Origin of the sequence: Kitasatospora sp. NPDC005856, assembly GCF_040629945.1 — a bacterium.
GTDB lineage: Bacteria > Actinomycetota > Actinomycetes > Streptomycetales > Streptomycetaceae > Kitasatospora.
Genome location: NZ_JBEXWT010000022.1, coordinates 1 through 57671 on the forward strand (window position 1 = coordinate 1; position 57671 = coordinate 57671).

Sequence of the window (57671 nt, forward strand, 5' to 3'; positions counted from 1 at the left end):
GGCTCCCAGTAGACGACTGGGTTGATAGGCCGGATATGGAAGCCCTGTGAGGGGTGGAGTTGACCGGTACTAATAGGCCGAGGGCTTGTCCTCAGTTGCTCGCGTCCACTGTGTTGTTCTGAAACAACGACCCGCCCGAATCCTGTCGGGTGTGCGGTTGACAGTTTCATAGTGTTTCGGTGGTCATAGCGTGAGGGAAACGCCCGGTTACATTCCGAACCCGGAAGCTAAGCCTCACAGCGCCGATGGTACTGCAGGGGGGACCCTGTGGGAGAGTAGGACGCCGCCGAACAATTCTTCAGAAGAACCCCCATCCGGTTTCCGGATGGGGGTTCTTCGCGTTTCCGGGCCAGATCGGCCAGCCCGGCCCGACGGGCCGGCCGCAGGTGGGTTGAAAAAATCTCGGCCGGCCGTGTCGAGAACCCGTGCCCGGAGCCGGCGCCGGCGGCCGACGTGGACGACACGCTCCAGCTCTACTTCCTGTGCGCCCACCCGTCGTTGAGGCCCTCGTCGGCGGTCGCACTGACCCTGCGCGCCGTGGGCGGGCTGACCACGCGCCAGATCGCCCGGGCCTACCTGGTGCCCGAGGCGACGATGGCGCAGCGGATCAGCCGGGCCAAGCGGACCGTCTCGGCCGTCGGGTTCGATCAGCCCGGGGACGTCGCCACCGTGCTCCGGGTGCTCTACCTGGTCTTCAACGAGGGCTACTCCGGGGACGTCGACCTCGCGGCCGAGGCCATCCGGCTCACCCGGCAGCTCGCGGCGGTGATCGACCACCCCGAGGTGGCGGGACTGCTGGCCCTGATGCTGGTGCACCACGCTCGGCGGGCCGGCCGGACCGGGCCCGACGGTGTGCTGGTGCCGCTGGCGGAGCAGGACCGCGCCCGCTGGGACACCCGGCTGATCGCCGAGGGGCATCGGGATCCTCCGGCGGGCCCTGGCCCGGGACCGGCTGGGCGAGTTCCAGGCCCAGGCGGCCGTCGCGGCGCTGCACGCCGACGCGCTCGCCGCCGAGGAGACGGACTGGGTGCAGATCGTCGAGTGGTACGACGAACTCGTCCGGCTGACCGCCAGTCCGGTGGTGCGGCTCAATCGCGCGGTGGCGGTCGGTGAGGCCGACGGTCCGCGCGCCGGGCTGGCGGCGCTCGCGGAGCTGGACGAGGCACTGTCCCGGTACACGGCGGTGGCGGCGTACCTCCACGCACGGAACGGGGACACGGCGACGGCGGCCCGGCTGTACGCGGAGGCGGCGCTCAAGGCGTCCAACCTCGCCGAGCGCGAGTACCTGACCCGTCAGGCGGCCCGGCTCAACGGAGAGCTGAGGGGACGTCGGAGCGACTGAGCGGCCATCAGGAGGGGAGGAGGGGATCAGAGCCGGCCGGCGGCCTTCAGCGCCAGGTAGGTGTCGGCCAGGGCCGGGGCGATCCGGGCGGGCGGGGCGTCCAGGACGGTGAGGCCGTGGCGGGTGAGGCGCTCGGCGGTGGCCCGGCGGTCGGCGCGGGTCTGCTCGGCGGCCGCCGCGTCGTAGACCGCCTCCAGGGTGCCCCGCCCGGCGGCGAGGACGTCCAGGTGCGGGTCGGCGACGGAGGCGAGGACGACCTCGTGGCGCTTGGTGAGCATGGGCAGCAGCGGGAGCAGGCCGTCTTCGACCGGGGCCGCGTCGAGGCCGGTGAGCAGCACGATCAGCGAGCGCTGCGGGGCCATCTTGAGCGCCGTGGCGACCAGCGAGCGCATGTCGGTCTCGTGCAGGGCGGGTTCCAGCCCGGCCATCGCGTTGGTGAAGGCGGGCAGGACCTCGTGGGCCGAGCTGCCGGCCACCGTGACGCGCTTGCGGGAGTCGTGGGCGAGCAGGTCGACCCGGTCGCCGGCCCGGGTGGCGAGCGCGGTGAGCAGCAGCGCGGCGTCGAGGGCGGCGTCCAGGCGGGGTGCGTCGCCGACCCGGCCGGCCGAGGTGCGGCCGGTGTCGAGGACGACGAGGATGTGCCGGTCGCGTTCGGGGCGCCAGGTGCGGACGGCGACGGTGTGGCGGCGGGCGCTGGCGCGCCAGTCGATGGAGCGGACGTCGTCGCCGGGCAGGTACTCGCGCAGGGAGTCGAACTCGGTGCCCTGGCCGCGGGTCAGCACGGAGGTGCGGCCGTCGAGTTCGCGCAGCCGGGCGAGCCGGGAGGGCAGGTGCTTGCGGCTGGCGAACGGGGGCAGCGCGCGGACCGTCCAGGGGACGAGGTGGGAGCCCTGGCGGCCGGCCAGGCCGAGCGGGCCGAGCGAGCGGACCGTCACCCGGTGGGCGTGGTGGTCGCCGCGGCGGGTGGGGGCGAGCACGGTGGTGATCCGGCGGCGCTCGCCGCCGGGGAGTGCCAGGGTGTGCCGGGAGGCGGTTTCGGCGGTGCCGGGGCGCCAGGCGGACGGGGCCCAGGCGTCGCGGACGAGGCCGCGGAGCAGGCGGCCGGACGGGTTGGTGACGGTCAGTTCGACCGTGGCGGGCTCGCCGAGCCGCACGGTGGTGTCGCCGCTCCGTCCGAACCGCAGGCCGCGGACGGGGGCGGCGAGCACCAGGTCGACCGCGACGGCGATCAGCACCGCTCCGGTGACCAGGCCGATCCCGGTCCAGGACGGCAGCAGCAGGCCCACGACGAGCGCGCCGAGTGCGGCGAGCAGGGCGGTTCGCCCGGTGAGGGCCATGCGGTGCGCTCCTTCGAGAAGCCCGTGAGTCGGAAGCCCGTGGGCCGGAGGGAGGGCCGGTACGGGTGTGCTGCGGTGCGGTGCTGGGCGGTGCGGGTGGTGTGGTGCTGGGTGGTGCGGAGCGCGGGGCGTGCCGGGGTCAGCGGGGTGCGGGCGTCTGGGTGAGGACGGCCTGGATGACGGAGTCGGCGGTGACGCCCTCCATCTCGGCCTCGGCCCGCAGCGCGACCCGGTGCCGCAGGGTGGGCAGGGCGAGCGCCTTGACGTCGTCGGGGGTGACGTAGTCGCGGCCGGCCAGCCAGGCCCAGGCGCGGGAGGCGGCGAGCAGGGCGGTGGCGCCGCGCGGGGAGACCCCGATCGACAGCGACGGGGACTGCCGGGTGGCCCGGCAGAGGTCGACGATGTAGGCGAGGACCTCGGGGGAGACGGTCAGCTTGGCGATCTGCTCGCGGGCGGCGGCGAGGTGCTCCGGCCCGGCGACCGGGCGGACGCCGGCCGCACCGAGGTCCCGCGGGTCGAAGCCGGCGGCGTGCCGGGAGAGCACCTGGAACTCCTGGTCGCGGTCGGGCAGCGGGAGGACCAGCTTGAGCAGGAAGCGGTCCAGCTGGGCCTCGGGCAGCGGGTAGGTGCCCTCGTACTCGACCGGGTTCTGGGTCGCGGCGACCAGGAACGGGACGGGCAGCGCGCGCGGCACGCCGTCCACCGTGACCTGGCGCTCCTCCATGGCCTCCAGCAGGGCGGCCTGGGTCTTCGGCGGCGTGCGGTTGATCTCGTCGGCGAGCAGCAGGTTGGTGAAGACCGGGCCCGGCTGGAAGGAGAACTCGGCGGTGCGGGCGTCGTAGACGAGCGAGCCGGTGACGTCGCCGGGCATCAGGTCGGGGGTGAACTGGATGCGCTTGGTCTCCAGGCTGAGTGCGGTGGACAGGGTGCGCACCAGCAGGGTCTTGGCGACTCCGGGGACGCCCTCCAGCAGCACGTGGCCGCCGCAGAGCAGGGCGACGACCAGGCCGGTGACGGCGGCGTCCTGGCCGACCACGGCCTTGCCGATCTCGGCGCGCAGGGCGGTCAGCGCGGCGCGCGGATCGATGGCGGGGGTAGCGGGTGCCGTGCCGGGGACGGAGCGGAGCTGGGCGGTTGCCTGGTCGGTCACGGGTTCCGAACCTGCCTTTCGAGGGCGTCGAGGTCGTCGGCGAGCCGCAGCAGTGCGGCGTCGTCGGTCGGGGGCGGGCCGTACAGCAGGGCCCGGACGTCCCCGGCGGGCCGCCCGGGCAGCCGGTCGGCCACCGCGACGCAGAGTGCGTCGGAGTCGGGTGCGCCGGCCCGGAGCGGGACGCCCAGGGCGGGGGCGAGGCGGTGGGCGGTGGCGCCGCGCAGCGCCTCGGCGGCGCGGCCGCGGGCCCTGGCCCGCCGGTAGAGGCGGGCGCGGCCCTCGGTGGTCTCGGCGGCGCGGACCACCACGGGCAGGTTCTCGCTGACCACCGGGCCGAGCCGGCGCCCGCGCCAGAGGGCGGCGAGCACGGCGGCGACGGCGAGTTGGTAGGCGGCCCAGTGCCAGCCGCTCGGCAGGAAGTCGCCGAAGGTCTTGGTGCGGGCGTCGTCGGGGAGCGGGACGGAGTAGTCGGGCAGGTGCCAGGTGAGGCGGGGCTGCGAGCCGAGCAGGCCGAGGGCGAGGGAGGCGTTGCCGTCCTCGGCCAGTTCACGGTTGTGCAGGAAGGTTCCGCTGCCGAGCACGATGACGTCGCGGTCGCCGTCGCCGACGGGGAGGCGGACCAGCGGGTAGCCGCGGCCGCGTGAGTAGCAGCCCTCGCCGCGGCTTCCGCTGGTGTAGAGCATGCCGCCCTGCTGGGCGCTGCCGGCCCGGACGGCTTCGGTGAGCGTGCAGTCCGCGGGGGTGGAGCGGAGGGCGGCGTACGCCGGTCCGCCCGCGTCGTCGGACAGCCGGATGCCGGGGGCGAGCGCGGTGAGCGCGGACGGGCCGGGGGCGACCAGCACCAGTCGCCGGTGGCGGGCGGCGGCGACGGCGCGCAGCTGGGCGGGGCTGAGCAGGTCGGGTTCGGGCAGCACGAGGGTGTCCTGGCCGGCCGGGGCGGTGGTCGGGTCGGTGGTCGACTCGGCCTTGAGGCCTTGGCGTTCGAGCAGGGCGACGACGGCGTGGGCGCCGTCGCGGTCGTAGGAGCGCGGGTCCAGCGCGGGGAAGCGGCGGTCCTGGCCGAGGGCGGACACGGCGGCGGCGCCGATCAGCAGGGCGGCGAGGACGGCCAGGTACCAGCGGGCCCGGCGCCAGAGGCCGCGGGTGGTGGGGGCGAGGCTGGTCGGGGCGTCGGTGGCGGGCGCCTGGGCGACGGGCGGGGGCGTGGGGACGGTACCGGTCATGCCGCGCCTCCCGGGGCCGGGGCCGGAACGGGGGCGCCGGCGGTGTCGGGTGCGAGGACCGGGCGGGTGCGCTCCAGTGTCCGGTCGAGGTCGTGCAGCAGCCGGTAGGCGTCCTGGTCGGCGGTGCGCTCGCCGTACGCGATGTCGTCGAAGGTCCGGGCGGCCGCGGCCAGGGCGGCGGCGTGCTCGGGCAGGGCCCGGCCGGCCTCGGTGGCGGCCTCGTCGGCGGTGCGGCCGGGGCGGGTGTCGAGCAGGGTGCGCTCCTCCAGGGCGCGCACCAGGGCGCGCATCTGCTCGCGGACGGCTTCGGTCCAGCGTCCGGCGGCGGCGTGCCCGGCGGCGTCCGCCCGGTACTGGTCGGCACTGCGCGGGCCCTCGGCGCCGTACACGTCCTGGACGGTGCGGGCGGCGCGGCGGGGCGCGCCGAGGCGCCACCAGAGCGCGGCGCCGATCAGCACCGCGACGACCACGAAGAGGATCAGGCCGGTGGTGCCGTCGGTGCCGCCGCCGGAGATGCTGTCGAGCGCGCCGGCGATGTGGTCGTAGATCCAGTCCGTGATCCGCTTCAGCACGGACGGGTCGTGCTTGTGGTACTCCGCGTCGAGCAGTTCGTCGCGGGCGGCCTCGCGCGCCGGGTCGCGCGGCACGGTGACCGGCGCGCCGCCGGCGGCGAGCAGCCTCTCCCCCCAGTTCGGCATCCGGCTCAGCGCCTCGCCGAGGTCGGGTCGCCCTGGGCGCCCCAGCCGCTGCCGCCGTGCTCGGGCAGGCCGGCCGCGCGGGCGAGCTCGATGTCCAGGGCCTCGCGGCGGATCCGCTGGTCGATGTAGACCAGCACGCCGACGGCGGCGATGAACGGGGTGGTGAAGGTGCCGGCGATGATCCCGGCGACCGCCATCAGCAGGATCATGGCGACGCCCCGGTCGGCGGCGTCGGGCAGGCCCTGGCCGTCGAGGCTCTCGAAGCCCAGCAGCACGCCGAGGAGCTGGAACGGGACGGCGACGACCACCGCGACGAGGAGTGCCAGCAGGTAGCTCAGCACGGTGATGCCGAGGACCCGCCACCAGGCGCCGCGGACCAGGCGCCGCGAGCGCGACAGCGCCGTCAGCGCGCCCTGCTTCTCCAGCATCAGGGCCGGGGCGGCGAGGCTGAAGCGGATCCACAGCCAGAGGGCGACCGGAACGGTCAGCAGGCCGAGCAGGCTCAGCAGGCCGGCGAGGGCGTCGGAGCCCCCGCCGGCGAGGCCGTAGCCGGCCAGCGGGGCGAAGCCGAGCAGGATCACACCGGGGCCCAGCAGGGCCGTGAGGAGGGTCAGCCCGAGCAGCTGGAGCAGCCGGGGACGGGCGTCGCGCCAGGCCTCCCCGGCGGTCACGGACCGGCCGAGGACGGCGCGGCTGACCACGATGGTGAGCAGCGCGGTGGCGAACACGTTGAGCAGCAGCTCCAGCGGCATCCCGGCCAGCATCCGCAGGGTCTGGGTGGAGTCGCCGGTCTTCCCCTTGACCAGCAGGTCGACCAGGACGGAGCCGGCCTGGGAGACCACGGCGAGGCCGAGTGAGAGCGAGAGCACGGTGCGCCAGTGCCGGCGGACGGTGGTGACGGCACCGTCCAGCAGTTCGCCGAAGCTCAGCGGGCGCAGCGGGATGACGCCCGGCTTGGGGCTCGCGGGGGTGCCCCAGCCGTACGGGCGGTGGCCGCCGGGGGGCTGCTGCCCCCACTGCTGTCCCCATTGCTGCCCCCACGGCTGTCCGTTCCGGCTGTCGCCGGCCGGGCCGGGCAGGCCGGGGGCGGCCTGCGGTGGTGCCGACGGCCCGGGCACGGCGGCGGGCGCGTCGGCCGGGGGCCGGGCGTCGTCGCGGGGCGGCTCGGACGAGCTGGGCGAGGCCCAGCCCGGGGTGTCGGTCATCACTGCTCCTCGGAGGGCGTCACGGGCGCGACTGCGAACGGATCTTCCGCCCGCGCGCAGCGCCCATCGTGCCATGGGGCCGGAAACCGGCCCCATGGCGATCCGGTTGCTGATCGACAACGGTCCTGCGCGGTGGGTCGGGGGGTGGTCCGCGGCGGGTCCGGAAAGGGGCCGGAGGCGGTCCGGAGGCGGTTCCGGCGGGCACATTCGCCCGGTATGGCCGAAATGCACCGGTGGGGGAGTTGGCCGTTCTGGAGCATTGGCACTGCTGTGCGGCAGGTCACAATCCGGTAATGAGAAGATGGACGCATGAAGGGACGCGTCCTCGTCGTTGATGACGACTCCGCACTGGCCGAGATGCTCGGCATCGTGCTGCGTGGTGAGGGTTTTGAGCCGTTTTTCGTCGCGGATGGGGACAGGGCGCTAGCCGCGTTCCGGGAGACCAAGCCCGACCTGGTCCTGCTCGACCTGATGCTGCCAGGTCGGGACGGCATCGACGTGTGCCGGCAGATCCGGGCGGAGTCGGGCATTCCGATCGTGATGCTGACCGCGAAGACCGACACGGTCGACGTGGTGGTGGGCCTGGAGTCGGGCGCCGACGACTACGTCACCAAGCCGTTCAAGCCCAAGGAGCTGGTGGCCCGGGTGCGCGCCCGGCTGCGCCGGGCCGAGGAGCCCACGCCCGAGCAGCTGACCATCGGCGACCTGGTGATCGACGTGGCCGGCCACTCGGTGAAGCGGGACGGCCGGGGCATCCCGCTGACCCCGCTGGAGTTCGACCTGCTGGTCGCGCTGGCCCGCAAGCCCTGGCAGGTGTTCACCCGCGAGGTGCTGCTGGAGCAGGTCTGGGGCTACCGCCACGCGGCGGACACCCGTCTGGTCAACGTCCATGTGCAGCGCCTGCGTTCCAAGATCGAGAAGGACCCGGAGCGCCCCGAGATCGTGGTGACCGTCCGCGGCGTCGGATACAAGGCCGGACCCAGCTGACGTGACGGACCGGGCAGACGACACCCCGTCGGGTTCCGCGACCGACGGGGCCGGGGCCGTGCGCGGCGACGTGCTGAGTTCGACCACCCGCCGCCGGCGCGGCCCTTCCGCCGTGGTCGCGCTGGTGAAGCGTCAGCTGCGGCGTCCCGTGCACCGGGTGGCCGCGCTCTACCGCCGGTCGATCCAGCTGCGCGTGGTCGCGGTGTCCCTGCTGGCGTCCATCGCGGTCGTCCTGGTGCTGGGCGTGGTCGTCGTGGCGCAGGTGCGCACCGGCCTGCTCGACACCAAGATGGACGCCGCCCGCGCGCAGGCCCGGATCGGCTTCCAGGTCGAGCAGAAGAAGATCGACGAGGCCCGGGACCAGAAGCTGCGGGGCACCGCCGACCCGACCGTCGACGAGACCGGCACCTGGCTGCTGCGGCAGGTCAACGATCTGGCCGGGAGCGGGCAGACCGTCTACTCGGTGATCGCGATGGCCCCCGGCACCGGCGCCGTCGTCCCCGACACCGCCGGCTTCGCGCCGCGCTACTCGGGCGACATCCAGCCGATCAGCATTCCGGACAGCCTGCGGGCCAAGCTGGCCACCGAGCCCGGCCAGATGTTCGACCAGCCGACCCGGATCCACCGCTCGCCCGGCAGCAGCGTCAAGTCCGAGCCCGGGCTGGCCCTCGGCATGCAGTTCGTCGGCCCGGCCGGCACGCCGTACCAGATGTTCTACGTGTTCTCCTTCGGACAGGAGACCGACACCCTCAACCTGGTCACCGGCACCCTGGCGACCGCCGGGGTGTTCGTGGTGATCCTCATGGGCGGCATCGCCTGGGTCGTGGTGCGCCAGGTGGTCACCCCGGTGCGGATGGCCGCCGGGATCTCCGAGCGGCTCGCCGACGGCCACCTCGAGGAGCGGATGAAGGTCACCGGGACGGACGACATCGCCCGCCTCGGCGAGTCCTTCAACCGGATGGCCAACGCCCTCCAGGCGCAGATCCGGCAGCTGGAGGAGCTGTCCCGGGTGCAGCGCCGGTTCGTCTCGGACGTTTCGCACGAGCTGCGCACCCCGCTGACCACGGTCCGGATGGCCGCCGACCTCATCTACGACAGCCGCGAGGACCTGGACCCGATGGCGGCCCGCTCGGCGGAGCTGCTCCAGGGCCAGCTGGACCGCTTCGAGTCGCTGCTCGCGGACCTGCTGGAGATCAGCCGCTTCGACGCCGGCGCCGCGATCCTGGACGCCGAGCCGGTCGACCTGCGCGAGATCGTCGCCCGGGTGGTCGAGGCCGCCGAACCGCTCGCCGAGGCCAAGGGCAGTGCCGTGGTGATCCGAGGTGACGGCGAGCCGGTGCTGGCCGAGGTGGACTCCCGCCGGATCGAGCGCATCCTGCGCAACCTGGTGGTCAACGCCCTGGAGCACGGCGAGGGCCGTGACGTGGTGGTCCGGCTGGGCTCCGCGGACGGCGCGGTCGCGGTCGGCGTGCGCGACTACGGCATCGGCCTCAAGCCGGGCGAGGCGTCCCGGGTGTTCCACCGCTTCTGGCGGGCCGACCCGTCCCGGGTGCGGACCACCGGCGGCACCGGGCTGGGCCTGTCCATCGCGGTCGAGGACGCCCATCTGCACGGCGGCTGGCTCCAGGCCTGGGGCGAGCCCGGCGGCGGCTCGCACTTCCGGCTCACCCTGCCGCGCACCCGCGGCGGGGAGATCACCCGGGCGCCGTTCCGGCTGGAGCCGGAGGACTCCCGCAACAACCGGGGACTGGGGGCGCAGGGCACGCCGTACCGGCGGGCGATCAGCCCGGCCGGGTCGACGGCGACGGCCGCCGTCGACGACCAGGCGGAGACGCCGGAGGCGGTGGGCAACAGCCTCGGCAGCGGGCTGGGCGGGGTGCTGAACATCGGCCCCGGGCTGGGCCGGCGCCGGCTTCCCGAGGGGCCGCGCGCGGACCCCTCGGGCGTGTGGACGGCCGCCGGGTACGGGACCACCGGCGCCCAGGTCATGGTGGACCCGACGCCCGGACGGCCGTCGGTGGCACAGCGGACGGCGGAGCCGGACGTGACAGGCGGGACGACGGACGCGGAGGGGTCGCAGCGTGCGAGGGACGAGCAACAGGACTGAGCCGCGGCTCCTCGCGGTGGTCGGCACGCTGCTCGGCGCCCTGGTGGCGAGCGGCTGCGCGGCCATGCCGGACTCCGGCGGCATCACCAGGGTCGAGCTGTCCCAGGGCGCGGCCGACAAGAACCTGCAGGCCCGGGTCTACCCGGTGGCGCCCAGCCGGGGCGCCAAGCCGCGCGAGCTGCTGACCGGGTTCCTGGACGCGGTGACCGCCGACGAGGGGTACGACACCGCGCGCAAGTACCTCACCGAGAGTGCCGCCGCGGAGTGGAAGCCGGAGTCGGGGATCCGGGTGTACTCGTCCACGACCATCCCGAGCGGCCAGGACGTCACCGACGCGGACACCACGGTCACGGTGCCGGTGAGCGGGCAGTGGGTCGCCTCCGTCGACGAGAAGCACTCGTTCAAGCTGGTCTTCGGGCAGAACAACGTCTCCTCCGACTTCACCTTCGTCCGGGAGAAGGACGAGTGGCGGATCGACAAGCTGCCGCCCGAGGTGATCATGAACGAGACCAACTTCCGGAACAGCTTCCGGCAGGTCGAGCGGTTCTTCTACACCGCGCCCGACCCGTCGGCGGTGGCCTCCGGGAACGTCGGCCAGGAGGTGCTGGTGGCCGACCCGATCTACCTGCGACGCCGGATAGACCCGCTGACCTCGGCGGCCCAGGCGGTGGCCGACGGGCCCTCGACGTGGCTCTCGCCGGTGGTCCGGACGGCGTTCCCGGGCGGCGCCAGGGCCGAGCGGGTGGCGATCGACGACAGCAGGGTCGCCCATGTGCAGCTCGGCGGGGCCGACCTCGGCGAGCCGATGGCCTGCCGGCGGATGGCGACCCAGCTCTTCTACACCCTCGCCGACCAGGGCAAGGGCCAGGTCGAGCGGCTGGAGCTGAAGGGGCAGCGCGGTTCCTGCACCGTGGGCCGCGGCGACGAGCCGCCCACCGGCCCCGGCGCGCTGGCCGGGCCGACGCCCCCGACGCAGTACTACCAGCGCGCCGACGGTGCCCTGGTGTCGACCGACGAGGGGCGCCCGGGCGATCCGGTCCGCGGCGTCCTCGGCAAGCCGCAGTCGAACACCAAGCCGCCGCTCGGCGCCGTCGCGGTCAGCCGCAGCGGCACCCAGGCCGCGGCGATCAGCGAGGACGGGCACCAGGTCTACTCGGTGCCGATCGCGGACAGCGCGGTGGCCATGGGCGAGCCGGTGCTCAGCTCGCCGGCCAAGGGCGGCGACAAGGAGGACGGCTTCGCCTCGCCCAGCTGGGACGGCCGCGGCGACCTCTGGGTGGTGGACCGCAACAAGCAGAGCCCGCGGGTGATGATGGTGCGCGGCGCCAAGCCGTACCCCGTGTCGGTCGAGGGGCTGCTGCCCGGGCAGAGCGTGCACGCGCTGAAGATCTCCTCGGACGGTGTCCGGGTCGCCCTGGTGGTCAAGTCGCCGGGGGTGGCCGCCAGCTCGCTGAAGTTCGGACGGGTGGTGCACGGCGGCACGCCGCAGGCGCCCACCGTGACGATCAACGGAGTGCACCAGGCCGCTGCCACGCTCACCGACGTCGCCTCGGTGTCCTGGGCGGAGACCGACCAGCTGCTGGTGCTCGGCAAGGAGGCCGACCGGACCCAGCAGCTGTACTTCATCAGCACCGACGGCTCGCAGAGCACGGACACCCAGTTGCAGAGCGCCGAGAGCATGACGACCGTCGCGGCCTCGGAGTCCCGGGGGGACAGCCTGACCCAGGCGCCACCGGTGCTCGCGATGGGCGAGGTCAAGCAGGCGGACGGCAAGCCGAGCGAGATCAAGGCCTTCCGCCTGGTCAACCACCAGTGGCGGGAAGCCTCGCTGATCGACAAGCCCAAGTCCTTCTTCTACGCGGGCTGACGGCGCGTCCGGGCGGGCGCGGGCCTTCCCGGCGCCCGCCGCGCGGGCCCTCGCGGTGGCGGCGGCGGTCAGCCGGCCGGGTGCACCGTGGCCGCGACCGTGGCACCGGCCCGGGCCGGCAGGCCGGCGTCGGCCAGCGCCCGGGCGGCCTCGGCGAGGCTGGCCCCGGTGGTGACCAGGTCGTCCACCAGCACCGGGTGACGGCCCGCCAGGCCCGTCCGCCCGGTCCGGGCACGCGGCAGCACGGTGAGCGCGCCGTGCAGGTTGCGGCGCCGCTCGGCCGCGTTCAGTCCGGCCTGGTCGGCGACCGGCCGGGCGTGCCGCAGCAGTGGCACGGCCCGGACGTCCAGGCCGGCCCGGCGCAGTGAGCGGGCGGCCGCCCCGGCCAGCCGCAGCGTCGGATCGTGCCCGCGGGCGCGGACGGCCGAGCGCGTGGAGGGCATCGGGACCAGCAGCAGCGGCGCGGCACCGGCCCGTGCCCCCAGGGCGGAGCGCACCGCCCGGCCGAGGGCCTCGCCGAGCGGCCCGGCCAGCCGCAGCGCGCCGCGCTCCTTGTGGGCGAGCAGCAACTGCCGGACCGGATCGGTGTACGGCGCGGCGGCGTGCGTCCAGGGCAGCAGGGTGGGGGCGGGCCGGGCGGTGGCCAGCACGTGCCGGCAGGCCGGGCAGAGCTGGGCGCGCTCGCTGCCGCAGCCCGCGCAGTCGACGGGCAGCAGGACGTCCAGCAGTCCGGTCAGTGCGTGGCCGAACGGCCCTTGGACGGACGTCGGACGGGTGGCGGAGGAGGACGGCGGCACGGCTGCTCCTGGCGGCGGCAGGCACGGAGAGTCAGCACAGAATCCGCCGTATGGGGGGCGTTGTCCAGCTATTTACCCTTACTTCACCCACGAGAGGGTAGACAGGGTGCACCAGCTTGACCGCCCGACCGCAGTATCGGGTCATACCCTCCTTGCCGCCTGGGGAGGCGAAAATCCCGTGTGAGGTGTTCGATAAGGCCCAGGGGGTTTCAAACGTCCCTGGTGGGGAGGAAGTGAGGTGAGGGCCAGTCGTTTCCCGCCGCTGGCGGCGGGGGGCGGGGGGCCGGCAGTGGATGGGCTGGTCCAGCTGGGTCTCAGTCCGGTCCGGTAGCACCCGGATCGGCGTCAGCACGAGGGATCGGAGTTCTGCGTGGACATCGTCGTCAAGGGCCGCAAGACCGAGGTGCCCAAGAGGTTCCGCGAGCACGTGGCCGAGAAGCTGGAGAAGGTCCAGAAGTTCGACGCCAAGGCCATCAGCCTCGACGTCGAGGTGTCCAAGGAGCACAATCCGCGGCAGGCCGACCGCTCCGATCGGGTGGAGATCACTCTCCGCAGCCGCGGCCCCGTGATCCGGGCCGAAGCCGCCGCCGGGGACCCGTACGCGGCGCTCGACCTGGCCTCGGCGAAGCTCGACGCGCAGCTGCGCAAGTCCGCGGACCGGCGTCGGGTGCACAAGGGCGGCGCGAACGGCCGCACCCCGATCAGCGTCGCCGAGGCGACCGCGGCCCTGGCCGCGCTCCCGGACACGACGGCGCCGGAGGGCGAGACGAACGGCGCCGTCCGCAAGACCATGATGGGATCCCTGGAAGTGGAGGGCGAAGGCCCGCTGGTAGTCCGGGAGAAGACGCACCCGGCCGCCCCCATGGCGCTGGACCAGGCGCTCTACGAGATGGAGCTGGTCGGCCACGACTTCTACCTCTTCGTGGAGAAGGACAGCGGCCTGCCGAGCGTGGTCTACCGTCGGCACGGTTACCACTACGGCGTCATCCACCTGCAGACCGACCTCGCGGCAGGGCCGGGCGGCGGGGCGGGCGGCGCGATCGGCGGGTCCGACGACGAGGACTGACCGTCCCAGCAGCGATGGAGGGGTGACCCCGGCGGCCGTGGCCGCCGGGGTCACCGGCGTTCGGGGCGCGTGCGGCGCTCCGGGTGGGTCCGGCGGTTCGGGGCGCCCGGCGGTTCGGGGTGCCCGGCGGGAGGGGTCACCCGATGCGGGGCGATCGGCACCGGAGGGTGACCGTGGCGGGTGCGGGGCGTGGAATGATTGGCGCACGACGACCCGCGAAGGGGGAGGAGCGGATGGGGGATCACTTCGGGCTGGGGCCCGGGGTCGGGCCAGGGCTGCCGTTGGGGGCGGACGAGGAGTCCGCGTACGGGCCGCGCCGGAGTGAGCCGATCCGCGTCCTGGTGGTGGACGACCACGCGCTGTTCCGCCGCGGGCTGGAGATCGTCCTCGCGGAGGAACCGGACATCAAGGTCGTCGGCGAGGCGGGCGACGGGGCGGAGGCCGTGCTGAAGGCCGCCGACCTGCTGCCCGACATCATCCTCATGGACGTCCGGATGCCGCGCCGCAGCGGGATCGAGGCCTGCACGGCGATCAAGGACGTGGCGCCCAGCACCAAGATCATCATGCTGACGATAAGCGACGAGGAGGCCGACCTCTACGAGGCGATCAAGGCGGGGGCCACCGGCTACCTGCTCAAGGAGATCTCCACCGACGAGGTCGCCACCGCGATCCGCGCCGTCGCCGACGGGCAGTCGCAGATCAGCCCCTCGATGGCGTCCAAGCTGCTCACCGAGTTCAAGTCGATGATCCAGCGGCGCTCCGACGACCGGGACCTGGTGCCCGCGCCCCGGCTCACCGACCGGGAGCTGGAGGTGCTCAAGCTGGTGGCCACCGGGATGAACAACCGGGAGATCGCCAAGGAGCTGTTCATCAGCGAGAACACCGTGAAGAACCACGTGCGCAACATCCTGGAGAAGCTCCAGCTGCACTCCAGGATGGAGGCCGTGGTGTACGCGATGCGGGAGAAGATCCTCGAAATAGGGTGAACCGGGCGGGGCCTAGCGCTCCGTCAGCAGCTTCTCCAGGGTCGGGCGCAGCCGCTCGTCGTGCAGCGTCCCGACCCGCACCTCGTCGCAGCCGACCCAGGCGGCCGCCTCGCGCAGGGCCGTCGCCAGGGCCTCGACGTGGCGGTCGCCGCCTCCGCGGCCGTCCAGTGAGACCTGCCGGGCGACCAGGGTGCGCCCCTCGCGGGCCGGGTCGACCCGGCCGACCAGTCGGCCGCCGGTCAGCAGCGGCATCGCGAAGTAGCCGTGCACCCGCTTGTGCTTGGGCGTGTACGCCTCCAGCCGGTGCGTCATCCCGAAGATCCGCTCGGTGCGGGCGCGGTCCCAGACCAGCGAGTCGAACGGCGAGAGCAGCGTGGTGCGGTGGCGCCCGCGCGGGGCGGTGGCGAGGGCGGTCGGGTCGGCCCAGGCCGGGGCCGGGGAGCCGTCCGGGCCCCAGCCGGCCACCTCGACCGGGACGAGCCCGCTGTCGGCGAGCACCGGGTCCAACTGTTCGGCGCGCAGCCGGTGGTAGTCCAGCAGATCGGCCCGGGTGGCCACGCCGAGCGCGGCGCCGGCCTGGGCGACCAGGGTGCGCACGCACTCCTCGTCCGACCGGTCCTGGCCGAACAGGGTGTCCGGGATGGCCTGTTCGGCCAGTGCGTAGACCCGCTTCCAGCTCCGGCGCTCGGTGCAGACCACGTCGCCGAAGGCCAGTGCCCGCTCGACCGCGATCTTGGTGTCGGACCAGTCCCACCACTCGGCGGTCCGCTTGGCGCCGCCCAGTTCGGTGGAGGTCAACGGCCCCTCGGCGCGCAGCTTGTCGAGTACGGCGCGGTAGGTCTCGGGCGTGACCTGGTGGCCCCAGAGGTGGCCGCGGTCGCGGTAGCGGCGGCGCCGGAAGGCGAACAGCGGCCACTCCTCGACCGGCAGCACGCAGGCGGCGTGCGACCAGTACTCGAAGCTCGTGCCGCCGCCCCAGTACGCCGCCTCGACGGCCGGGCGGCCGACCGCGCCGAGGCGGGCGTACGGCACCAGCTCGTGCGAACGGGCGAGCACCGAGATGGTGTCCAGCTGGACGGCGCCCAGGTGCCGCAGCACCCCGCGCACCCCGCCGCGCCGGTCCGGCGCGCCCAGCAGGCCCTGCGCGCGCAGGGCGATCCGGCGGGCGTCGTCCGCGCCGAGGACGGCGACGGGGGCGGGGCGGGCGGCAGCGGGGCGGGCGGCAGCGGCGGTCATGCCGGCGAGCGTAGTCCGGGGTACCGACAACGCGGATCCGGCACCGGGGCTGCGGCCCGGGGCGGAGCGGGGCGCGGGCTCAGGCCAGGTCGGAGGGGAGCAGGGAGGCGATCCAGGCGTCGTGGAAGACGCCGCGCTGCTCGGCGTACGAGCGCAGGGTGCCCTCGAAGCGGTAGCCGGCCTTCGTGGCGACCGCGCGGGAGCCCTCGTTCCCGACGTAGGCCTGCCACTCCAGGCGGCGCAGGCCGAGCTCGCGCAGGCCGAAGCGGGAGACGGCGCGGGCCGCCTCGGTGGTGTATCCGCGGCCGCGGAACTCCTTCACGGCCCACCAGCCGATCTCGGCGGAGCCCGGGTCGTGGGGGCGCAGGACGAGCCCCTGGGACCCGACCAGGGCGCCGGACTCGCGCTCGAACACGCACCAGATCCGGTTGGCTCCGGTGCGCCAGCCCTCGATGGCGAGATCGCGCACGAAGAACTCCGCGTCCTCGCGCCGGTACGGCGACGGAACGACGGTCCAGCGCTGGATCTCCGGGTCCTGGCAGGCGGCGAACACCGCGTCGATGTCGGATTCCTGCGGGGCGCGCAGGACGAGCCGTTCGGTGGTGAGGATGACCGGTTCGGTGCTGGTTTCTTCCATGAACGGATTATTTCGCCGGGCGAGGAAAGCGGGCATCCGATTATTCCGCCGCTCCGCGCGCCCTGCGAGCGGCCAACTCTCCGGCTATCCGACCGTTTTGCCCCGGTGGACGGTGCTATCGGGCCATGTGCCCGCGGGGGTGACACGGGAATACCGTGCTGACGCACCTCCCGGGGGGTTGGACTCCTCGCATACGATGGCCCGTGCGGTGGGGTGGACCCCCCGTGCAGTCGTCCAGTGCCAATACAGGCAAGGAGCCCGCTCACGTGTCCGTCTTCGACAAGATCCTGCGCGCCGGCGAGGGCAAGATCCTTCGCAAGCTGCAGCGGATTGCCGCCCAGGTCAACTCCATCGAAGAGGACTTCGTCAACCTCACCGACGCCGAGCTGCGCGCACTGACCGACGAGTACAAGCAGCGGCTCGCGGACGGCGAGAGCCTGGACGACATCCTCCCCGAGGCGTTCGCCACCGTCCGCGAGGCCGCCAAGCGCGTGCTCGGCCAGCGGCACTACGACGTCCAGCTGATGGGTGGCGCGGCCCTGCACCACGGGTACGTCGCCGAGATGCGCACCGGTGAGGGCAAGACCCTCGTCGGCACCCTGCCCGCGTACCTGAACGCGCTGACCGGCAAGGGCGTCCACCTGATCACCGTCAACGACTACCTCGCCGAGCGCGACTCGGAGTGGATGGGCCGGGTGCACCGCTTCCTCGGCCTCGAAGTCGGCGTGATCCTGGCCAACATGACGCCCGCCGAGCGCAAGCGCCAGTACGGGATGGACATCACGTACGGCACGAACAACGAGTTCGGCTTCGACTACCTGCGCGACAACATGGCCTGGTCGCAGGACGAACTCGTCCAGCGCGGCCACTACTTCGCGGTCGTCGACGAGGTCGACTCGATCCTCATCGACGAGGCCCGCACCCCGCTGATCATCTCCGGCCCGGCGGACCAGGCGACCAAGTGGTACGCGGACTTCGCCAAGCTGGTGCTGCGCCTGAAGATCGACCGGGACTACGAGGTCGACGAGAAGAAGCGCACCGTCGGCATCCTGGAGGAGGGTGTCACCCGGGTCGAGGACTACCTGGGCATCGACAACCTCTACGAGTCGGTGAACACCCCGCTGGTCGGCTTCCTGAACAACGCCATCAAGGCGAAGGAGCTGTACAAGCGGGACAAGGACTACGTCGTGATGAACGGCGAGGTCATGATCGTCGACGAGCACACCGGCCGGATCCTGGCCGGCCGCCGCTACAACGAGGGCATGCACCAGGCGATCGAGGCCAAGGAGGGGGTGGAGGTCCAGAACGAGAACCAGACCCTGGCCACCATCACCCTGCAGAACTTCTTCCGCCTGTACGACAAGCTCGCGGGCATGACCGGTACCGGCACCACCGAGGCCGCCGAGTTCCACCAGATCTACAAGCTCGGCGTGGTGCCGATCCCGACCAACAGGACGCCGCTGCGCATCGACCAGCCCGACCTGATCTACAAGTCGGAGCCGGCCAAGTTCGCCGCCGTGGTCGAGGACATCGCCGAGAAGCACGAGAAGGGCCAGCCGGTGCTGGTCGGCACCGTGTCGGTCGAGAAGTCCGAGTACCTGTCGCAGGAGCTGCGCAAGCGCGGCATCCCGCACGAGGTGCTGAACGCCAAGCACCACGAGCGCGAGGCGCAGATCGTCGCGCAGGCCGGCCGCAAGGGCGCCGTCACCGTCGCCACCAACATGGCCGGCCGCGGCACCGACATCATGCTGGGCGGCAACGCCGACCACCTGGCCGCCGCCGAGCTGGCGCAGCGCGGGCTGACCCCGACGGACACCCCGGAGGAGTACGAGGCCGCCTTCCCGACCGCGCTGGAGAAGGCCAAGGCCTCGGTGAAGGCCGAGCAGGACGAGGTCAAGGAGGCCGGTGGCCTCTACGTCCTCGGTACCGAGCGGCACGAGTCCCGCCGGATCGACAACCAGCTGCGCGGCCGTTCCGGCCGTCAGGGCGACCCGGGCGAGTCCCGCTTCTACCTGTCGCTGGGTGACGACCTGATGCGCCTGTTCAAGGCCGGCATGGTCGAGCGCGTGCTCTCCATGGCCAACGTGCCCGAGGACGTGCCGATCGAGTCCAAGATGGTCACCCGCGCCATCGCCTCCGCGCAGACCCAGGTCGAGCAGCAGAACTTCGAGATCCGCAAGAACGTCCTCAAGTACGACGAGGTGCTCAACCGCCAGCGCGAGGTCATCTACGGCGAGCGCCGCCGGGTGCTGGAGGGCGAGGACCTCCAGGAGCAGGTCGGCCACTTCATGGACGACACCGTCGAGGCGTACGTCCGGGCCGCCACCGGTGAGGGCTTCGAGGACGACTGGGACCTGGACAAGCTCTGGACGGCGCTCAAGCAGCTCTACCCCGTCACCCTGGACCTGGACGAGCTGGAGGAGGAGGCCGGCGGCCGGGCCGGTCTGACCCCCGAGTTCCTGATCAAGTCCGTCCAGGAGGACATCCAGGGGCAGTACGGCGCCCGCGAGGACCAGCTGGGCGCGGAGATCATGCGCGAGCTGGAGCGCCGGGTCGTGCTGTCGGTGCTGGACCGCCGCTGGCGCGAGCACCTCTACGAGATGGACTACCTCCAGGAGGGCATCGGCCTGCGGGCCATGGCGCAGCGCGACCCGCTGGTCGAGTACCAGCGCGAGGGCTTCGACATGTTCACCGCGATGATGGAGGGCATCAAGGAGGAGTCCGTCGGCTACCTGTTCAACCTGGAGGTCCAGGTCGAGCAGCAGGTCGAGGAGGTCCCGGTCGAGGACGCCCAGGTGGTGCTCGACAAGCTGGAGAAGGACGCCGCCCGCCCGGAGATCAAGGCCAAGGGCCTGGAGGCCCCGAAGCCGCAGCGGCTGCACTACACGGCCCCCTCGGACGAGGTCGGCGGCGGTGTCGTCGAGGGCGACTTCGAGGACCTCGCGCCGGAGGACGAGGGCGACGGCCTGACCCGCGCCGAGCGCCGCAAGGCCGCGAAGTCGGCCAAGGGCCGCCGCCGCAAGGGCTGAGCCGGCCGCCGGACACCAGCCAGGACGCCACGCAGGGCGCCGTTCCCGGACCGGGACGGCGCCCTGCGCCGTACCGTGCCGTCGGGGGTGCGACAGGGCGTTCACCGGGCCTCCACGGCGGTGCACTGCCACTGCCCGGCCGGGCCGCGCTGCTCCAGCCGGAAGGCCACCATGTGGTGGCGCCGGCCGAGGTCGACCCGTACGCAGGCCTCGACCGCGTCCGGGGAGGGCGAGCGGTCGTGCACCGGGCCGAGCCGGGGCCGGTCGGCGGGGCCGCCGCGGCGCAGCGCGCCGGCCCGGACCAGGGAGGCGAGCTGCCCGTAGCCGTCCAGGCTGGTGTGCCGCATCAGCTGGCCGGAGGGCCGTGCGCCGGTGAGCACCTCGACGAGCTGGTGGGCGAACCGGGCGGCCAGCGCCCCGGAGGCGGGCCCGGGGGAGGCGGTGCAGGCGGCGCGCGGGTGGCGCGGGCGGCGGCCGGCCGGGTCGCAGGCGCCGGCGTCGCGCGGACGGCGGTGCGGGCGGGCGGTGAGGTGGGCGTCGAACCGGACGGTCACGGGGGTGGCTCCTCGGCTGGGTGGTGCGGGTACGGACGGGTCCAGGCTGGGGGCGTCCGGAGCGGGGCGGCAACGGGTTTCCGGGGCGCCGGGGGCGGTCCGGCGAGTTCACCTATCCGGGTGAACCGACCGGTGCGGCGACGGGCCGGACGGGCCGCCCGACGGCGTCCGGTTGACGTGCGGGGGCGGACCGTACGGCCCGAAAGGGGACGCTCCGACTGGGCGGACCGGGTGGCGGCGCCCGGCCGCCGCGGTGCGCGGTACCGGCCCGGAGCGCACCGTCGGGCCCCGACCGGGAGCGGACGGCCCGGGACCGGAGGTGATCACGGGCCGCCCGGCGGCGCCTATTCTTGGGGCGCTGGAGTCTTGGGGCGCTGGAGATGTGGTGCCGCTGGACGAACCCCGCTGGACGAACCGGAGAGTGCCACCGATGCGCGTGTACGTGCCCACCACCCTGACCGGCCTGGCGGCGGCGCACGAGGGCGGCGCCCTGGACCAGTCCGCCGCTTACGCCGTGACGCCCGCACTGCGCGAGTGGTACGTCAGCGACGACCTGGAGGAGCTGGAGTACGCGGCGCTGAACCGGGCCGCGCAGTCCTCGCTGCGGCTGCTGGCCGCCGACCCGCAGGCCCCGTGCCGCCGGGTCGTGGTCGCGCTGGACGTGGCCGACGCGTCGGTGCGGCCCTTCCCCGGGGACGAGTACCAGGACCAGGCCTCGCTCGGCCGGGTGGTGCTGGCCGGCCCGGTGCGGCTGGCCAAGGCCGCCGCGGTGCACGCCGACGTGGCCGACGACGAGGTGGTCACGGACGTCGCGGCGGCGGTGGCGGCGGTGGCCGCGGCCGACGCGGGCGACCAGGACGCCCAGTTCACCGTGGACGGCGCCGAGGACCACGACCTGCTCTGGTACGCGACCCAGGAGATCCCCTCCCTGTTCGCGTGAGGTCCGTCCTACCGGCGTGTCACCCGGTCGGGTTACCGTTTCACCCTGTGCGCACTCACATCGTTTGGGACTGGAACGGCACGCTCTTCCACGACATGGAGGCGGTGCTCGGGGCGAGCAATGCCGCGTTCGCGACCATCGGCATCGGGCCGATGAGCCTCCAGGAGTACCGCGAGCAGTACGAGATCCCGATCCCCCGGTTCTACGAGAGGCTGCTCGGCCGGATGCCCTCCACGGAGGAGTGGCTGCGGCTCGACGACGCCTTCCACGACCACTACCGGGAGCTCAGCCGCGCCTGCGGGCTGACCGAGGGCGTGCGCGAGCTGATGGACGGCTGGCGGGAGGCCGGGAACAGCCAGTCGCTGCTGTCGATGTACGAGCACGACGCGCTGGTCCCGCTGGTCGAGACCTTCGGCCTGGCCGGCGGCTTCCTGCGGGTGGACGGCCGCAGCGGCCCGTCCGGCGGCCAGAAGGCGGAGCACCTGACCCGGCACCTGGCCGCGCTCGGCGAGCGGGTGGACCCGGCCCGTACGGTGCTGATCGGCGACGCCGCGGACGACGCCCGGGCGGCGCTCGACGCGGGCGCCCACGCGGTGCTCTACACCGGCGGTTCGCACACCCGGGAGAAGCTGGAGCCGGTCGGCGTCCCGGTGGTGGACAGCCTGGCCGAGGCGGTCGAGCTGGCGGGCCGGATCGCGGGCTGAAGCCAGGCCCGCCGTCCCGGGCCGGATCGCGGGCTGAAGCCAGGTCCGCCCGGAAGCGGGCGGGCGTGGCCGGGCGTGGCCGGACGTGGCGGGCGCCACGTCCGCCGTCCGCGTGTCTGAACGGGCGGATCGCGCCCCGGCTGGTCAGGCTGGTGTCACACCCGACCAGCCGCCAGGACGGAGCCGCCATGCCCATCGACGCAGTCACCGAGGTGCCGGTGCCGGTCAACGAGCCGGTGCAGGTGTACGCCCCCGGCAGCCCGGAGCGGGACCGGCTGGTCCGGCGCCTGGACGAGCTGGCCGCCGAGCAGGTCCCGCTGCCGATGACCATCGGTGGCGAGCAGCGCTTCGGCGGCGGCGAGCGGATCGAGGTCGTCCAGCCGCACCACCACGCCGCCAAGCTGGGTGTGCTCGGCAACGCCACCCGGGAGGACGCCCGGTCGGCGGTGGACGCGGCGCTGGCCGCCGGGCGGCAGTGGCGCTCGCTCTCCTTCGACGACCGCGCTGCGGTCTTCCTGCGCGCCGCCGACCTGCTGGCCGGCCCCTGGCGGGAGACGCTCAACGCGGCCACCATGCTCGGCCAGTCCAAGACCGTGCAGCAGGCGGAGATCGACTCGGCCTGCGAGCTGATCGACTTCTGGCGGTTCAACGTCCACTTCGCCCGGCGGATCCTGGCCGACCAGCCGGCCTCCTCGCCCGGCGTGTGGAACCGCACCGACCACCGTCCGCTGGAAGGTTTCGTCTACGCCGTCACCCCGTTCAACTTCACCGCGATCGCCGGCAACCTGCCCACCGCCCCGGCGCTGCTGGGCAACACCGTGGTCTGGAAGCCCGCGCCGACCCAGACCCTGGCCGCGTACCACCTGATGCGGCTGCTGGAGGCGGCCGGTCTGCCGCCCGGGGTGATCAACCTGGTGACCGGCGACGGCCTCCAGGTCTCCCCGGTCGTGCTGGCCGACCCGGCCTTCGCCGGGCTGCACTTCACCGGCTCCACCGCCACCTTCCAGTCCCTGTGGCAGACCATCGGCGCCAACATCGGCGGCTACCGCGCGTACCCGAGGATCGTCGGCGAGACCGGCGGCAAGGACTTCCTGCTGGCCCACCGCTCGGCGGACCCGGAGATCCTGCGGACCGCGCTGATCCGCGGCGCCTTCGAGTACCAGGGCCAGAAGTGCTCGGCGCTCTCCCGTGCGTACCTTCCGCGCAGCCTCTGGCAGCGGATCAAGGACGACTTCCTGGCCGAGGTGGACGCGCTCGCGGTGGGCGACGTGACGGACCTGTCCAACTTCATGGGCGCCCTGATCGACCGGCGCGCCTTCGAGAAGAACCGGGACGCCATCGACCGGGCGAAGGCCGATCCGACGATCGAACTGGCGGCCGGTGGCCAGTACGACGACGCGATCGGCTGGTTCGTCCGGCCGACCGTGCTGGTCTCCTCCGACCACCGGGGCGAGATCTTCCGGACCGAGTACTTCGGCCCGATCCTCGCCGTCCACGTCTACGAGGACTCCCGCTGGGACGACGTGCTGCGCCGGGTCGACGGCGGCGCCCCGTACGGTCTGACCGGCTCGGTGATCGCGCAGGATCGTTACGCCATCGCCCAGGCCGTCGAGGAACTGCGCTTCACGGCGGGGAACTTCTACATCAACGACAAGCCCACCGGGGCCGTCGTCGGCCAGCAGCCCTTCGGGGGCGGCCGGGCCTCCGGCACCAACGACAAGGCGGGGGCCGCGCAGAACCTGCTCCGCTGGACCTCCGCCCGGTCGATCAAGGAGACATTCGTCCCGCCGACCCACCACGGCTACCCGCACATGGGCTGAGGGTGAACACCAGGCTCCGGTTTGGACAAGGTGTCCAGGACGGACCCTACTTCCTGCGGGTTTGCTCCTACCTGTCCCTGTCCACCTTCGATTGATCCGGTTAGGCTGGCTGGCGTCGTCGGGTGGCTGCAGGACGAACGTGACGTCCTACCCGCTGGAAGGACGTTTCATGCGCGCCATGAGCCCCTTTCAGTCGGATGGTGCGGCAGGATTGCGGTGACCCGTCGGTGTACATCCACACACCACCGAGTCACGCAACGGCGCGCGACAGGAGCCAAGAAGTCATGCAGACCAAGCTGGACGCAGCCAAGGCCGAACTGCTCAAGAAGGCAGCCGCAGCCGCTGAGAACAGCCAGGTGGGGGGAGCGGCGCCGGGGGAGGGTCTGAGCAACGGCGCTCTGACCGCGTACCTGCACCACTACTACCTCCACACCGCGCCCGAGGACCTGGTCGACCGCGACCCGGTCGACGTCTACGGCGCGGCCGCCTCCCACTACCGCCTGGGCCTCAAGCGCCCGCAGGGCACCGCCGAGGTGCGGGTGCACACCCCCTCGGTCGAGGAGAACGGCTGGTCCTGCGGCCACACCGTGGTCGAGGTCGTCACCGACGACATGCCCTTCCTGGTCGACTCCGTCACCAACGAGCTGTCCCGCCAGGACCGCGCGATCCACATCGTGATCCACCCCCAGCTGGTCGTCCGCCGTGACATCACCGGCAAGCTGCTGGAGATCCTGGACGTCGACGCCTGCTCCCGCAGCCAGGCCGCCGGCACCGACTGGCCCGCCGACGCGACCGTCGAGTCGTGGATGCACATCGAGGTCGACCGCGAGACCGACCGCGAGGACCTGCGCTCCATCGAGGCGGACCTGCGCCGCGTGCTCGGCGACGTCCGCGAGGTCGTCGAGGACTGGGGCAAGATGCGCGAGAGCGCGCTGCGCCTGGCCGACGAGCTGGCCGAGCAGCCCCCGGCCGGCCTGCCCGAGCAGGAGGTCGGCGAGGCCTGGGAACTGATGCGCTGGCTCGCCGACGACCACTTCACCTTCCTCGGCTACCGCGAGTACGACCTGGTCGAGCACGAGGGCGAGGAGGTCCTCAAGGCCGTCGCCGGGACCGGCCTCGGCATCCTGCGCTCCGACCCGCACAGCCACGACGACGCCCACCACGCGGTCAGCGAGGCCTTCGGCCGGCTCTCCGCGCCGGTGCGCGCCAAGGCCCACGAGAAGAAGCTGCTCGTCCTGACCAAGGCCAACAGCCGTGCCACCGTGCACCGCCCGGCCTACCTGGACTACGTCGGCGTGAAGAAGTTCAACGCCGCCGGCGAGCCGGTCGGCGAGCGCCGCTTCCTCGGCCTGTTCTCCTCCGCCGCCTACACCGAGTCGGTCACCCGCATCCCGGTCGTGCGCCGCAAGGTCCAGGAGGTGCTGGAGGACTCCGGCTTCTCCAGCGAGAGCCACGACGGCCGCGACCTGCTCCAGATCATGGAGACCTTCCCGCGGGACGAGATCTTCCAGACCCCGGCCTCCGAGCTGCTCTCCATCGCGACGAGCGTGCTCTACCTCCAGGAGCGCCGCAAGCTCCGGCTCTTCCTGCGCCAGGACGAGTACGGGCGCTACTTCTCGGCGTTCATCTACCTGCCGCGCGACCGCTACACCACGCGCATCCGGCTGCTGATCACCGACATCCTCAAGGAGGAGCTGAACGGCGCCACCATCGACTACACGGTGTACGCCACCGAGTCGGTGCTGACCCGCCTGCACTTCGTGGTCCGGGTCGCCCCGGGCACCGAGCTGCCGCAGCTCACCGAGACGGACATCGAGCGGATCGAGAACCGCCTGGCCGAGGCCGCCCGGTTCTGGATGGACGGCTTCCACGACCAGCTGCACCTCGAGCTGGGCGAGGAGAAGGCCGCCGAGCTCGGCCACAAGTACGCCAACGCCTTCCCCGACGGCTACCGCGCCGACTTCCCGCCGCGCACCGCCGTCGCCGACATCAAGCAGATCGAGTCGCTGCACGGCGAGGGCGACTTCCGCCTGAACCTGTACCAGCCGGTCGGCGCCGGCGACGACGAGCGCCGCTTCAAGATCTACCGGGTCGGCGGCCCGATCTCGCTCACCGAGGTCCTGCCGGTGCTCCAGCGCCTGGGCGTCGAGGTGCTGGACGAGCACCCGTACGCGCTGCGCCGCTCCGACGGCACCACCGCGTGGGTCTACGACTTCGGCCTGAAGCTGCGCGAGGCCACCGAGCTCACCGACGAGGCCCGCGAGCGCTTCCAGGAGACCTTCGCCGCCACCTGGACCGGCAAGGCCGAGAACGACGGCTTCAACGAGCTGGTGCTGACCGCCGGGCTGACCTGGCGCCAGGCGATGATGCTGCGCGCGTACGCCAAGTACCTGCGCCAGGCGGGCTCCACGTTCTCCCAGGACTACATGGAGGACGCGCTCCGCAACAACACCCACACCACCCGCCTGCTGGTCAACCTGTTCGAGGCCCGGCTGAGCCCGAGCCACCGTTCGGGCGCCCTGGAGCTGACCGAGGGCATCCTGGAGGAGCTGTCCGGCGCCCTCGACGAGGTCGTCTCGCTGGACGAGGACCGCATCCTGCGCTCCTTCCTCAACCTCATCAGGGCCACCCTGCGGACCAACTTCTTCCAGCGCGCCGCCTCCGGCGAGTGGCACTCCTACGTGTCGATGAAGTTCGACCCGAAGGCCATCCCGGACCTGCCGGCCCCGCGCCCGGCGTTCGAGATCTGGGTCTACTCGCCGCAGGTCGAGGGCGTCCACCTGCGCTTCGGCAAGGTCGCCCGCGGCGGTCTGCGCTGGTCCGACCGGCGCGAGGACTTCCGCACCGAGATCCTGGGCCTGGTCAAGGCGCAGATGGTCAAGAACACCGTCATCGTCCCGGTCGGCGCCAAGGGCGGCTTCGTCGCCAAGCAGCTGCCGGACCCGGCGGTCGACCGTGACGCCTGGCTGGCCGAGGGCGTCTCGTCGTACAAGACCTTCATCTCGGCGCTGCTCGACATCACCGACAACCTGGTCGGCGGCGAGGTCGTGCACCCGGCCGACGTGGTCCGCCACGACGAGGACGACACCTACCTGGTCGTCGCCGCCGACAAGGGCACCGCGACCTTCTCGGACATCGCCAACGGCGTCGCCGAGTCCTACGGCTTCTGGCTGGGCGACGCGTTCGCCTCCGGCGGCTCGGCCGGCTACGACCACAAGGGCATGGGCATCACCGCCCGCGGCGCCTGGGAGTCGGTCAAGCGCAACTTCCGCGAGCTCGGCGTCGACACCCAGACCGAGGACTTCACCGTCATCGGCATCGGCGACATGTCCGGCGACGTCTTCGGCAACGGCATGCTGCTCAGCGAGCACATCCGCCTGGTCGCCGCCTTCGACCACCGCCACATCTTCCTCGACCCGAACCCGGACGCGGCCTCCTCGTACGCCGAGCGCCGCCGGCTGTTCGACCTGCCGCGCAGCTCCTGGGACGACTACGACAAGTCGCTGATCTCGGCCGGCGGCGGGGTGTACCCCCGCTCGGCGAAGGCGATCCAGCTGACCCCGCAGGTCCGGGCCGCGCTCGGCGTCGAGGCGACCAAGCTGACCCCGGCCGAGCTGATGCGGGCGGTCCTCCAGGCCCCGGTCGACCTGTTCTGGAACGGCGGCATCGGCACCTACATCAAGGCCTCCAGCGAGACCAACGCCGAGGTCGGCGACAAGTCCAACGACGCCATCCGGGTCAACGGCGAGCAGGTCCGCGCCCGGGTCATCGGCGAGGGCGGCAACCTCGGCTGCACCCAGCTCGGCCGCATCGAGTACGCGGCCACCGGCGGCCCGGAGGGCACCGGCGGCTGGATCGACACCGACGCGATCGACAACTCGGCCGGTGTGGACACCTCGGACCACGAGGTCAACATCAAGATCCTGCTCAACCAGGTCGTCGCCGAGGGCGACATGACGGTCAAGCAGCGCAACGCCCTGCTGGCCGAGATGACCGACGAGGTCGGCCACCTGGTGCTGCGCAACAACTACGCGCAGAACGTCGTGCTGGCCAACGCCGTCTCCCAGGCGCACAGCATGGTCAACGTGCACGCCCGGATGATCAGCCGCTTCGAGTCGGCCGGCCAGCTGGACCGTGCGCTGGAGTTCCTGCCCGCAGAGCGCCAGATCCGTGAGCGCCAGCAGAGCGGCCGCGGCCTCTCGCAGCCCGAGATGTCCGTCCTGCTCGCCTACACCAAGATCATCCTGGCCGAGGAGCTGCTGGCCACCGAGCTGCCGGACGACCCGTTCTTCCGCAGCGCGCTGCACGAGTACTTCCCGAGCGCGCTGCGGGCGAAGTTCGCCGACGCGATCGACAACCACGCGCTGCGCCGCGAGATCATCACCACGCTGATCGTCAACGACACGATCAACCGCGGTGGCTGCACCTTCGCCTTCCGCCTGAAGGAGGAGACCGGCGCGACCTACGAGGAGATCGCCCGGACGCACACCGCCGCGCGGGCCGTCTTCGACCTGGAGCCGATCTGGGCCGAGATCGAGGACCTGGACAACCAGGTCCCGGCCCAGGCACAGACCAAGATGCGCCTGCACTCGCGGCGCCTGGTCGAGCGCGCCACCCGGTGGATGCTCAACAACCGCCGCCAGCCGCTCGACATCGCCGGCACCATCGAGTTCTTCCACGACCGGGTCAACCAGGTCTGGGCCTCGCTGCCCAAGCCGCTGCGCGGCGAGGACCTGACCTGGTTCGAGTCGGTGTACAACGAGCTCGCCGCGGCCGGGGTGCCGGAGGAGCTGGCCACCCGGATCGCCGGCCTCTCCTCGGTCTTCCCGACCCTGGACATCGCCGAGGTCGCGGACCGTTCCGGCAAGGACGTCGCCGAGGTCGCCGACCTCTACTACGACCTGGGCGACCGGCTCCAGATCTCGCACCTGCTCGACCGCATCATCGAGCTGCCCCGCACCGACCGCTGGTCGTCGATGGCCCGGGCCGCGATCCGCGAGGACCTCTTCGCGGCGCACGCGGCGCTGACCGCCGACGTCCTGGCCTGCGGCCCCGAGGGCGCCACCCCGGAGGAGCGGTACACCGCCTGGGCCGAGCTCAACGCGACCCTGCTGAACCGCGCCAAGAGCACCCTCGACGACATAAGGGGTTCGGACAACTACGAGCTGTCCAGCCTCTCGGTCGCGATGCGCGTCATCCGCACCCTGCTGCGCACCGGTTCGATGCGCTGACGGACGGCTGTACCGGAGGGGCCCGCGTCCACGGGGACGCGGGCCCCTTCCGCATGCTCGGACCCTTTCGTGCGCCCGGTCCTGCTCGCGCGATCCCTTCCGCGGGGTCCCTTCCGTTCACGGTTCCGGCCCCTCGCGGTCGCCCCGGTTCCACGGCCCCGATAACGGTTGTGGATCGTGAGCGCACCTTCGCTACGGTGTTCCGGAAGGATCACATGGGGGTTGTCGCATGAGGAAGAACCGGGCTTCGGCCCGCGCACTGGGCGTGGGCGTCTCGGTGGCACTGCTGGTCGCCGCGGCGGCGGCCTGTTCGCCGGACGACGGGAAGGGCGGCGCGAAGGACACCGCGAAGGCCGGCGCCGCGGCCACGGCCGGGGCGGGCGCGTCCGCGGCGGCGCCCACGACGAAGGCGCCGGAGGCCTTCGCGGCGGCCGGCTACCGCGGCCTGACGCCGGGGATGGCGAAGGACGCGGGCCTGGCCACGGGCGCGCTGGAGACCGCGCCGGTCTCGCTGCTCGGCGGCTGCGCGGACTTCGTCTACCGGGGCGGCCCGGCGCCGGACCAGGCCCGGATGGCCGCCGAGGCGGCCACCGAGGCCCGCTACCGGGACCTGAGCGCCAAGGCCGACGCGGCCAACGGCAAGGCTCCCGCCCCGGCGGGCACCCTGCCGCCGAACGCCTCCGCGAAGGAGGCCGCCGCGGCCGCCGCCGGTTCGGCCGCCGGGGCCCAGGACGCGGCTGCCGCCGCCAAGTTGATCGCGGACTCGACCCAGGCCCTGGTCGACCTGAAGGTCGCCCGGGAGACCATGGAGAAGGCGTACCTGACCACCGGCCGGGTCTCCTTCTCCCCCGCGGGCCTGCGCGAGCTGGTCGCCCCGGCGGAGGCGAGGACCGCCGAGGGCATCGGCGCCGGCGCCACCGTGGAGGCCCTGCAGCAGGCCTACGGCGCCAAGGGTCTCCAGCAGGCCAGGCCCGAGAGGTACGTGCTCCCGGTGGAGGAACGGCCGGGCTGGCAGTACGAGTTCACCGTGGACGGCGGGAAGGTCACCGGGATGGCCGTGGTGAACCGCGCCGTCAAGTGCTCCTGACCGACCGGTCAACCGATCGACCGGTCGGCTGACCGGTCGGCCGGCCGTCGAGGGCCCCGACGAACCCTCCCGGTTCGTCGGGGCCCTCGGCCGTTCCCCGGGGCCGCGCCGGTTCCGGAGTGTGGCGGCGCGACCACCCTGCGCGCGAATCGAAGTGTGGTGGGGACGTGTCCCTGCGGTTAACGCGGCGTCACGAATCGCGCCATTTCTTGTCAGAGTTCCCAGCAAGTCGTGGAATTTCGCCCCAACTGCCCTTTTTGGTATCTGTTCTGACATGGCATGAGGTGCAGTAGGCTGACTCCGCGATAGGCGTCGCCGCAGGTCTCGTGTCGGAATGCACTTCGATGTGATGTGACATCAGGTGCCTTTCGGAGAGCTTCAGGCCGCCAGTCCCATTCGCGCTTTGGGGCCCGGACCGGCTCCACGCGATGCCACCTGAAGAGAGTTTCATGACGTCATTTGTGCAGGAACCCTTTTTCTGGGTCTTCATCGTGGTGATGCTCGCAGCCGTCGGAGCGGCCCTCCAGGCCCGCAGGACGAACCTCGCCCTGCGGCGGCGCAACGCCTCCCTGGAGGAGGAGAGCGCCCTGGCACAGCGCCGGCGTGACGAGATCGCCGCGCTGCACGACCACCTGCAGAACCAGCACGCGTCCGAGCTGACCGCCGTCCGCCGGGACGCCGAGGAGGACACCAAGTCCGTCCTCAAGGCGGCGATGCGGACGCTGCAGGGCTTGGCCGACGAGCAGCAGGTCGTCATCGACAAGGTGCAGCGGAAGTACGGCGACAGCCCGCAGATCCTCGCCGACCTGATGACGATCGACCACACGAACAGCCAGTTCGGCCGGCGCGCCCAGGGCATCGCGGTGCTCTGCGGCGGCTGGCTGGGCCGCCGCGAGAGCGTCGCCTCGGTCTACGACGTGGTCCGCAGCGCCCAGGGCCGGATCCGGCACTTCGACCGGGTGCGGATCCACTCCCGGGTCAGCGTCTCGCTCGCCAGCAAGGTCGTCGAGCCGGTCGCCGTGGTGCTGTCCGAGCTGCTCGCCAACGCGACCAACTACTCCGCCCCGGACACCCCGGTGGAGGTGAGCGTCCAGGCCGTCCCCACCGGCGTCTGCCTGATCATCGACGACGCCGGCCTCGGCATGGGCCAGGAGGAGAAGGACCGCGCGGCAGTGCTCCTCAACCCGGGCGCGCCGATCAGCCTCACCAGCCTGGGCAACCCCCCGAAGTTCGGCTTCGCCGTCTCCGGCATGCTGGCCGCCCGCTACGGCTTCCGGGTCTCCGTCGACTCGGTCTCCCCGTACGGCGGCGTGCGCGCCGTGGTGCTGCTGCCGGCCGAACTGCTCAGCAGTGAGGTCGCGGCCCCGCCCGTCGCCGTGCACACCGACTACCAGGACTACCAGGACCATCAGGACTACCAGGACTACCAGGCCGCACCGGTGGAGCAGCCCGCGCAGGCCTGGGCGCCGGCCGCCGGCCAGCGGCTCGTGTCGCTGTCCGAGCCGGCGCCGCCGCTGGCCCCGGTGCCCGCGGCGATGGCAGGGCCGGAGACGACCGCGGACGGACTGCTGCCCCGGCGCCGCCGCCAGCGGCCCGTGTCGGTCGTCCCCGCCCCGCAGGCCCCCGGTCGGGCCGAGGAGCCGGTGCGGAGCACCGGCCAGCACACGCCGTCCCGCCTCGGCGCGTTCCAGCGCGGCACGCTGTCCGGCCGTAACACCATGTCCACGGAAGGAACCGAGATCCAGTGAGCCGTGATCTGTCCTGGGTGCTGAACGACCTGCTCCAGGTACCCGGCGCCCGGCACGCCATCCTCGTCTCCGCCGACGGCCTCCTGCTCGAACGCTCCAGCGAGATCGGCCGCGACGAGGCGGAGACCAACGCCGCCGCGATGAGCTCGATGCAGTCGTTGAGCCGCGCGGTCGCCCCGTTCGTCGGCGCGGGCGGCGGGGCCTGGCGCCAGACCCTCCTGGAGTACGACCACGGCTGGATCTTCCTGATCGCGGCCGGCAGCGGCGCGTACCTGGCCGCCTCCACCGCTCCCGACGTCGACATGGAGGCGATGTCCTTCCGGATGCAGCAGCAGGTGGGCGCACTCGGACGGGCGATGTCGGCGGCGCCGCGCCAGAGCTCGCTCAGCGGCTCATGACGGGCGGCGAGGAACAGCGGGTCACCGGCGGCTTCATCCGCTCGTACGTCATCACCGGTGGACGCGAATTACCGAACGCGGACGACCTGTCTCTGATCACCCTGGTCACCGTCGCGCCCGAGCAGGACCTCCCCGCCCTGCCGAGCCCGGAGACCCGGGCGATCTGGGAGCTGTGCTCCGGCGGCTACCTCTCGGTGGCCGAGGTCTCGGCCCGGCTGGAGCTGCCGGTCGGGGTCGTGAGGCTGCTGCTGACGGACCTGATCCGTGAGGGACGGCTGCTGCGCCGGTCGGCCCCGCCCCCGGCCCAGGCCCCGGACCCGAGACTTCTAGAGAAGGTACTGCATGGACTTCAACGCCGGTTCGCATGAGGACATCTACGTCCCCGGCGCGGTGACGACCGCGGTCAAGATCCTGGTCGTGGGGCACTTCGCGGTCGGCAAGACCACACTCATCGGGGCGCTGTCGGAGATCGCCCCGCTGAGCACCGAGGAGAGCATGACGCAGGCGTCCATCCGCGTCGACGACCTCCGCGGCGCACCGGACAAGAAGACCACGACCGTCGCCCTGGACTTCGGTCGGCTGACCCTCGGCGACGACCTGGTGCTGTACCTGTTCGGCACGCCGGGGCAGCAGCGGTTCATGCAGCTCTGGGAGGACATGGCGCGGGGCGCGCTGGGAGCCCTGCTGCTGGCCGACCCGACCCGCCTCGCGGACACCTTCCCCGTCATCGACCTGATCGAGCAGTACGGCCTGGAGTACGCGGTGGCGGTCAACAGCTTCGACCGGCAGAGCGAGTACACCGAGGAGCAGCTGCGCGAGGCGCTCGACCTGCTGCCGCACACGCCGGTGGTGTTCTGCGACGCGCGCGACCAGCGCTCATCCGCCAACGCCCTGCTGACGCTCGTCCGGCACCTGCTCGACCGCGCCTCCTGACCTCCCCCACGCTTCCCGACCTCCCCCACGCCTCCCTCCCCTCACGTCTCCCGGGTCCGCACCCGCCCGGGGCCACCTCCAAGGAACGACCCATGGAATCTCTGCAGCGACCCGTCCCGCAGTCGGCTCCGCCGGGCTGCCCGATGCACGCCGGCGTGAGCACACCGCTCTACGGGGAAATGTTCTCGGCCGACCCCGGCGCGGTCTACGACAAGCTGCGCGCCCACGGTCCCGCCGCGCCGGTGGAGCTGGCCCCGGGGGTGGACGCCACCCTGGTCACCTCGCACGAGGCCGCCCTGCGGGTGCTGCAGAACCCGGGGATGTTCGCCCGGGACTCGCGGCGCTGGGCGGCGCTGAACGAGGGCCGGGTGCCGATGGACAGCCCCGTCCTGCCGATGATGTTCTACCGGCCCAACTGCCTCTTCACGGACGGCGCCGAGCACCTGCGGCTGCGCAAGGCCGTCACCGAGAGCCTGGAGCGGCTCAACGACAACCGGCTCAACCGGCACGTCGAGCGGATCGCCGGCTACCTGATCGACCAGTTCAGTCCGCTGGGCCGGGCCGACCTGCTGAACGACTACGCCAAGCTGCTGCCGCTGCTGCTGTTCAACCAGCTGTTCGGCTGCCCGGCCGACATCGGCGACCGGCTGACCCGCAGCATGTCCGCGCTCTTCGACGGCCTCGACGTGATCCAGGCCAACGAGGAGCTGACCTCCTGCCTGATGGACCTGGTCGCGCTGAAGCGCCGCCAGCCGGGCGACGACATCACCTCCTGGCTCATCCAGCACCCCGCAGGCCTGCGGGACGAGGAGCTCAAGGACCAGCTGGTCATGCTGATGGGCGCCGGTGTCGAGCCCGAGCGCAACCTGATCGGCAACGCCCTGCTCCTGCTGCTGTCCGGCGAGGGCGGCTCCGGGCTGCGCATCGAGGACGCCCTCGACGACGTGCTGTGGAACAACCCGCCGATCGCCAACTACGCCACGCACTACCCGATGCAGGACCTCAACCTGGGCGGCGTCGAGATGGACGCCGGCAGCCCGGTGGTGATCAGCTTCGCCGCTGCCAACAGCGACCCCGTGCTCACCGACGCCCGGCTGACCCTCAGCAAGGGGGCCCACCTGGCCTGGGGCGCCGGCCCGCACGCCTGCCCGGCCAAGTCCCCGGCCCAGTTGATCGCCCTGAGCGCGATCGAGTGCCTGCTCAACGCGCTCCCGGACGTCATGCTCGCCGTTCCGGCGGAGAGCGTGGAGTGGCGGCCGGGCCCGTTCCAGCGCGGCCTGGTCTCGCTGCCGGTGCGGTTCAGCCCGGTGGCCGCCCGCACCGCGCGGCCGGCCGGGGGCGCGGACACCGCCCCGGCCCCGTCCCCGGCCGGCTCCGAGCAGGCGCAGGCGTACGCGCAGGTCACCGCCGCCGCCGCCGCACCCGCCCGGGCTCCGCAGAAGAAGGGGTGGTGGAGCTCCTTCCTGGACGTCTTCCGGCTCTGAGTCGTCCAGGGGCCCGGCCCGGCTCCGGTCGCCGGGGTCCCGTGGTGTCCCGGATCCGCGTCCGGGGCCACGGGCCGTCGCGCCGTGCGCCGTCGCGCCGTCGCACCGTCGCACCGTCAAGAGTCCTTCGGTCACCGCGAGGTGAACGGCGTGCGACGACGGAGCAGAACGTGACGGGGGCAACACGGATCGACGCTTGAGCGCGCTGTTGCTGGGTAGTACGCCGCCGTACTGCCCGCCCGCGTGTTGAAGGAGCCCGTGTGACCGCCATGTTGGAAGCCCGCCCCGCGGAGTCGGAGCGTGCTGACGGAAGGGCCGACCGCCGCGCCGCCGTCCCGCTGCTGCGAAGGCTGCGGTCGGCCGAGGGGCTCGCCGACCCGAGCCTGGTCTACGACGAGCTGCGGGCGCTGGGCGAACTCGTCCCGGCGCCCTGGGGCGGTTACCTGGTCACCGGCTACGAGGCGTGCGACCAGGTCCTGCGCGGCAGGACCTGGCTCGTCCCCGACTTCGCCTGGCAGGAGCGGCAGACCGGGACGGAGCGCTGGGAGGCCGTCGCCACCCAGGAGATGAGCCGGACCCTCTCCCGGCTCAACGCCCCCGAGCACACCCGGCAGCGGCGCAGCCTCGGGAGCCTCTTCGACCGGAACACCCTGCGGGACATGGTGCCGGAGATCGAGGCCGACGCCGCCCGGCTGCTCGACCACCTGGCCGAGCGAATACGGACGGACGGCGAGGCGGACTTCGCCTCCGTGGTCAGCGAGCAGCTGCCGATCGGCACCATCGGGCGCTGGCTGGACATCGCGCCGGCGGACTACCCGCACATCCTGACGATGACCCACAACCAGGTGCACGCCCAGGAACTGCTGCCCACCAAGAGCCAGCTGGCGGTCTCCGAGCAGGCCACCACGGAGCTGCGCGAGTACTTCACCCGCCTCGTCCGGGAGCGCCGCGAGAACGACGGCGACGACGTGGTCGCGGGCTGGATCCGCACCTGGGACGCGCTGGAGTCCGACCGCGAGGCCACCGACCGGATGGTCTACCAGCTCACCATGTTCGTCACCATCGCCTCGCTGGAGACCACGGCGACGCTGCTCTCCTCGCTGGTGTGGCAGCTGCTGCAGACGCCGGGCCGGTGGGAGTGGCTGCGGCAGCGGCCCGAGCACATCGACGAGACGATCGACGAGGCGCTGCGCTACGACCCGCCGATCCGCGTCAACAGCCGCGTCGCGGGCGAGGACACCGTGCTGGGCGGGGTGTTCCTCCCCAAGGACACCATGGTCCACGTGATGTACGGCGCGGCCAACCGCGATCCGCGCCGCAACCCGGACCCGCACACCTTCGATCCGCTGCGCCGGGGCTCCCACCTCACCTTCGGGGGCGGCGCCCACTACTGCCTCGGCGCGGGCCTGGCCCGGCTGGAGGCGCGGGCCCTGCTCGGGCAGCTGCTGGAGCGCTTCCCGACGCTGAGGGCGGTGAGCCCACCCGAGCACGCGCCCCGGATGGTGTTCCACCGGGTGACGTCCCTGAGAGTCGCCGCATGAACGTCTCCCCGCAGGCTCCCCAGTACCCGCCGTACGCGATGCGGCCCCCGTACCTGACGAACCCTCCGGCGCCCACCGGCCGGTACCCCGAGCCCGGGCCGGCGGCGGTTCCCGAGCCCGCGCCCGCTCCGGCCCGTACGGTCCGTTCCGAGCTCCGGGGAGCGGTGCTCCACGTCGAGCTGGACAGCCCGGCGACCGGGAACGCCGTCACCTCGGCCATGCTGGACGAACTCCTCGCCGTCCTCGCCGCGCCCGACCCGGCCGTGCGGGTGATCGTGCTGTCCGCGGCCGGCCGGGACTTCTGCCTCGGCGGCGACCGCGACGAGCTCTTCGCGGGCCTGGACGAGGACCCGACCGGCGGCCGGATACGGAGCTACGGGGACCGGGCGCGCCGGGTCTGTGAGGCCCTCACCAGCAGCCCCGCCGTGACCGTCGCACGGGTCCAGGGCCGGGCGACCGGCGCCGGCTTCGCCCTGGCGCTCGCCTGCGACCTGCGGGTCGGTGCCGACAGCGCCGTCTTCCGGCTGCCCGAGCTGGCCCTGGGCCTGCCCGTCGCCTGGGGCGGGCTGCTGCCCCGGCTGCTCCACGAGGTCGGCGCGGCCCGGGTCCGCGAGATCATCCTCACCGGCCGCCCGGTCGGCGCGGTGGAGGCGCGGGAGCTCGACATCCTGCAGCGGGTCGTCCCCGAGGACGGCCTGGACGCGGCGGTGGAGGAGCTGGCCAGGCCCATCACGCGCCGCTCCGAGGCCGCCCTGCGGGTCACCAAGACGCTGCTGGTCTCGCACGCCTCGGCCACCCGGATGGCCGACGCCTCCGTGCTCGACTCCGAGCTGATGGCCTCGGTCATCGCCGCCGCCCACTACACCCGCGGCCTCGCCACCCGGCCCCCGGCCTCCTGACCCGGTGCCTGCGACGGGGCCCGCGTCCTGGGGACGCGGGCCCCGTCCGTGCGGCTGGGAAAAGAGTGTGGATCGTGTCCGCACGTTCGCTACCGTGTGCGATCGACAAAGGGAGACGATCATGGTGGGGATGAAGCGCGGCACGCGCGTGGCGGTGGCCGTGCTGACGATGGCTCTGGTCGCGGCCGGAGCGGCGGCCTGCGAGGGGGACAAGGGCGGCGCCGCCGCGGCGGCCGGTACGCCGCCGCAGCCGTTCGGCGCGAGCGGCTACCGGGGACTGCAGCTGTCGATGACCAAGGACGAGGTGCTCGCCTCCGGGGCCCTGGAGGCGTCGCCGGTCTCGGTGCTGAACGGCTGCACCGACTACGCGTACAAGGGCGGCCCCGCGCCGGACCCGGTCCGGATGGCGAACGAGGCGGAGGTCCACGCGAAGGCCGGCAAGGCGCTGGCCAGGATGGACGAGATGAGGGCGAAGCGGAAGCCGGTCCCGCCGCTGGCGGCCGGGGCCTCGCTGAAGGAGATGCAGGAGCACAGCGCGCGCCTCCAGGAGCAGCTCCAGCAGGACACCGCCGACCAGCAGGAGTTCGCCGCGCTCCAGAAGGACCTGGACCTCGTCACGCCCGCCCGCAAGGCCCGGGACGAGGCTCTCAGGGCCACCGGCCGGGTCAACTTCGGCACCGAGGGCCTGCGCCAGGTGGTGGCGCCCGCGGACGCCCGGACCGCCGAGGGCGTCGGTGCCGGCTCGACCGAGGAGCAGCTCAAGCAGGCCTACGCGGGCAAGGATCTGAAGCCGGCCGAGGGCGGCAAGTTCGAGCTCCCGGCCGACAGCGGCAGCGGCGGCCCGGACTGGTTCTACGAGTTCACCATGACCGAGGGCAAGGTCGCCGCCCTCGCCCTGGTCAAGCACGACACCTACTGCTCCTGAGGCCCGTCCGGGCTCCGCTGGTTCGGCGGCCCGTCGGGAACCGGGTGGAGCCTGCGGACAGGTGGGGGTGTGGAACTGTCACAGCGGGCGCGATTGAGGAGCGGGGACCAGTGGGCCTTCGGGGAGTTGTTCGATGAGACGGCGGACGACCTGTACCGGTACGCGGCGCGGGTGGTGGGGGACCGGGCGGCCGCGGAGGACGTCGTCCAGCTGACGTTCCTCGAAGCGTGGCGCCTGCGCGGCAAGCTGCGGGAGGACGACGGGCCGGTGCGCCCCTGGCTGTTCGGGATAGCCGCCCACGTCCTGCGCAACACGACCCGGGCGGCCCGGCGGCACCGGGCGGCGATGGAGCGGCTGCCCGACCGGGGCGTCCTGCCGGACTTCGCCGAGGAGCTGGCCGGGCGGCTCGACGACGACGCCCGGCTCGCCGCCGTCCGGCGGGCGCTGGGCGGGCTGCGGAAGGCCGAGCGCGACGTGTTCGGGCTCTGTGTCTGGGCGGGCCTGGACTACGCGAGCGCGGCCGAGGCACTCGGGGTGCCGGTCGGCACGGTTCGCTCCCGGCTCTCGCGCGCCCGTACCAAGCTGCGCGCGCTGACGGACGAGGAGCTCCGGAACGGGCGGGAACTCCCCCCGGACACCGGACAGGTACTGGGTGGCCGCAGCGGAGCGGCCAGGTCGACGACTCCGGGGAGGACCCGATGAACGAGGACGAACGCGCCCGGCTGCCGATGGTACCCACGGGGCCGGGACTCTCCGCCGACCGCCGGCGGCAGCTGCGGGGGCACCTGATGAGCGAGCTCGCGCGTGGGCCGGTGACCGCGCCCCGGCGGATCAGGCTCGGCTGGGTGGCCCTGCCCGCCCTGGCGGGCGGCCTGGCGCTGTCCCTGGTACTGATCGGCGGGCAGCCGCAGCCGCAGCCGGGCCCCGACCCCAGCCGACCGGTGGCGGCGGTCGTCCTGGACCGCGCGGCGAAGGCGGCCGAACAGCAGCCCGCCCCGGCCGTGCGCGGGGACCAGTTCGTCTACGTGAAGAGCCTGGAGGACTGGGCGAAGTCGGAGGGCGAGGCGCCGCGGACCCGGGAGGTCTGGAGGTCCGTCGACGGCAGCAAGCGGAACCTGCTGCTCCTGGACGGGCATCTGCCGAACCCCGGAGGAGGGGACGAGCACGGAGAGCCCGAACCCGCGCCGCACTCCGGGATCGGCAGCTACGCCTACGTCGCCGCCCTGCCGACCGACCCGGACGCGCTGCTGGCCAGGATCCACGCGGACACCGCAGGCCTCGGGCCCGGCCCCGACGAGGAGGCGTTCAGGACCATCGGTGACCTCCTGCGCGAGCAGATCGCCCCGCCCGCCGTCAGCGCCGCGCTCTACCGGGCGGCCGGGAAGATCCCCGGTGTCACGGTGATCGATGAGGTGACCGACGCCGCCGGTCGCCCCGGCGTCGCGGTCGCGCGCCGGGACCGCGGTGGGAAGGTCGAGTCCCAGTGGATCTTCGACCGCACCGACTACACCTTCCTCGGCGAGCGCACCGTCGCCCTCACCGACGGCGCGACCGTCAAGAAGGGGGACATCACCGGCCAGATGGCCGTCCTCGCCCGCGCCGTCGTCGACCAGCCCGGCACCCGCCCGTAACGGTCTCAGGCCGGCTGAGGCCGCCCGCGCAGCGCCGCGCGCGCCCGGGCCACGCCCCTCGGGGTGGCCCGGGCCCCGGTGCCGATGGCGACGGTTCTCGTGCCGAGGCCCGCGCAGGCGCGGCAGATGCCGGGCCGGGGCACCGGATCGTGGCAGTGGCCGCACTCGGCGTACGGCGCCGGTGGCGGCGCCGCTTGTTCCGGTGGCAGCTTGCGTCGCAGCCGGTCCCGGAGGATCGCCGCCGGGCAGTGCATCGGCTGCGGCAACCCGGGGAGCAGGGCCTGGGCCAACTCGGCCTCGCTGCTGCCCCGTTCCAGCCACTGCGCGACGAGCGGGGCCAGCGTCTGCGCCTCGGCCTCGCCGAGGCGCAGACGCGGTTCGGGCCGGATCACCCGGAACAGGGTGGCCACGGCCGCCCGCGTCCGTTCATCCGGGAGGGTGGGTTCTTGTCCCGGGTCCTTTACGGGAGGGGTGGCAGCGCCGCCGGTCCCTCGCCCACCGGAATCCGGAGGGGGGACAGCCGGTGCGCGGTGCGGGGTGTCGAAGACGTGGGCCTCGGACCGGACGGTGCCGTCGGGCATCCGGACCGTGTCGACCCGGTAGTACCCGGCGTCCTTCAGCTCCTTGAGCGCCCGCCGCACGGCACCCCGCCCCTGCGGACTGCTGTCCGCCATCTGCCGCCCGTCCTCCCGCCACCCGTCCGGGCGGGAGAGGAGATCGGCGAGGAGGCCGCGAGCGGTGTAACTGAGCCGACGGTCCTGCAACAGGCCGTTGGGAAGCACGGTGAACGCGCGCGTGTGAACGCTACGATGAATCTGCATCTGGAGTTGCTTGCTCCTGGTGCCCGACCCCGGGGTGTTCCACCACCGCCGGGGTCTCCTATGTTCTGTTGATGATGCGGAAAGTAGCACATCGGCTACACAGGGTGCGAACCGTTTGCGAATTCCCGCCCGCCCTCCGTGGGCCGAGCGCGTTCGAGGAGGTTCACGGCATGACGGACCTGTGGCCGAACGGCGAACGGCGGCTAGCGCACCACGGGAATCGCCCCGGAGCGCCAGTCGGCCAATCGCTTGCGGATGCTCGACACCATCGGCAGCCCGTCCGTCTCGGCCGGGGCGAACCATGCCACCTCGTGGGACTCGTCGGACACTCGCAGCTCTCCTCCGAGCGGGCGTCCGATGAGGCAGATGGAGAACTCCTGGCGGACCTCGCCGTCGTCGTAGGCGAAGACGTGCCGGGGGTCGGTGTAGGTGCCGACGATTCCCGTGATCTCCACCTCGATGCCGGTCTCCTCGCGCGTCTCGCGGACACCGCATCCGGCGAGCGACTCACCGATGTCCATCTTGCCCCCGGGGAGCGCCCACATTCCGTTGTCGGTACGCCGCTGGAGCAGGACGCGGCCCGCATCGTCGACGACGACCACGGACGCGGCCGGGACCAGCGAGTTCGCCTCCGGGGCATTGGGGTCGTCCTCGTAGTCACGCCTGGGCATGATCCGCCACCTCTGCTGCCGGGACCGTCCATACGTCACGCCCGTTCGCCCACAAGTCCTCGACGTGACCGGCGAAGCGATCGAACACGCCGTCATCCTGGGCTCGACTCTCTCACGCGCGCGGCGAGCTCCCGTGCAGGCCTCTCGGTCGACCAGGGAGACGGGGAGGACTGGAGGGCCTGGGCGCGCAGAACGATCGGCTGGATGAGGCCGGCCCGCGCCAGGTCGAGGGCGGAGTGCGGTGAGGCGCCCTACGCCTCCGGCGGCACGCTGTAGCGGCCCAGGACGCTGTCAGCTGTGGACCTGTCCAGCAGGCGCAGCTCCCAGGGTCCGGTGTTGACGTCGAACTCCTTGCCGAAACCGACCCACTTGCCGGTCATCCGGCGACCGGTCGGATCGACCAGCAGCTGAATGGCGCCGTGGTACCTGGCCCCCTGGTAGTAGCCGTCCTGTGTGGTCTGTTCCACCCGCGAGCCCGTCACGACGTTTCGGTCGACGGTCAGGTCGAACGACAGTGGCGAGTCGGGATTGGACGACGCGCCGGGGAGGGACCGGCCGGTGATCCGGTTCCCGCTCTGGGACAGCACGACGTGGTGCAAGCCGGTGAACGTGTTCTCCCGGTTGCTGCTGAAGAACTCGTAGTGGCTGATCCAGACCCCCGAGTAGACCTCGCCCACGGGAGCGGGCGCGGCCTGCGGAGGCACGCCCGGTTCATCGCTGATCACGTCATGCCCTCCACCCTCGGGCATTGCGCGAACTTGTCTTGGCTGGGAAGGGGTTCAGGGTGTTTCCGTGCTGTCGGCCGCCCGCCATGGGGTGGGCGCGTTCGAGGAGCCCACGCACGTGGGGGTTCCGGCGATGCGATCGGCTCGCGGAGAGCATGGCGTGGAAGCGGTCGTCGGCCCGGCCGGACTGGACGTGCGGGTAATCGTCCAGGGCGAGGTTCCAGTTCTGGACGGCCTCCTCCAGCCGGCCGCCTTCGAGCTGCCATTCGGCGAGCATCGCGAGGTGGCGGACGCGGGCCCGGCGGTACACGGTGGGGCGGACCTTCTCGGAGTGCTGGAGTGCGCGGATCGCCCCTTCTCGGTCGCCGAGTTCGTAGTTGACCTGGGCGACGTGGTACGAGAGCGAGGCGGGGTCGTAGGAGCCGTGGGCCTTGGCCTTGGACTCGGCCTGTTCCATGGAGACTTCGGCCTCGTGGAGCTTGGCGAGCGCACCGGTGCGATCGCCGGTCTGGGCGAGGGCGTGGGCCTGCTGACCGGCGAGGAAGGCGCGCATCCGAGGTCCTGCCTCGGGTGAGGCGGCAGCTGCGGCGTTCGCGTACCGCAAGGCGGCTGCTCCGTGGCCGAGTTCGACGGCCTGGACGCTCATGCCGCGCAGGGTGGTGCAGTAGGTGAGGTGGTCGCCAGCGGCGAGCGCGAGCTCCAGGGCCTTGGTGTAGTAGGCCTGGCCGAGCAGGTCCAGGCGCTCGTCCACGGCCATGTAGCCAGTCAGGTAGAGATGGTCGGCGGCGGCGGACAGCATCGCCTTGCGTACGTCGTCGGCGGCGGTGGCCTTCAGGTGCGGCACGATGTTGTTGACCATGAACGCGGCGGCCATCGGGCGGGCGGTCCGGCCGCCGAACTGGTCGTCGATCTCGCTGATCCGCTCGGTCATGGCGATCACGGCCTCGACCTCGGCCATGCCGATCCTGGTGTGCGGGTTGGTCTTCAGTCGGTCGAACCGCCCGATGACGTCCGGCCAGTCGGGAATGGTGAGGGCGACCGAGTAGAGGCCTGCTCCGAGTACACCCCTGCGCGATGGGTCCATGTCCATGCTCCCGAGGTCGATCAGCCCGGCCACCGTCCCCGGACCGGGGTCGGACGTCAGGCCGATCGGAGAACCCCGCCTCGAACGCGGTGACGGGTCGGCTCAGGCGGCGGGCCAGCGTCTCCAGGACCACCTTCTGGTACTTGGCCATGGGGCGGGTGCCCGAGAGCCAGTGTGAGACGGCCGACTCGTCGTACCGCAGCTTGTAACCGGCTTCGGTTCCGGCCCGGTTGACCGCCCGGGCGAACTCGCCGTTGCTCGCCCACCGGCACTCGGCGACCAATGCGGCGAGCTTGCCGTTGGGTGTCCGTTCGCGTGCTGCCATTGCTGCCCTCGGATCGGGTTTCAAGGGTTTCAACGTCCCGGCTCATCTCGACCATAGCCGACCACCAGGCACGGCAGTTGACTGTTCGTCATCGGCCGATCACCAGTAGTGGTGTGGCTGGCCCCCACTACCTGTCCCTTCGAGGTGCTTCCCCATGCTCACTGCCTGCCGGCCCCGCACGTTCGTTGGGCGCCTCGACTCCCGTATCGAATCCACACCTTTGGCCCGGTACATGCTCCGGGCCTACCTCTCCGGCCTGCCCTCCGGGGATCGCTACTGCGACACCGCCGAGCTGCTGCTGTGCGAACTCTTCGCCAATGCGGTCCAGCACTCCGACGCGCCCGACGACTGCCACGTCGAGGTCCGCTTTGTCCTCATCGGCTCCCGCCTCCGCCTCGAAGTCCACGACGCTGGCACTACCCACCCCACCCTCCACGTACCGGCCTTGGACGACGAGCACGGGCGCGGGCTGTTCCTCGTCAGCGAACTGGCCGAACGCTGGGGCTGCGCCGACCGTCCCTGCGGCATCGGCAAGTTCGTCTGGGCCCTCATCGCCCCCGCCACCACCCTCTGAAAGCCCGATTCCCCATGCACCTCGCCACCCTCGCCCGGCACACCCTCTCCCGTGGCGCCACCCCGGCGGCGACCTACGCCCTGATCGCCCGCCTGGGCCACAAGCCGCTGCCCACCGCCCGCGCCGTCTGCCTCGCCCTCGACATCCCGCTCGCCGAGACCTCTCGCCGCCTGGCCGAGTGCTACGACGCCCTGCTCGCCGACCCCCGCCCCGACACCGAGCACGACACCGGTGAACTCCTCGAAGCCCTCGGCGTCTTCGACGTCCCCAAGTCCCTCACCGACACCGAACTCACCGTCGTCAAGCACTTCCTGGTCGCCATCGACGCCATGGGTGGTATCCGCCCCGGCCACCAGCACGGCCTCCAGCGCTGGTTCACCACCGGCAACCTCACCGCGGCCTACCTCTCCCTCGCCGCTGCCCGCCCCCTGCCCCGCACCGGTGACCCCACCCGCTACTGGGCCAGCCTCGTCACTGCCGGTGAACTCCTCGCCACCACCCTCCCCTCCGACCATCGCATCAGGTATGCCCTCACCCACTGTCGCACCCGTGCAACCTGCCTGTAAGCGCGGGAAGTCGGCCCCGCCGACTTCCCGCGCAGCGGCCGCAGCCCGGCGCCACACGCCAAGGCCGAGAGGACGGTGAGGACGCCGACGGGCCGATGTCGGCGGCCCCGGCCATGAGTGGCCGGGCCGCCAAAGCTCTCCCGCCCGGTTCTGTCCATCGGTCACTGGACCTGTTGCCGCCATTCCGACCCGCCCGCACGGTGTTGTCTCTGTGGAAGGAGCGGATGGGCGCCCATCGCCTGCGCCGGAAGTCGGCCTGGTCGACTTCCTGCGCAGAAAGGCGTACCGGGGATTGTCGTCGCCGCTTCGGCTGGGCCGAAGCGGCGACGGAGGCGCGGCGGACGGGCCGTCAGCGGGCGGCGGCGCGTTGGAGGGCGCTGGCGAGGAGGGCGAGGTCGGTGGGGCCGTTGCCGAGTTCGCGGACCGGGCGGCGGGCCGGCGGGGCGCCGAGCTGGAGCGGGTCTATCGCGACGACGGTGGGCCGCAGGGTGGCGGTGCGCGGGATGCGCCCGCTGATCCGGGCGGTCTGGAAGGCGCTGACGCCGCCGTCCGGGAGCCGGAGGTAGCCGCGGCCCGGGGTGTCCTCGGGCAGGGCCGCCGCGTCGCCGAGGTGGATCAGCAGGTCGGAGTCGGCCGGGTCGTCGGTGCGCAGGGCGATCCGGAGCAGCGCGGCCTCGTCCACCTCGGTGCCGGCGCTCTCCTCCGGGCGCCCGGTGGCGACGGCGAGGTGCACGCCGAGCGGCCCGCCGCGGCGGGCGACGGCGGTCAGCGCGCGGGCGAGCGGCCGGCCGGCGGGGGAGGTGGGGGAGAGCAGGGCGTCGTAGTCGTCGACGACGACGACCAGCCGGGCCGGGGGAGCGGCCGGTCCGGTCGGGCGGGGGCCCTCCGCGCTGCGCGGCGGGATGATCCGGGGGGTGGTGGCCGCTCCGCCGCCGACGGCGGCGGGCACCGGGACCTTGGCGCGCTCCGTGTCCTCCTCCGGCCCGTCCAGGCTCTGCGCGTCCAAGATGCGCGCGGCGTGCCAGGAGGCGAAGTCCAGCCCGTCGAACAGCCGCTCCCGCAGGGCGAGTTCGTCCTCCAGGGCCTCCGCTGCGAGCAGTGCGCCGCGCGGGTCGGCGGCGGCGTTCACCCGGCCGGTGACGTGCGGCAGCTCGGTGCAGCCGTCCAGGCCGTCCTGGCCGTCCGAGGTGGCCCGGCCCTCGATGACCGTGACGGTCAGCCGCTCGGGCCGCTCGGAGACGGCGAGCGAGGCGACCAGGGTGCGCAGCAGCTCGGTCTTGCCGGAGCCGCGGGCGCCGCCGATCAGCAGGTGCGGGCCGCCCGGGTCGGGGGAGGGGAGGGTGAGTTCGGGGTCGGCGAGGTCGAGCGTGCAGAGCTCGTCCCGGGTGGTGCCGAGCAGGGCGGTGGCGGCGCCGATGCCGCCGGCGTGCGCCTCCCAGCGGGCGGACAGCTTGGCCGGGGTGACGGTGTCGAGCTGGAGCAGGTCGAGCAGCCGCAGCACGTCGGGCAGCGGGCCGCGGGCGGCCGGGACGGCCTCGCGCAGCGGGGCGAGGACGCGGGCCAGCCGTTCGGCCCAGGCGTCCGAGACGGCGTCCAGCGAGACCTCGTGCAGGGTCTCCCGGCCGCGGGCGACCGGGCGGTCCAGCGAGAGCTGGGTGCCGACCTCGCCGGTGATGAGGGCGGTGGCGCCGAGGCCCCGGGGGAGCAGTTCGGGCTGTTCGGCGAGGCAGATCGGGAAGATGCCGACGGCCGGCCCCTGGCGCAGCAGCAGGTCGAGCGCCTGCCGGGCGGCCTCGGTGGCCGGTCGGCCGTCCACCACGACCACGGTCGCGGGGTGGCCGCCGAGGCCGCTGGGGCCGCTGAGGCGGGCGGTGAGCTCGGTCAGCCGGGCGGTGGCCTGTTCGTCGTCGAGGCCGATCAGCAGCCGGCAGTCCTGGCCGTCGACCGGGCGCAGATGGGGCAGCCACAGGGCCCAGGCCCAGGTGTCGGCGCGTTCCTCGGCGGCGCGGGCCGGGTCGGCGTCGACCACGACCAGGCTCAGTCCGGTCGGCGGGTGCAGCGCGGCGAGCTGGGCGACGACGGCGCGGGTGAGCGCGTCCAGGCGCTCGCGCGGGCCGCTGAGGCCGAGGCTGCCGGCGGTCTGGAGGTCGAGGGTGACCGGGACGGCGGGCAGTGTGGTGCCGGGCGTGGTGCCGGGGCCGCCGGGGCGGTCGGCGGTGCCCAGGCGCAGGGTGAGCGCGTCGGGGTGGCCGGGGCCGCGCTCCCAGAGACGGGGGCCGGGGCCGACGGCGTTGAGCAGCAGGGTGGCGAGGTCGGGCCAGCGCTCGCGCTGGGCGGCGGTCTGGCGCAGCCGCACCGCGGCGTGGTGGCGTTCGGCGCTCTCCTGGCCGGGCGGCTCGACGGCGCGGCCGGGCAGCAGGGAGAACAGGCCGCGGCCGCGGCCGGGGGCCGGTTCGGGGGCGGCGGGCGGCTCGACCGCGGGCGGGGCGGGCCGGGCCGGGCCGGGGGCGGCGAGCTGGAGGTGGCCGTTGCCGTCCGGCAGGGCGGCGCGGACGGCCCCGGGGGCTTCGGCCGGGCCGGGGGCGGCCACCTGGAGGGTGGACTCGCCGATCCGCAGCACGGCGCCGGGCTCCAGCGGGACGGCGGCCTCCGGCGGGCCGGGCGGGACGAGTCGGCCGTCCAGCGCGGTGCCGTTGGTGGAGCCGAGGTCGCGCACGGAGACCCGGCCGTCCTCGGCGAGGTGCAGGGCGAGGTGCAGCCGGGAGACGTCCGGGTCGTCGAGCGGGACGTCGGCCTCGGCGGAGCGGCCGATCCGGATCTCCCGGCCGTGCAGCCGGTGCACGCCGCCGGCGTCGGGGCCGCCGACCACGCGCAGTTCGGCGGCGGCGGGGGTGTCGTCGGGGTCCTCGGCGGTGGGGTCGGGCTCGTTCAGGCTGAGGACGGCGCCGTCGAGCAGCGGGGGGTGGCCGAGCAGGGTGTGCTCGTCCACCCGGTGTGCCCCGGCGTACAGGTGCACGTGGGTGGCGGCCCGCGGCCCGCGCACGCCCACGGCGCCCGCGAGCGCACCCGCGATGGCGCCGAGTGCGGTGCCGACGGGCGCGGTGACCAGCACGTCCACGTAGGGGATGGCGGAGCCGGCGGCGGACGGGCCGCTGCGCGGTCGGAGGACGGTCAGCCGGATCTGCATCTCGCCCGCGGGTCCCTTCTGCTGATGTGAACCTGGTACCGCTGCCCGGTGCCGTGGGCACCGTTGGGCCACACGAGTGGCGAGTGTCCATCCTGCCATCCGTCGAGGACGGTCCGCGCACCGTACCGGATTTGACGATCTTGCGATCGACGCCGTGTCGGGGCGACGGGGAGTCAGGGCCGACGGCCCCCTCGCGGGGTGCCCGGGACCTTCCCTAGGGGATGTCCCCCAACCCTTCCCCAGACCGTACGGATGGCCTACCGGCCACCTCAAAAACCCGAACCGACACCGTTAGAGTGGCCGCAGACACGGGCCCGGCAGGCTCACCGCACCGGCGGAGGAGCGCCCCGCGCGGGCGGCACGGCGAGGAGTGCGACAGGTGCGGCCAGTCGGCAGCAAATATCTGCTGGAGGAGACTCTCGGACGGGGTGCGACCGGGACCGTCTGGCGCGGTGTGGTGCGCGAGGACGCCCAGGTGCCGGGCTGCGCGCCCGGGCAGCGGGTGGCGATCAAGGTGCTGCGCGAGGAGCTGGCCGCCGACCCCGACGTGGTGATGCGCTTCCTGCGCGAGCGCTCGCTGCTGCTGCGGCTGACCCACCCCAACATCGTCCGGGTCCGGGACCTGGTCGTCGAGGGCGAGCTGCTGGCCCTGGTGATGGACCTGGTGGAGGGTCCCGACCTGGCCCGCTACCTGCGCGCCAACGGTCCGTTCAGCCCGATCGCCGGTGCCCTGCTGATGGCCCAGGTCGCGGACGCGCTGGCGGCCAGCCACGCCGACGGGATCGTCCACCGCGACCTCAAGCCGGCCAACGTGCTGCTCGCCTCCACCGTGGTGGACGGCGCCGAGCGGATGCACCCGCTGCTGACCGACTTCGGCATCGCCCGGCTCGCCGACTCCCCGGGCGTCACCCGCACCCACGAGTTCGTCGGCACCCCCGCCTACGTCGCGCCGGAGTCCGCCGAGGGCCGCCCGCAGACCTCCGCGGTGGACGTGTACGGCGCCGGGATCATGCTGTACGAGCTGGTCACCGGTCGGCAGCCGTTCCAGGGCGACAGCGCGCTCGCCCTGCTCCAGGCCCACCTGGCCCAGGAGCCGCAGCGGCCCAGCACCATGCCCGAGCCGCTCTGGACGGTGATCGAGCGCTGCCTGCGCAAGGACCCGGCCCAGCGGCCCGGCGCCACCTCGCTGGCCCACGCGCTGCGGGTGGTCGCGGCCGGCGTCGGCGTGCACGCCTCCCCGGCGGCGGTCGACGAGGCGCTGGCGGTCGGCGCCCTGCTGCTGCCGGACCCGCAGCCGGCCGCCGTCCCCGCCACGACGCCGCCGATGGCGCCCGGGCCGGTGCCGGGAGCCCCGGCCCCGGGCACCGAGGACCGCACCCAGGTGCTGCCGCCGACCCCGGCCGGGGCGCAGTACGACCCGGCCGCGGCGACCCGGGTGATGGGCACCCAGCCGCCGCCGGCGCCTCCGCAGGGCGCCGAGGACCGCACCCGGGTGATGCCGCCCGTCGCGGTGCCGCCGCCCCCGCCCGTCGCGCCGCCGCAGGAGGAGGCGCCGCACCCGTGGCAGACCCAGCTGCGCGCGGCGCGGGACCGCAACCAGCAGACCCAGGTCGGCTACTTCGGCGCGGAGGACTTCGAGGAGTACCCGGAGCCGCAGGTCGCCCCGCCGCCCTTCCAGGCGGGCCAGGGCGGCCAGGCGGGCCAGGGCGGCTACCCCGGTCAGCGGGGCCAGGGCGGCCAGGGCGGCCAGGGCGGCCAGGGTGGCCACCCCGGCCAGGGCGGCCGTCCCCAGCAGCCCGGCGGCTACCGCCAGCCCCCGCCCCCGCCCGGCTACGCGCAGCGCCCGCCGGTGGCCCCGCCGCCCTACCAGGCGGGCCAGGGCGGCCAGGGTGGCCACGCCGGCCAGGGCGGCCCGGGCGGCCGTCCGCAGCCGCCCGGCGGCTACCGGCAGCCCCCGGCCGGGTACGGGCAGTCGCAGGGTGGCTACCCGCCGCCGCCCGCGCCCGCCCCGGTGCCGCGCCGGGCCGAGCCGCCGGCGCCGCAGTACCGGGAGGCCCCGCCGCAGCGTCGCGAGGAGCCGCCGGCCCCGGCCCGCCGTGAGCCCGCGCCGGCCCGCGAGCCGCGCCCGCGCAGCCGCAACCGGATGTACATCCCGGGGCTGGGCTGCCTCAAGGGCTGTGTGATGGTGCTGCTGGTGCTGGCCGTGGCCGGGCTGGCGCTGTGGAACTTCACGCCGCTGCCGCAGTACTGGGACAACGTGGTGGGCTGGTTCGACTCGGCGCGCGACTGGGTGAACGGCCTCGTCGGCAAGTAGCGCCGTCCCCGGCCCGGATCCGGGCCCGATCCGGGCCCGATCCGGGCCCGGGCCGGAGCCGATCCGGGCTCCGGCCCGTCGAGACGGCAACTTTGACGCTATGTCGACAATTCGTGAGATTTCTCGGCCGAGACTCCCGCTCCGGGCCCCTCGGACGGCCCGCGCAGGGCCTCCGGGCGCGTAGGTTGGTCGCTGTTGTCCCGCCCCACCGAGCGCGCCGGACCCCCCGGAGCGCTCCCGCGCCGCCCACGGAGCAGCATTGGCACGCAAGATCGGCAGCCGGTACACCGTCCACCAGGTGATCGGCCGGGGTTCGGCCGGGACGGTCTGGCTCGGCGAGGGGCCCGACGGCCCGGTGGCGGTCAAGCTGCTGCGCGAGGACCTGGCCGCCGACCAGGTGCTGGTCGGCCGCTTCGTCCAGGAGCGCACCGCGCTGACCAGCCTCGACCACCCCCGGGTGGTCGGCGTGCGCGACATGGTGGTGGACGGCAGTGACCTCGCCCTGGTGATGGAGCTGGTCCAGGGCACCGACCTGCGCTCCCGGCTGGAACGGGACGGCGCGCTGCCGCCGCAGACCGCCGCCTCGATCATCGCCGACGTCGCCGACGGCCTGGCCGCCGCGCACGCGGCCGGCATCGTCCACCGCGACGTCAAGCCCGAGAACGTCCTGCTCGACCTCGCCGCCGCCCCGGGTCCGGGCGGCGCCCCGCGCGCCAAGCTCACCGACTTCGGCGTGGCCCGCCTGGTCGACGCCCCGCGCCGCACCCGGGCCACCCGGATCATCGGCACCCCCGACTACCTCGCCCCCGAGATCATCGAGGGCCTGGAGCCGCGCGCCGCCGTCGACATCTACGCCCTCGCCACCGTGCTGTACGAGCTGCTGGCCGGCTTCACCCCGTTCGGCGGCGGTCACACCGGCGCGGTGCTGCGCCGGCACGTCACCGAGCAGGTGCCGCCGATCCCCGGCCTGCCGGACGGGCTGTGGCGGATCATCTCCGAGTGCCTGGCCAAGGCCCCCGCCTCCCGGTTGCGCGCCGCCGAGCTGGCCGCCAGGCTGCGCGAGCAGCTGCCCTCGCTGGCCGGCCTGCCGGTGCTCGCCGTGCCCGGCCAGGGCCGCGCCCCGGCCGAGGAGCAGCTGACCCCGGGCGAGGCCGTCTACGCCGAGGTCGACGCCGGCCCCGGCGTCCACAAGCGCCGCCGCGGCCCGGCCGTCCCGCTGGTGCCGGGCGCCGCCCCGGACTCCACCCGGGACACCCACACCAGCCTGCGCCGCCCGTCCGCCGACGAGCTGGCCGCGTACGCGCTCGAGTCCCGCGCCCAGCGGGTCGCCCCGGGCCACCGCCGGGACCGCCAGGCCCTGCTGCGCCGCCGCCGGCTGCTGGCCGTCCTGATCGCCACCGTCCTGCTGCTGGCGGGCGCCGCCGCGGCCTGGACGGCGTTCGCGGCCACCGTCCCGGACGGCGGCCCCCCGGCCCGCCCGGCCGTCCACGGCACCGCCCCGCGGGCTCCGTAGGCCCGATGGGAACGGGGGTGTCGTCATGACCACTCCCGGAACCATTACCCTGGGGGGCGTGGCAGCCGTCGATCCTTCCGAAGAGCTCAAGAACCTCGATACGACCATGGGGTCGATCGAGGCCGTCCTCGACCTGGACAAGATCCGGGCCGACATCGCGGTCCTGGAGGAGGAGGCAGCCGCCCCCACCCTGTGGGACGACGTCGCGAACGCGCAGAAGGTGACCAGCCGGCTCTCCTTCCTCCAGGGCGAACTGCGCCGGGTCGAGAGCCTGCGCGGCCGCATCGACGACCTGGGCGTGCTGTTCGAGCTCGCCGAGGCCGAGGACGACGCGGACACCCGCGCCGAGGCCGAGACCGAACTCGTCGCCCTCCAGAAGGCGGTCGAGGAGCTGGAGGTCCGCACCCTCCTGTCCGGCGAGTACGACGCCCGCGAGGCGCTGATCAACATCCGTGCCGAGGCCGGTGGCGTGGACGCCGCCGACTTCGCCGAGCAGCTCATGCGCATGTACCTGCGCTGGGCCGAGCGGCACGGGTACCCCACCGAGGTGTACGACACCTCGTACGCCGAAGAGGCCGGCATCAAGTCCGCGACCTTCACGGTCAAGGCGCCGTACGCCTACGGCACCCTCTCCGTCGAGCAGGGCACCCACCGCCTGGTGCGCATCTCGCCCTTCGACAACCAGGGCCGCCGGCAGACCTCCTTCGCCGGCGTCGAGGTCCTTCCGGTCGTCGAGCAGTCCGACCACGTCGACATCGACGAGGGCGAGCTGCGGGTGGACGTCTACCGCGCCTCCGGCCCCGGCGGCCAGGGCGTCAACACCACCGACTCGGCGGTGCGCATCACGCACATCCCGACCGGCATCGTGGTCTCCTGCCAGAACGAGCGCTCGCAGATCCAGAACAAGGCGTCCGCGATGAACGTCCTCCAGGCCAAGCTGCTGGAGCGGCGCCGCCAGGAGGAGAAGGCGGCGATGGACGCGCTCAAGGACAGCGGCAGCTCCTGGGGCAACCAGATGCGCTCCTACGTGCTGCACCCGTACCAGATGGTGAAGGACGTCCGCACCGCGTACGAGGCCGGCAACCCGCAGGCCGTGCTGGACGGCGACATCGACGGCTTCATCGAGGCCGGGATCCGCTGGCGCAAGCAGCGCGAGACCAGCGCCGAGTAAGCAGGCAGGCACCAAGGCCCCCGACCGCAGCGGTCGGGGGCCTTCTCGTATGTCCTGGAGGCTCGGGTCGGAGTCGTCCCGCAGGCTCAGGCGAGAGCCTGCCGGGCGATCAGCGCCACCGCGAGCAGTCCGGCCAGGAGGGCCAGCAGCATCGTGGGGGAGAGCGCGGCGAACGGGCTCTGCTGCTCCTGAATCCGGGCCCGGTTGGCCCGGCACACCGGGCAACGCCCGTCGCTGACGCGGCCGTTGCAGTTGGCGCACACCAGATGGTCGCAGGTCATGCGATCTCCTCCTCGCTGCTACTGCCAACGCACCGGACGGGGCTTTGGTTCCATGCGCTGCCCTGTACGGGGGAGCGGCCGTGACACGGTCGCCCCCTCCACTCTGCCAGGTTCCGGCGGTTCCGGCTTCCGGGCTGTGAGATGCCTCGCAATATTCGGGGCATAAACGGACATTCTCCCGCAGAGTCCAGTCGTTGTCACGGGCGGCCCCTGCGGGCCGGTTGCCGATTCGCGTATGGTCCCAGACCGGGAGCAGCCCTCCGCGCTCCCGTCGCCCGCCCATGGACCGGGCCTCCGGGGCGGACCGATCGAGGACTGGCGCCGCCTAGGATGGCCTCCGTGATGCAGCCGTGATCAGATTCGACAACGTCTCCAAGACCTATCCCAAGCAGAACCGTCCCGCCCTGGACAACGTCTCGCTGGAGATCGAGAAGGGTGAGTTCGTCTTCCTGGTCGGCTCGTCCGGCTCGGGGAAGTCCACCTTCCTGCGCCTGTGCCTGCGCGAGGAGCGTCCGAGCACGGGCGCGGTGCACGTGCTGGGCAAGGACCTCGGCAAGCTGTCCAACTGGAAGGTGCCGCACATGCGCCGCCAGCTGGGCACCGTCTTCCAGGACTTCCGCCTGCTGCCGAACAAGACGGTCGCGCAGAACGTCGCCTTCGCCCTGGAGGTGATCGGCAAGCCCAAGAGCGCCATCAACAAGGTGGTGCCCGAGGTGCTGGAGCTGGTCGGCCTCGGCGGCAAGGAGGACCGCATGCCGGGCGAGCTGTCCGGTGGTGAGCAGCAGCGCGTGGCCATCGCCCGCGCCTTCGTGAACCGTCCGATGCTGCTCATCGCGGACGAGCCCACGGGCAACCTGGACCCGCAGAACTCGGTCGGCATCATGAAGCTGCTCGACCGCATCAACCGCACCGGCACCACGGTGCTGATGGCCACCCACGACCAGGCCATCGTCGACCAGATGCGCAAGCGCGTCATCGAGCTCGACAAGGGGCTGCTCGTCCGCGACCAGGCCCGCGGCGTCTACGGGTACCAGCACTGACCGACCAGCGCTGACCCGTGGGGCCGCCGGCCCGAACCGCCAGTCCCGGAGCAGTACCGACCCTGGAGTTGTTTCCCGCATGCGTGCCCAGTTCGTCCTGTCGGAGATCGGTGTGGGTCTCCGACGCAACCTGACCATGACCATCGCGGTCGTGGTCAGCGTCGCGCTCTCCCTCGCCCTCGCCGGTTCCTCGCTCCTGGTCCGCGACCAGGTGAACTCCATGAAGGGGTACTGGTACGACAAGGTCGAGGTGAGCATCTACTTCTGCACCAAGGCGGACGCCCGCAACTCGCCCCAGTGCGACAAGGGTGCGGCCACCGACCAGCAGGTCCAGGACATCAAGGACCAGCTGGACAAGATGGCCTCGGTGGTCCAGTCGTCCACCTACGAGAGCTCGGCCGACGCGTACAAGCACTGGAAGGAGATGAACCCGGACAACCCGCTCATCTCCGTCCTGGGCCCGGACGCCATGCCACAGTCCTGGCGGGTCAAGCTCAACGACCCGACCAAGTACGACGTGATCCAGAGCGCCTTCGCCGGCAAGCCCGGCGTGAAGTCGGTCGAGGACCAGCGGAAGATCCTGGAGAACCTGTTCGGCCTGCTCAACGGCCTCCAGACCGCGGCGTTCGTGATCATGGTGCTGATGCTGTTCGTCGCCCTGCTGCTGATCGTCAACACCGTCCGGGTGTCGGCGTACAGCAGGCGGCGCGAAACCGGGATCATGCGCCTGGTCGGCGCCTCGAACTTCTACGTCCAGATGCCCTTCATCGCCGAGGCGGCCTTCTCGGCGCTGCTGGGCGCGGCGATGGCTTCCGGGCTGCTGATCGGCGGGCACTTCTTCGTCCAGAACTGGCTGGCCGACCGGGTGCAGTTCATCCACTTCATCGGGCTCGGCTCGGTGCTCGCGGTGATACCGCTGTTGATCGTGGTGGGTATGGGCATGGCCGGCGTCGCGGCGTTCTTCACGCTGCGCAAGTACCTGAAGGTCTGATCCCCGCACGGCTCGACGGCCCCGTACGGCACTGCGCCGTACGGGGCCGTCGGCGTTCCGGGCCCCTGCGTTCCGGTTCGTCCCGCGCGGAGCGGTGTCTACACTCCGGTGCCATGCTGCAAACTCCGCGCAGGGCCCGCCAGGTGACCGTGCTCAGCCTGGTGTTCGGCGCCGTGCTGCTGGCCGGCGCGGCCACCGGTGCCTGGGGCGACCCGGGCGACCCGTCGCACCGCCCCTCCGCCGACACCGCCCGGCCCACCGGCGGGCTCCCGGCGGACCCGGCCGGCACAGCCCTGTCGGAGCAGCAGGCCGAGCACCTGCTGGCGGCCGGCGGCGACCGCTGGGGCGCGTACTACAGCGCCCGGGAGTACGCGGAGTTCAGCCAGGGCCTGGACGGCCGCTACCCGGGTGTCGGCCTCTCCGTCGGCCGCGGCCAGGACGGCGTCACCGAGGTCTCCCAGGTCGCGCCCGGCGGGCCGGCCGCCGCCGCCGGGATCGCCCCGGGCGACCGGCTGGTGCGGATCGGCCAGGACCAGGCCGACCACCTGCCGGTCACCGAGGTGGTCGCGCGGCTGCGCGGCCGGGGCGAGGAGCGCCGGGCCGGCTCGGAGGTCACCCTGGCCGTCCGGCGCGGCGCGGGGGAGGAACGCGAACTGCGGCTGCGGCGCGTGCTGCTGGACACCCGGCAGGTCACCGCGGAGCAGCTGGACAAGGGCGTGCTGCGGGTGACGGTGCGCGCCTTCACCAGCGGCGTGGCCGACCAGGTGCGCGCCGCGCTGCGGGCCCCGCACACCGGCGTGGTGCTCGATCTGCGCGGCAATTCCGGCGGGTTGGTCGACGAGGCGGCCGGCACCGCCGGGATCTTCCTGGACGGCGGAACGGTCGGCTCGTACCAGGAGCGCGGCGAGACCAGGGAGTTGACGGCCCCGCCCGGCGGTGACCAGCGCACCCCGCTGGTGCTGCTGGTGGACGGCGGCACGATGAGCGCCGCCGAGCTGCTCGCCGGCGCGCTCCAGGACCGCAGCCGCGCCGTGGTGGTGGGCTCGCGGACCTTCGGCAAGGGCACCGTCCAGCAGCCCAGCCGGCTCGCCGACGGCGCCGTGCTGGAGCTGACCGTCGGCCGCTACTACACCCCGGCCGGGCGCTCCCCGGACGGCACCGGCCTGACCCCCGACGTCCCGGCCGGTTCGGGGGAGGAGGCCGACGAGCTCGCCCTGCGGGTCCTCGCGGGGCTGGGCACCCGCGCCTGAGGTCGGCGGGGATCCGCCGGACGGCCCCTAAAGCAGCTGCCCCATCCGGTGCCGAAGTGCGAGAATGACCGGGTTATGGCAAAGGAAACCGGACAGAAGCTGATCGCGCAGAACAAGAAGGCGCGACACGAGTACACGATCCTCGACACCTACGAGTGCGGCCTCGTGCTCACCGGCACCGAGGTCAAGTCGCTGCGCGAGGGGCGGGCCAACCTGGTCGACGGCTACGCCTACATCCAGAACCACGAGGCGTGGATCGACAACGTCTTCATCCCCGAGTACACCCAGGGGACGTGGACCAACCACGCGGCCCGGCGCAAGCGCAAGCTGCTGCTGCACAAGCTGGAGATCCGCAAGATCGAGACCAAGGTCCGCGACGCGGGCCACACCCTGGTCCCGCTCTCGCTGTACTTCAAGGACGGCCGGGTGAAGCTCGAACTGGCGCTCGCCGTCGGCAAGAAGCTCTACGACAAGCGCCAGACGCTGCGCGAGAAGCAGGACACCCGCGAGACGGCCCGCGCCGTGGCGGCGGCCCGCCGACGCCAGGGTTAATCCGCTGGACCCTCGCCCGTCGCCTCGCGTACTATGGCGCCAGCAACACGGACGATCGCCGTCCGAGCTGTTTCTCAAAAAAACATGGGGATGATCGGTTTCGACAGGGGATGTTGAAACAGGGGAAGCGAGCCGAGGAACGCGGCAATGATCTCGTAAACCACGTGTCGCAAAAAAATAATCGCCAACTCTAAGCGCGATTCCCAGCAGTTCGCTCTCGCTGCCTAATAAGCACCGATAGCGCTTGGGTGTCAGACCGGGGAGTTCCCGACCCGGACCCTGGCATAATCTAGGGAACTCAACCGTCCACCCGGGCTGCGAGGGTGGATGGGAAATCAAACAGCAGCTGGGCCTGTTGGCGGCTTGTCCGTGTGACCGCCAGGGCCGAGAAAAGCGCAGCGGACTGCGCTCGGAGAAGCCCTGAATTAACTCCACTGGACCCGGGTTCGATTCCCGGCATCTCCACCACCCCATGTTCACACCGAAGGCCGTCCTCCGCTCAGCGGAGGGCGGCCTTCGACTTTTGTACGTTCCGGAGCAGCGCGGCCCGGGGGCGGCGGCGTAGGATCATCCGTCCGCTCGTTTTCCGGAGCCGGATTCCGCCGCAACCACCGAGGCCATGCAGAGCAACAAGGACACCACCCCCACGGCCGATCACGAGACCGTCCGCACGCGCGAGATCGCCGGTGAGCAGCAGCACCTCGACACCGTCTACCACCGGTTGGAGGAGAAGCTCGCCGAGGCCGAGTACATCCTGGAGGACGCCGCCAAGCGGGTCCAGGTCGGCACCCCCGGCGCGCTCGCCGAACGCGACGCCCAGGTCTACCGGGCCGGCGCCCACCTCCAGCGACTGAACAGCGAGTTCGAGGACTTCCTGTTCGGCCGGATCGACCTCCAGCGGGCGGACGCCCCGGAGGAGCACGGCATCCCGTCGAACACTCCGCTCGACCCGGCCGACCCGGCCGTCGCCGAGACCCTCCACATCGGCCGGCTGGGCGTGCTGGACGCCGAGTACGGCCCGCTGGTGATCGACTGGCGCGCGCC

44 protein-coding genes, 1 rRNA gene, 1 other RNA gene and 3 pseudogenes (1 of these 49 running past the window's edge) are annotated in these 57671 nt (G+C 73.0%); 34 read left to right on the forward strand and 15 right to left on the reverse strand.

What is annotated here, in order from left to right; genetic code table 11:
* Positions 1-175: 175 nt before the first annotated feature.
* Together rrf and ABZ449_RS15785 are read left to right on the forward strand one after the other, a co-directional pair.
* Positions 176-292: ribosomal RNA gene (rrf, locus tag ABZ449_RS15780) — 5S ribosomal RNA — on the forward strand.
* A gap of 143 nt (positions 293-435) precedes the next feature.
* Positions 436-1342 (forward strand): annotated as a pseudogene (locus tag ABZ449_RS15785) (DUF6596 domain-containing protein); the annotation flags it as partial.
* A gap of 26 nt (positions 1343-1368) precedes the next feature.
* Here the strand turns inward: ABZ449_RS15785 and ABZ449_RS15790 are convergent.
* From ABZ449_RS15790 to ABZ449_RS15810, 5 genes are all read right to left on the reverse strand, one after another.
* Positions 1369-2679, reverse strand: a complete 1311-nt coding sequence (locus ABZ449_RS15790; protein ID WP_360345818.1) for a DUF58 domain-containing protein — start codon at positions 2677-2679, stop codon at positions 1369-1371.
* A 139-nt stretch (positions 2680-2818) separates the two neighbouring features.
* Positions 2819-3766 (reverse strand): MoxR family ATPase, encoded by a 948-nt coding sequence (locus ABZ449_RS15795; RefSeq protein WP_360345968.1) that lies wholly within the window; start codon positions 3764-3766, stop codon positions 2819-2821.
* A 59-nt stretch (positions 3767-3825) separates the two neighbouring features.
* Positions 3826-5052, reverse strand: coding sequence for a DUF4350 domain-containing protein (locus ABZ449_RS15800; RefSeq protein WP_360345820.1), 1227 nt, complete (start codon positions 5050-5052; stop codon positions 3826-3828).
* Positions 5049-5750, reverse strand: coding sequence for a DUF4129 domain-containing protein (locus ABZ449_RS15805; RefSeq protein WP_360345822.1), 702 nt, complete (start codon positions 5748-5750; stop codon positions 5049-5051). Before ABZ449_RS15805 ends, ABZ449_RS15800 begins: the two co-directional genes overlap by 4 nt.
* A gap of 5 nt (positions 5751-5755) precedes the next feature.
* On the reverse strand, positions 5756-6955 hold the full coding sequence (locus tag ABZ449_RS15810; protein WP_360345824.1) for a hypothetical protein: 1200 nt from the start codon (positions 6953-6955) through the stop codon (positions 5756-5758).
* Between the two features lie 309 nt (positions 6956-7264).
* Between ABZ449_RS15810 and mtrA the strand changes: the two genes are divergently transcribed.
* The 3 genes from mtrA to ABZ449_RS15825 all read left to right on the forward strand — a co-directional run bounded on the left by mtrA (position 7265) and on the right by ABZ449_RS15825 (position 11916).
* On the forward strand, positions 7265-7942 hold the full coding sequence (gene mtrA / locus ABZ449_RS15815; protein ID WP_030247322.1) for an MtrAB system response regulator MtrA: 678 nt from the start codon (positions 7265-7267) through the stop codon (positions 7940-7942).
* 70 nt (positions 7943-8012) lie between these two features.
* Complete coding sequence (gene mtrB / locus ABZ449_RS15820) at positions 8013-10049, forward strand: MtrAB system histidine kinase MtrB (protein WP_360345970.1); 2037 nt, start codon at positions 8013-8015, stop codon at positions 10047-10049.
* Positions 10024-11916, forward strand: coding sequence for an LpqB family beta-propeller domain-containing protein (locus ABZ449_RS15825; RefSeq protein ID WP_360345826.1), 1893 nt, complete (start codon positions 10024-10026; stop codon positions 11914-11916). The genes mtrB and ABZ449_RS15825 overlap by 26 nt, the downstream gene beginning before the upstream one ends.
* Positions 11917-11984: 68 nt before the next feature.
* On the opposite strand, the gene ABZ449_RS15830 is transcribed toward ABZ449_RS15825, so the two are convergent.
* Positions 11985-12713, reverse strand: coding sequence for a ComF family protein (locus tag ABZ449_RS15830; RefSeq protein ID WP_360345828.1), 729 nt, complete (start codon positions 12711-12713; stop codon positions 11985-11987).
* 370 nt (positions 12714-13083) lie between these two features.
* Between ABZ449_RS15830 and raiA the strand changes: the two genes are divergently transcribed.
* Together raiA and ABZ449_RS15840 are read left to right on the forward strand one after the other, a co-directional pair.
* Complete coding sequence (raiA, locus tag ABZ449_RS15835) at positions 13084-13779, forward strand: ribosome-associated translation inhibitor RaiA (protein WP_360345830.1); 696 nt, start codon at positions 13084-13086, stop codon at positions 13777-13779.
* A gap of 323 nt (positions 13780-14102) precedes the next feature.
* A pseudogene (locus tag ABZ449_RS15840) lies at positions 14103-14765 on the forward strand (response regulator transcription factor); the annotation flags it as partial.
* Between the two features lie 12 nt (positions 14766-14777).
* On the opposite strand, the gene ABZ449_RS15845 reads toward ABZ449_RS15840, so the two are convergent.
* Together ABZ449_RS15845 and ABZ449_RS15850 are read right to left on the reverse strand one after the other, a co-directional pair.
* Positions 14778-16001: a crosslink repair DNA glycosylase YcaQ family protein gene (locus ABZ449_RS15845; RefSeq protein ID WP_360345832.1), complete on the reverse strand. Its 1224-nt coding sequence runs from the start codon at positions 15999-16001 to the stop codon at positions 14778-14780.
* Between the two features lie 79 nt (positions 16002-16080).
* Entirely contained in the window at positions 16081-16638 is a 558-nt protein-coding gene (locus ABZ449_RS15850) for a GNAT family N-acetyltransferase (RefSeq protein ID WP_360345834.1), read from the reverse strand.
* 266 nt (positions 16639-16904) lie between these two features.
* On the opposite strand from ABZ449_RS15850, the gene secA reads away from it, so the two are divergent.
* Positions 16905-19667 (forward strand): preprotein translocase subunit SecA, encoded by a 2763-nt coding sequence (gene secA / locus ABZ449_RS15855; protein ID WP_360345836.1) that lies wholly within the window; start codon positions 16905-16907, stop codon positions 19665-19667.
* A gap of 101 nt (positions 19668-19768) precedes the next feature.
* Here the strand turns inward: secA and ABZ449_RS15860 are convergent, their stop codons facing one another.
* Positions 19769-20221, reverse strand: coding sequence for an Rv3235 family protein (locus ABZ449_RS15860; RefSeq protein ID WP_360345838.1), 453 nt, complete (start codon positions 20219-20221; stop codon positions 19769-19771).
* A 430-nt stretch (positions 20222-20651) separates the two neighbouring features.
* Here ABZ449_RS15860 and ABZ449_RS15865 point away from each other — a divergent pair, with 430 nt between their 5' ends.
* The 15 genes from ABZ449_RS15865 (at position 20652) to ABZ449_RS15935 (ending at position 39562) form a co-directional block, all read left to right on the forward strand.
* The gene (locus ABZ449_RS15865) at positions 20652-21161 is read left to right on the forward strand and encodes a hypothetical protein (protein WP_360345840.1); all 510 of its coding nucleotides are present in this window, start codon (positions 20652-20654) and stop codon (positions 21159-21161) included.
* A gap of 47 nt (positions 21162-21208) precedes the next feature.
* Positions 21209-21865 carry an HAD hydrolase-like protein gene (locus ABZ449_RS15870; RefSeq protein WP_360345842.1) on the forward strand — a complete coding sequence of 219 codons (657 nt, stop codon included), beginning with the start codon at positions 21209-21211 and terminating at the stop codon, positions 21863-21865.
* 194 nt (positions 21866-22059) lie between these two features.
* A complete protein-coding gene (pruA, locus tag ABZ449_RS15875; protein WP_360345972.1) occupies positions 22060-23685 on the forward strand; it encodes an L-glutamate gamma-semialdehyde dehydrogenase in 1626 nt (541 codons plus the stop codon).
* A gap of 284 nt (positions 23686-23969) precedes the next feature.
* A complete protein-coding gene (locus ABZ449_RS15880; protein WP_360345844.1) occupies positions 23970-28916 on the forward strand; it encodes an NAD-glutamate dehydrogenase in 4947 nt (1648 codons plus the stop codon).
* A gap of 229 nt (positions 28917-29145) precedes the next feature.
* Positions 29146-30003, forward strand: a complete 858-nt coding sequence (locus ABZ449_RS15885) for a hypothetical protein (RefSeq protein WP_360345846.1) — start codon at positions 29146-29148, stop codon at positions 30001-30003.
* Positions 30004-30452: 449 nt separating this feature from the next.
* A complete protein-coding gene (locus ABZ449_RS15890) occupies positions 30453-31751 on the forward strand; it encodes an ATP-binding protein (RefSeq protein WP_360345848.1) in 1299 nt (432 codons plus the stop codon).
* Positions 31748-32149 (forward strand): roadblock/LC7 domain-containing protein, encoded by a 402-nt coding sequence (locus tag ABZ449_RS15895; protein WP_360345850.1) that lies wholly within the window; start codon positions 31748-31750, stop codon positions 32147-32149. The genes ABZ449_RS15890 and ABZ449_RS15895 overlap by 4 nt, the downstream gene beginning before the upstream one ends.
* Positions 32146-32517, forward strand: coding sequence for a DUF742 domain-containing protein (locus ABZ449_RS15900; RefSeq protein WP_360345852.1), 372 nt, complete (start codon positions 32146-32148; stop codon positions 32515-32517). The genes ABZ449_RS15895 and ABZ449_RS15900 overlap by 4 nt, the downstream gene beginning before the upstream one ends.
* Entirely contained in the window at positions 32492-33082 is a 591-nt protein-coding gene (locus tag ABZ449_RS15905; RefSeq protein WP_360345854.1) for an ATP/GTP-binding protein, read from the forward strand. Before ABZ449_RS15900 ends, ABZ449_RS15905 begins: the two co-directional genes overlap by 26 nt.
* Before the next feature lie 143 nt (positions 33083-33225).
* Positions 33226-34566: a cytochrome P450 gene (locus ABZ449_RS15910; protein ID WP_360345974.1), complete on the forward strand. Its 1341-nt coding sequence runs from the start codon at positions 33226-33228 to the stop codon at positions 34564-34566.
* A gap of 407 nt (positions 34567-34973) precedes the next feature.
* Positions 34974-36107 (forward strand): cytochrome P450, encoded by a 1134-nt coding sequence (locus tag ABZ449_RS15915; RefSeq protein WP_360345976.1) that lies wholly within the window; start codon positions 34974-34976, stop codon positions 36105-36107.
* Complete coding sequence (locus tag ABZ449_RS15920) at positions 36104-37006, forward strand: enoyl-CoA hydratase/isomerase family protein (protein ID WP_360345856.1); 903 nt, start codon at positions 36104-36106, stop codon at positions 37004-37006. Before ABZ449_RS15915 ends, ABZ449_RS15920 begins: the two co-directional genes overlap by 4 nt.
* A gap of 121 nt (positions 37007-37127) precedes the next feature.
* Positions 37128-37931 carry a hypothetical protein gene (locus ABZ449_RS15925; protein WP_360345858.1) on the forward strand — a complete coding sequence of 268 codons (804 nt, stop codon included), beginning with the start codon at positions 37128-37130 and terminating at the stop codon, positions 37929-37931.
* Positions 37932-38000: 69 nt separating this feature from the next.
* Entirely contained in the window at positions 38001-38633 is a 633-nt protein-coding gene (locus ABZ449_RS15930) for an RNA polymerase sigma factor (protein ID WP_360345860.1), read from the forward strand.
* Entirely contained in the window at positions 38630-39562 is a 933-nt protein-coding gene (locus ABZ449_RS15935; protein ID WP_360345862.1) for a CU044_5270 family protein, read from the forward strand. Before ABZ449_RS15930 ends, ABZ449_RS15935 begins: the two co-directional genes overlap by 4 nt.
* Positions 39563-39567: 5 nt before the next feature.
* Here the strand turns inward: ABZ449_RS15935 and ABZ449_RS15940 are convergent, their stop codons facing one another.
* The 4 genes and pseudogenes from ABZ449_RS15940 to ABZ449_RS15955 all read right to left on the reverse strand — a co-directional run bounded on the left by ABZ449_RS15940 (position 39568) and on the right by ABZ449_RS15955 (position 42863).
* Positions 39568-40236: a hypothetical protein gene (locus ABZ449_RS15940; protein ID WP_360345864.1), complete on the reverse strand. Its 669-nt coding sequence runs from the start codon at positions 40234-40236 to the stop codon at positions 39568-39570.
* A 350-nt stretch (positions 40237-40586) separates the two neighbouring features.
* Entirely contained in the window at positions 40587-41054 is a 468-nt protein-coding gene (locus ABZ449_RS15945) for an NUDIX domain-containing protein (RefSeq protein WP_360345866.1), read from the reverse strand.
* Positions 41055-41305: 251 nt separating this feature from the next.
* Positions 41306-41797 (reverse strand): annotated as a pseudogene (locus ABZ449_RS15950) (XRE family transcriptional regulator); the annotation flags it as partial.
* Entirely contained in the window at positions 41781-42863 is a 1083-nt protein-coding gene (locus ABZ449_RS15955) for a tetratricopeptide repeat protein (protein ID WP_360345868.1), read from the reverse strand. The gene ABZ449_RS15955 and the pseudogene ABZ449_RS15950, both read right to left, overlap by 17 nt.
* Before the next feature lie 479 nt (positions 42864-43342).
* Between ABZ449_RS15955 and ABZ449_RS15960 the strand changes: the two genes are divergently transcribed.
* Entirely contained in the window at positions 43343-43762 is a 420-nt protein-coding gene (locus tag ABZ449_RS15960; RefSeq protein ID WP_360345870.1) for an ATP-binding protein, read from the forward strand.
* Positions 43763-43776: 14 nt separating this feature from the next.
* Positions 43777-44328 (forward strand): hypothetical protein, encoded by a 552-nt coding sequence (locus ABZ449_RS15965; RefSeq protein WP_360345872.1) that lies wholly within the window; start codon positions 43777-43779, stop codon positions 44326-44328.
* Positions 44329-44677: 349 nt separating this feature from the next.
* Here the strand turns inward: ABZ449_RS15965 and ABZ449_RS15970 are convergent, their stop codons facing one another.
* Positions 44678-47515, reverse strand: coding sequence for an FHA domain-containing protein (locus ABZ449_RS15970; RefSeq protein ID WP_360345874.1), 2838 nt, complete (start codon positions 47513-47515; stop codon positions 44678-44680).
* A gap of 379 nt (positions 47516-47894) precedes the next feature.
* On the opposite strand from ABZ449_RS15970, the gene ABZ449_RS15975 reads away from it, so the two are divergent.
* The 3 genes from ABZ449_RS15975 (at position 47895) to prfB (ending at position 52513) form a co-directional block, all read left to right on the forward strand.
* A complete protein-coding gene (locus tag ABZ449_RS15975) occupies positions 47895-49829 on the forward strand; it encodes a serine/threonine-protein kinase (RefSeq protein WP_360345876.1) in 1935 nt (644 codons plus the stop codon).
* 259 nt (positions 49830-50088) lie between these two features.
* Positions 50089-51342: a serine/threonine-protein kinase gene (locus tag ABZ449_RS15980; RefSeq protein ID WP_360345878.1), complete on the forward strand. Its 1254-nt coding sequence runs from the start codon at positions 50089-50091 to the stop codon at positions 51340-51342.
* 58 nt (positions 51343-51400) lie between these two features.
* Positions 51401-52513: a peptide chain release factor 2 gene (gene prfB, locus ABZ449_RS15985; protein ID WP_360345880.1), complete on the forward strand. Its 1113-nt coding sequence runs from the start codon at positions 51401-51403 to the stop codon at positions 52511-52513.
* Positions 52514-52599: 86 nt separating this feature from the next.
* Here the strand turns inward: prfB and ABZ449_RS15990 are convergent, their stop codons facing one another.
* Positions 52600-52794, reverse strand: a complete 195-nt coding sequence (locus tag ABZ449_RS15990) for a hypothetical protein (protein ID WP_360345882.1) — start codon at positions 52792-52794, stop codon at positions 52600-52602.
* Positions 52795-53144: 350 nt separating this feature from the next.
* Here ABZ449_RS15990 and ftsE point away from each other — a divergent pair, with 350 nt between their 5' ends.
* From ftsE to ABZ449_RS16020, 6 genes are all read left to right on the forward strand, one after another.
* Positions 53145-53834 (forward strand): cell division ATP-binding protein FtsE, encoded by a 690-nt coding sequence (gene ftsE, locus ABZ449_RS15995; RefSeq protein WP_030059730.1) that lies wholly within the window; start codon positions 53145-53147, stop codon positions 53832-53834.
* A 79-nt stretch (positions 53835-53913) separates the two neighbouring features.
* Complete coding sequence (gene ftsX, locus ABZ449_RS16000; RefSeq protein WP_360345884.1) at positions 53914-54825, forward strand: permease-like cell division protein FtsX; 912 nt, start codon at positions 53914-53916, stop codon at positions 54823-54825.
* Positions 54826-54938: 113 nt separating this feature from the next.
* Positions 54939-56075, forward strand: coding sequence for a S41 family peptidase (locus tag ABZ449_RS16005; RefSeq protein WP_360345886.1), 1137 nt, complete (start codon positions 54939-54941; stop codon positions 56073-56075).
* 75 nt (positions 56076-56150) lie between these two features.
* Positions 56151-56627: an SsrA-binding protein SmpB gene (gene smpB / locus ABZ449_RS16010; RefSeq protein ID WP_045695776.1), complete on the forward strand. Its 477-nt coding sequence runs from the start codon at positions 56151-56153 to the stop codon at positions 56625-56627.
* Between the two features lie 86 nt (positions 56628-56713).
* Positions 56714-57095: a transfer-messenger RNA gene (gene ssrA, locus ABZ449_RS16015) on the forward strand.
* 151 nt (positions 57096-57246) lie between these two features.
* Positions 57247-57671, forward strand: the beginning of a protein-coding gene (locus ABZ449_RS16020; protein WP_360345888.1) for a UvrD-helicase domain-containing protein. The gene runs 1879 nt beyond the window's last position; the window shows 425 of its 2304 coding nt (coding positions 1-425); its start codon is at positions 57247-57249; its stop codon lies beyond the right edge, outside the window.

What these genes read in the sequence shown, in the direction of transcription:
- ABZ449_RS15790 (WP_360345818.1), bottom strand. Translation starts at nt 2,679, where the DNA reads ATGGCCCTCACCGGGCGAACCGCCCTGCTCGCCGCACTCGGCGCGCTC.
- ABZ449_RS15800 (WP_360345820.1), bottom strand. Translation starts at nt 5,052, where the DNA reads ATGACCGGTACCGTCCCCACGCCCCCGCCCGTCGCCCAGGCGCCCGCC.
- ABZ449_RS15805 (WP_360345822.1), bottom strand. Translation starts at nt 5,750, where the DNA reads ATGCCGAACTGGGGGGAGAGGCTGCTCGCCGCCGGCGGCGCGCCGGTC.
- ABZ449_RS15810 (WP_360345824.1), bottom strand. Translation starts at nt 6,955, where the DNA reads ATGACCGACACCCCGGGCTGGGCCTCGCCCAGCTCGTCCGAGCCGCCC.
- mtrA (WP_030247322.1), top strand. Translation starts at nt 7,265, where the DNA reads ATGAAGGGACGCGTCCTCGTCGTTGATGACGACTCCGCACTGGCCGAG.
- ABZ449_RS15845 (WP_360345832.1), bottom strand. Translation starts at nt 16,001, where the DNA reads ATGACCGCCGCTGCCGCCCGCCCCGCTGCCGCCCGCCCCGCCCCCGTC.
- ABZ449_RS15850 (WP_360345834.1), bottom strand. Translation starts at nt 16,638, where the DNA reads ATGGAAGAAACCAGCACCGAACCGGTCATCCTCACCACCGAACGGCTC.
- ABZ449_RS15865 (WP_360345840.1), top strand. Translation starts at nt 20,652, where the DNA reads ATGCGCGTGTACGTGCCCACCACCCTGACCGGCCTGGCGGCGGCGCAC.
- ABZ449_RS15880 (WP_360345844.1), top strand. Translation starts at nt 23,970, where the DNA reads ATGCAGACCAAGCTGGACGCAGCCAAGGCCGAACTGCTCAAGAAGGCA.
- ABZ449_RS15885 (WP_360345846.1), top strand. Translation starts at nt 29,146, where the DNA reads ATGAGGAAGAACCGGGCTTCGGCCCGCGCACTGGGCGTGGGCGTCTCG.
- ABZ449_RS15890 (WP_360345848.1), top strand. Translation starts at nt 30,453, where the DNA reads ATGACGTCATTTGTGCAGGAACCCTTTTTCTGGGTCTTCATCGTGGTG.
- ABZ449_RS15900 (WP_360345852.1), top strand. Translation starts at nt 32,146, where the DNA reads ATGACGGGCGGCGAGGAACAGCGGGTCACCGGCGGCTTCATCCGCTCG.
- ABZ449_RS15905 (WP_360345854.1), top strand. Translation starts at nt 32,492, where the DNA reads ATGGACTTCAACGCCGGTTCGCATGAGGACATCTACGTCCCCGGCGCG.
- ABZ449_RS15910 (WP_360345974.1), top strand. Translation starts at nt 33,226, where the DNA reads ATGCACGCCGGCGTGAGCACACCGCTCTACGGGGAAATGTTCTCGGCC.
- ABZ449_RS15920 (WP_360345856.1), top strand. Translation starts at nt 36,104, where the DNA reads ATGAACGTCTCCCCGCAGGCTCCCCAGTACCCGCCGTACGCGATGCGG.
- ABZ449_RS15925 (WP_360345858.1), top strand. Translation starts at nt 37,128, where the DNA reads ATGGTGGGGATGAAGCGCGGCACGCGCGTGGCGGTGGCCGTGCTGACG.
- ABZ449_RS15935 (WP_360345862.1), top strand. Translation starts at nt 38,630, where the DNA reads ATGAACGAGGACGAACGCGCCCGGCTGCCGATGGTACCCACGGGGCCG.
- ABZ449_RS15940 (WP_360345864.1), bottom strand. Translation starts at nt 40,236, where the DNA reads ATGGCGGACAGCAGTCCGCAGGGGCGGGGTGCCGTGCGGCGGGCGCTC.
- ABZ449_RS15945 (WP_360345866.1), bottom strand. Translation starts at nt 41,054, where the DNA reads ATGCCCAGGCGTGACTACGAGGACGACCCCAATGCCCCGGAGGCGAAC.
- ABZ449_RS15955 (WP_360345868.1), bottom strand. Translation starts at nt 42,863, where the DNA reads ATGGACCCATCGCGCAGGGGTGTACTCGGAGCAGGCCTCTACTCGGTC.
- ABZ449_RS15960 (WP_360345870.1), top strand. Translation starts at nt 43,343, where the DNA reads ATGCTCACTGCCTGCCGGCCCCGCACGTTCGTTGGGCGCCTCGACTCC.
- ABZ449_RS15965 (WP_360345872.1), top strand. Translation starts at nt 43,777, where the DNA reads ATGCACCTCGCCACCCTCGCCCGGCACACCCTCTCCCGTGGCGCCACC.
- ABZ449_RS15970 (WP_360345874.1), bottom strand. Translation starts at nt 47,515, where the DNA reads ATGCAGATCCGGCTGACCGTCCTCCGACCGCGCAGCGGCCCGTCCGCC.
- ABZ449_RS15990 (WP_360345882.1), bottom strand. Translation starts at nt 52,794, where the DNA reads ATGACCTGCGACCATCTGGTGTGCGCCAACTGCAACGGCCGCGTCAGC.
- ftsX (WP_360345884.1), top strand. Translation starts at nt 53,914, where the DNA reads ATGCGTGCCCAGTTCGTCCTGTCGGAGATCGGTGTGGGTCTCCGACGC.
- ABZ449_RS16005 (WP_360345886.1), top strand. Translation starts at nt 54,939, where the DNA reads ATGCTGCAAACTCCGCGCAGGGCCCGCCAGGTGACCGTGCTCAGCCTG.
- smpB (WP_045695776.1), top strand. Translation starts at nt 56,151, where the DNA reads ATGGCAAAGGAAACCGGACAGAAGCTGATCGCGCAGAACAAGAAGGCG.